Origin of the sequence: Geofilum rhodophaeum (assembly GCF_002210225.1) — a bacterium.
Taxonomy (GTDB): domain Bacteria; phylum Bacteroidota; class Bacteroidia; order Bacteroidales; family Marinilabiliaceae; genus Geofilum; species Geofilum rhodophaeum.
Window position 1 is genome coordinate 115,343 of sequence record NZ_MWUJ01000006.1, and the last position, 57,671, is coordinate 173,013.

The window sequence follows — 57,671 nt, forward strand, 5'->3', positions numbered from 1 at the left end:
GGTTGGGAGCATCCCATTTGCATTGGCCGTCATGCCTTTGGCGACCAGTACAGAGCGACCGACTTCCTGGTAAAGGGCAAGGGCAAGCTGACCATTACTTTTACGCCTGAAGACGGGGGCGAAGTACAGTCCTACGATGTTTACGATTTCGAGGGCGACGGGGTGGCTTTGGCCATGTACAATACCGATGAGAGCATCACCGGTTTTGCCCACAGCTGTTTCAACCAGGCCATCAACAAAAAATGGCCCCTTTACTTGTCGACCAAAAACACCATTCTTAAAAAGTACGACGGTCGTTTCAAAGACATCTTTCAGGATGTTTACGAGAAGCATTACAAAGGTAAGTTTGAGCAGTTGGGCATTACCTATGAACACCGCTTGATCGACGACATGGTGGCTGCGGCCCTTAAGTGGAACGGAAACTTTGTCTGGGCTTGTAAAAACTACGACGGCGATGTACAGTCGGACACCCTGGCCCAGGGCTTTGGTTCTTTGGGACTGATGACCTCGACCCTGGTAACGCCCGATGGCAAGACTATGGAGGCAGAGGCAGCGCACGGAACCGTGACCCGTCACTACCGTCAGCATCAGGAGGGTAAGCCCACCTCAACCAATCCCATTGCCAGCATTTATGCATGGACACGGGGACTGGCTTTCCGGGGCAAACTCGACAACAATCAGGCTTTGATTGATTTTGCGGAGAAGCTGGAAGCCGTTTGTGTAGAGACGGTAGAGAGCGGTCAAATGACCAAAGACTTGGCACTGACCATTCATGGTAAGGATTTGAAGTCGGAACATTACCTGACTACCGAAGGCTTTATGGCTGCCATCAAGTCACATCTTGAGTTGAAGATGGCGAAGTAAGGATATCAGATAAGGATATTCGGTCTCATTATAAAGAAAAAGCTGCCTTCGGGCAGCTTTTTTTGTTGGGGCAAATCAGCTTTTGAGCATCATTAAGCCTGACCCAGAGCCTGCTTTATTTTCAGCTCACACTCCTGCACCAGTTCTTCGGCTTCCCGCTTCCCGGGCTCAAGGGGCGGCAACACCCGGTAGGTCAGCTTTTGCCCAAAAAGCAGAGGAAAGTAACCTTTCTTCATTAAGTCCGAATGTCCCTCAATAACAAAGGGAACCAAAAGGGCAGAGGGCGCTGCTTTCAGGAGGGATTTTACACCGGCCGACTGGAAGGGTTTAACCCGGCCGTCGCGGCTTCGGGTACCCTCGGGGTAGATGCAAACGGCATAGTTGTGGGCTTCGACGTAGCGCCCCAGGCGAACGATTTCACGGATGGCCTGACTGCCTTTGCTTCTATCTATGAGGGCCGAACCGCTGCGGCGCAAATTGTAAGATATGCTGGGAATACCTTTGCCCAGCTCTATTTTCGAAACAAATTTGGGATGCCAGGCATTGAAACCATAGACAAAAGCCTGGATGTCGAAAATGCTCTGGTGGTTGGCTACAACTACCAGAGGACGGTCTTTGGGCAGCAGCTCAAATCCTTTGAAGCGGATGCGTGCACCCAGCAAAAACAAGCCTTTTACCAAAAAATAATTAAGTATGCCCACACTCTTTTTATGGGCCTTATAGCCCCCCAAATGCCAGGACAATACCTGAATGGGATGAAATAGGGCCAAAGCCAGGCCAAACCACAGGTAGTAGAGTGGGGTGAGCAGATAACCAAGGATGATTTGCATAACTATTCAAAAAAATCATACAAAAAAACAACAATAAAACTGTTTCTACAAGTCAGAAAACGCTGGCTAATTTAAAATCAAAACAAAATAGGGGGTAACAGCAGTTTTTTTTAAACATTTTTCAGAACAACACCAACACTTTTAACTATTTTGACAGCTGTTGTTGAAAATTCACATTGTAATTATATTCATCTTTTTCACTTAAACCATGGATCAGAATTCAAGTCCCCAAGTTAAATTTTTCAGTGGAGAACAAATCCCTGTAGAATTACACAAAGTCAGAATCGTTCAAAAGTTACACCTGAAGCCCATTGACGAGCGCCTAAAGGCCATTAAACAAGGAGGATTCAACACCTTTTTACTGAATACGGCAGACATCTTTTTAGATATGCTCACCGATAGTGGCACCAACGCCATGAGCGACAACCAACAGGCTTCGATGCTGCAGGCAGACGATGCCTATGCAGGTTCACAAAGCTTTTACCGGATGGAGGCAGCCATTAAGGAGGTATTTGGTAAAGAACTGGTATTACCTGTACACCAGGGTAGGGCGGCTGAAAACGTTATTTCCAAGACTTTTATCAAGCCGGGAGATGCCATTCCCATGAATTATCACTTTACCACCACCAAGGCGCATATGGAGCTTAATGGTGGCGAGATCTTTGAAATTTTCACCGATGAGGCACTTAAAATAAAAAGCAAGCATCCGTTTAAGGGCAACATCGATATTCAAAAGTTGCGTGAGCTGATTGCGCGTTTCGGCAAGGAACACATCCCCTTTATCCGCATGGAAGCCTCGACCAACCTGATTGGTGGTCAGCCCTTCTCGATTGCAAATATGCGTGAAGTGCGTAAGGTGGCCGATGAATTCGGCATAATGATGGTACTGGATGCCAGTCTCATTGGCGAAAATGCATGGTTTGTTAAGCAGCGGGAAGCAGAGTTTGCCACGACCAGCATCAAGGAGATTCTGCGTACCATGTGCGGTATCTGCGACATTGTTTATTTCTCGAGCCGCAAGGTAAGTTCGACACGTGGTGGTGGCATTTGTACCAACAACAAGGATTTGTATATGAAAATGCGGGATTTGATTCCGCTTTTCGAAGGATTTCTGACTTATGGCGGAATGTCGGTACGCGAAATTGAAGCGATGGCGGTAGGTTTGTACGAAACCACCGACGAAACCGTGATCAGTCAGTCACCCGGTTTTATCGAATATGCAGTAAATGAAATGGATCGCCTGGGCATTCCTGTGATTACACCTGCCGGGGCCCTGGGCGCCCACGTGGATGCCATGAGCTTTTTACCACACGTACCACAAAGTGAATACCCTGCCGGAGCACTGGCTGCAGCTTTGTACATTGTTTCAGGTTGCCGGGGTATGGAAAGAGGCACCATCTCGAGTGTTCGCCTCGAAAATGGAGAAGATTTGTTGGCCGATATGGAACTCTTGCGTTTGGCTTTCCCGCGCAGAGTGTTCACCCTTTCGCAAACCAAGTTCCTGATCGACCGAATCCACTGGTTGTACAACAACCGGGAGCTTATTGGCGGACTCAAATTTACCGAAGAACCTAAAGTGTTGCGTTTCTTTATGGGACGCCTGGATGCTGTTTCCGACTGGCCCGAAAAACTGGTGGCCAAGTTTAAGCAGGATTTTGGAGACAGTCTCTAATACCTTCTTTACCCCTCTATCCAAAGTGGGCAAGGCTATGAACGCAAGTTCACAGCCTTGCTTTTTTTATGGGTAATTGCTATCTTGAAAAACAGTGCACTCCCGTGCTTCGACCAAAATTGTAAATTTTTCGGCTGTAAAAAACAAAAAGCCTGTAACGCTGTTAATAGGATAGTTTCAAAACAAGCGCTTTGTTTTATTTAGACTTGTTTAATATAACCCAAAGCGCTATTTTTGCGCACCAATTTATTGAGAGGTAAGAGAATAACGTTAAAACACACGGAATAAAAGCATTAGAATCAACAAAAAATAAATCTTTTCAATATGTCTACATTTGATATCCTTATGCCCAAAATGGGTGAGAGTGTTGAAGAAGCCACCATCACCAAATGGTTTGTAAAAGTTGGTGATACCGTGGAAGAAGACCAGGTTTTGCTGGAGATTGCAACCGACAAGGTTGACTCTGAGATTCCTTCACCCGTTGCCGGTGTGATCAAGGAGATTAAATTTGAAACCGACGCCCTGGTGCCGGTAGGTGAAGTAGTGGCAGTTATTGCCATGGATGGAGAGGGTGCCGGAGACGAGTCGGCCGAGGCAGAAGCAAAGCCGGCTGAAGAGAGCAAAGCGCCTGCCGCTGAGCCTGCTGCCGCAGCGCCCGCAGAAAGCAGTGCCGATTTTAAGGACAGCGACCGTTTTTACTCCCCCCTGGTAAAGAGCATTGCTAAGGAAGAACAAATTTCTGTGGCCGAACTCGATGGCATTAAAGGTTCAGGCAAGGACGGCCGAGTGACCAAGGAAGACGTGCTCGACTACCTGAAGAATCGTGGCAGTCAACCCGCAGCCAAAGCTGCGCCTGCCGCCAAGGCCGAAGCGCCAAAAGCCGCCGAAAAACCAGCCTTTAAGGCGCCAGAGGTTAAGGCCGGAGCCAACGACGACATTGTTGAAATGGACCGCATGCGTAAGCTGATTGCCGACAATATGGTAATGTCGAAGCAGGTTTCACCGCACGTAACTTCTATTGTTGAGGCGGACGTAACCAACCTGGTGTTGTGGCGCAACAAGCAGAAAGATGCCTTCCTTAAAAAATACGGTGAAAAGCTCACCTTTATGCCCATCTTCACCCAGGCCGTTGCCAAGGCCCTGCGCGATTACCCCGGCGTAAATGCCTCAGTCAGCGGCAACAACATCATTTACCGTAAAAATGTGAATGTGGGTATTGCCGTGGCACTGCCCTCGGGCAACCTGATTGTGCCGGTAATTAAGCAGGCCGACCAGAAGAATGTAGTAGGCTTGGCCAGCGACATCAACCGTTTGGCCGATCAGGCACGCAACAATAAGCTTTCGCCCGACGACATTCAGGGAGGCACCTTTACCATTACCAATTTTGGCTCCTTTAAAAACGCCATTGGTACACCCATCATCAATCAGCCCCAGGTAGCCATTTTGGCCACCGGAACCATTGAGAAGAAACCCGCCGTGCTCGAAACAGAGGCCGGGGATGTTATTGCCATTCGTCACAAAATGTTCCTGTCGCTGTCGTACGACCACCGTATTGTAGATGGGGCACTGGGCGGATTTTTCCTGCGTAAGGTGGCCGACTATCTCGAGGAGTGGGACATCAACACCGAATTGTAATCAAGGTTGTACTAAAATATTGTAGAAATGAAGAGCAATGTTCCTGTAAAATATTCTATAAAAAAGACCGATAAGGACCTTCTGTTGAAGTGGTACCACCTGTTGTTTTTGGGACGCTCGCTCGATGAGCGTGCCCCCAACTACCTAAAACAAGCCATCGGCTGGTCGTACCACGCACCGGCAGCCGGACACGACGGCATTCAGCTGGCCATTGGTCAGATGTTCCGCAAAAACAAAGACCATTTGTTTCCTTACTACCGCGACCTGCAGACCTGTGTGGCGGCAGGGATGACTGCCGAGGAAATCATTTATAATGGTATTTCGAGAGACGCCGATGTAGCTGGTGGTGGCCGACACATGTCGAACCACTTTGCCAAGCCTGAGTGGAACATCCACAACGTGAGCAGCTGTACGGGTAACCATACCCTGCACGCCAGCGGGGTGGGACGCGCCATCAAAGCTTACGGCGAGAAAGATGCCGTAGTCATCAGCAGTCAGGGCGAAAGCTCCGTATCCGAAGGCTACGTTTACGAAGCCATTAACGGCGCCTCCAACGAAGAATTGCCCGTAGTCTTTGTCTTCCAGGACAACGGTTACGGTATTTCGGTACCCAAGGAAGACCAGACGGCCAACCGTAAGGTGGCCAAAAACTTCGAAGGGTTTAAAAACCTGCATATTTTGTATTGCAACGGCAAGGACGTGTTTGATTCCATGAACACCATGGAAGAAGCCGTAGCCTGGGCAAAACGCGAACAAAAGCCCGTATTGGTGCATGCCAACTGTGTGCGCATTGGCTCACACAGCAACAGCGACCGACATGAGCTGTACCGCGACGAGAATGAGCTCAGCTACGTAAGGGAGTATGATCCCCTGGCCAAATACCGTCGTTTGTTGTTGCGTTACAATCGGGCCACCGAAGAGGAGTTGAAAGAAATAGAGGAGAAGGTTACAGCTGAGGTTAAAGCCGCCCATAAAAAGGGCATTACCGCCCCGCAGCCCACGCCCGAATCCATCTATGATTTTGTAATTCCGGAGCCCTATGCAGCCGACAAATATCCCGATGGCCTGCACAATTCGGAAGGTGAAGCCAAAAAGTTTATCGAAGCCCTGAACGAAACCCTGAAGGCAGAATTCCGCCACAACCCCGACACCTTTATTTGGGGGCAGGATATTGCGAATAAGGACAAGGGAGGCATCTTTAACGTTTCCAAAGGATTGCAGCAGGAATTCGGTAAAAAACGCGTGTTTAACGCACCCATTGCCGAAGACTACATTATGGGTACCGCCAACGGTATGTCGCGTTACAACAAGGACATCCGAATAGTAGTAGAAGGGGCTGAATTTGCCGACTACTTTTGGCCGGCCATGGAGCAGTTTGTAGAAACTACCCATGAGTACTGGCGGACCAAGGGACAGTACTCGCCCAACATTACCGTTCGTTTGGCTTCCGGAGGATACATTGGAGGTGGTTTGTACCATTCCCAAACCATTGAAGGCGCCTTGGCCACCTTCCCGGGTGTAAGGGTCGTTTATCCCTCTTTTGCCGATGATGCAGCCGGTTTGCTGAGAACGTCTATGCGCTCAGAGGGTATGACACTGTTTTTAGAGCCCAAAGCCTTGTACAACGCTCCTAAGGCCGCCACCCCTGTGCCCGATGATTTTGAAGTGCCTTTTGGCAAGGCACGCATTCGTCGCGAAGGCAAGGATATGACCATAATCACTTACGGCAACACCACTCATTTTTGTCTGGAAGCAGCTGAAAAGTTGGCCAAAGAGGGCATTGCCGATGTGGAAGTACTTGATTTGAGAAGTATTTCGCCCCTGGATACCGATGCCATCATAGCCTCGGTTAAAAAGACCTCAAGAGCCATGATCGTGCATGAGGACAAGGTTTTTGCCGGTTTTGGAGGTGAAGTTGCCGCAACCATTTCTGAAGTGGCTTTTGAATACCTGGACGCCCCCATCAAGCGTGTAGGTTCAGCTTTTACTCCAGTTGGTTTCAACCGCATATTGGAGGCAGCGGTACTGCCCAATACCGACAAGATATTGACGGCAGCCAAAGAAATGCTGGAATACTAAATCAATCGTAAACCACAGAAGAGAATAATATGAAGAAGGTAGGCATATTTTACAGTTTTCGCTCGGTAAAAACCCACCAGCAAGTGAAGAAAATGATCAAACTGCTGGGTGCAGACAATTGCGAGGAAGTCGATGCCGACGTGGCTACTTTGGAAGATTTCAAAAAGCACGACAACTACATTTTTGCTGTTCCGACCTGGTTCGACGGGGAGTTACCCAACTATTGGGATGAGTACCTACCCACCATTGAGGACGAGTCGTTCAAAGGCAAGAAATTCGCTATTTTTGGCGGAGGCGACCAGAAGAACTATCCCGAAAACTTTGTGGACGGTGTAGGAATTATGGCCGAGTTCATCGAAGGGCGCGGAGGTAAAGTTGTTGGTTTTACTTCAACCAAAGGATACAGCTACGAAGGATCCAGAGCGGAACGGGGCGATCAGTTTTGCGGTTTGGCACTGGACATCGAAAACCAGGCTGCGCTAAGCAACGAACGCATAGAAAAATGGATCACCGATATCCAAAAGGAGTTTTCTAAAAAGAAATAGTCCTTAGTACATACTTATTAAAGGGGGTCAGTCTGCTTCGGCAGACTGACCCCCTTTTTTTTTGATTTCAGGTACATAAATAAGTCCGAAACGGATTTTTCTGACAAATGGCAAATTCCCTACCACGGTTAATTGACGGAGAATACACCTTGTTCTGCGAGCCTTCGTTATGATAAATCATTTAGTTTATAGCGCATCGGTAAAGTAGTCCAGGATCCTATAGATGGGACTCCCTGGTGATTTGGAGCCGGGCGGGGGACAGGGGAGGACTATAAAGGCGCATGCAGCGGTGTGATACACTTGTAAACAAGAGAAATTAGCTATCTTTCATCATACAAAGCAAACAATAATAGGTTATAAAAATCACATAACCAGTAATTTACAATAATAAGGAGAAGCGTTTGTTTAATTAGATCGGGAGGGAAGATGAATAATTATTCAATCACGGTCATTCTGCAACAAATCTATAGGGTTAATTTATTAAAAACCAGTATTTTAATAATGCCAGATAAACAATTCCTTTATGACTGGGGGACAAGTGGTCGCAGCATGCTGAAAGAGAGGGGTAAATAAAGACAATATCCTAATGTGGGCAGGGCGTTTAAGCAGGTTTGCCCCCCCCGACAATCTAAGTTATGCCAAGAACATGAACATTTGTATTACGCTTATAATATGCAGATTAAAACACCACACCTCCAGTATTTTTTCCAAGCGTGAATCTGCTCTTTTAAGAATGCAGAAAATAGTGCGCAGCAGGTTACATATGTAACAAAATGAATGGAAGATTGCGTTTTGTATTTTGTAAACTTCATGTTATATTTGTAAACTATTTTCCTCTGCAAAACCGTCATGATGAAACAGCGTTTACAAGTTTTATTGGAGCAGGAAGGTCTCAGTCCTGTCCGCTTTGCCGAAATCGTAGGTGTACAACGATCCAGCGTAAGCCACATCCTTTCGGGACGCAACAATCCCAGCCTCGATTTCATACAAAAGATCCTTGAGGCCTTCCCTAAGGTGAGCAGCGACTGGCTTATAAGCGGCAAGGGAAGTGTTTATAGGGACCAGTCGGCTTCTGTCAATACAGTCCCTAATCAGGCCTCAAACATTCCATTTTCGGCGCCAAAGGCGGGGCAAACCGACTTGTTTTCTGCTGCCAGTCCTACAGAGAATGCTGTTCCGGAGCTAAAACAAGAACCGGCTTCCACCATTGCAGCGACCATTGGAACTGCCACCGAAGCGGAAATTGAACAAATTGTCGTGTTTTATAAGGACAAAAGCTTCCGCAGCTACCTCCCGAAAGGCTAATATTATTATGCCGGCTGCGTAAAAAACACTAAATTTGTGCAGTTTTCCTCTAATTACATTTGTAAACAATCTTCCATGAAATATCTTCATGATTTCACTCTGGTCAACAGCGAAAGGCAGACCGACGATTTTGTTGTGCTGACGCTGCAGGGCGGAGCTGAGCCACTCCCTGAGCTACAGCCCGGTCAATTTGCCGAAGTGCGGGTAGATGCGCCAGGAGCATATCTGCGCAGACCACTGTCCATCCACGATGTTGACTACGATAAGCAACAAATAAAGCTTTTGGTACAGGAAGTGGGTACCGGAACCCGCGCCCTTACCGCCCTGGCTTTGGGCAGTACCATCAACATGCTTTACCCGCTGGGCAAGGGCTATTCGCTGCCCGACAGCAAGCGAGTTTTGCTGGTAGGAGGTGGTTGCGGTGTGGCCCCCTTGTTGTTTTTGGGCCGTTATTTAAAAAAGAATGGCATAACACCACGCTTTTTAATTGGCACCCGTACAGCGGCGGGACTGGTGCGACTGGATGCCTATCGTGAACTGGGCGAGGTGATGGTAACCACCGAAGACGGCAGCGCCGGTACAAAGGGCTACGTTATCCATCACCCGGTAATGAAAACAGAAACACCAGATTTCGACTGGATATACACCTGTGGCCCAGAGGCCATGATGCGTATTCTGGCTAAATATGCCAACAAGCACGGACTAAGCTGCCAGGTATCTCTCGAAAACCATATGGCCTGCGGCATAGGGGCCTGTTTATGTTGTATCACCCCAACCAAAGACGGACATAAGTGTACTTGCACCGATGGTCCTGTGTTTGATTCAAAATACTTACAATGGTAGATCTGAAAGTAAAACTGGGAAGCCTTGAGCTGCAAAATCCGGTAATGACCGCTTCGGGTACCTACGGGTACGGCGAAGAATATGAAGATTTCGTAGACATCAACCGTTTGGGGGGGATAGTGGTAAAGGGAACAACGCTGCATCCCCGTCAGGGCAACGATTACCCGCGTATGGCCGAAACGCCAATGGGTATGCTTAATGCGGTAGGTTTGCAAAATGTGGGTGTTGACCGTTTTATCAGCGAAATCTATCCTCGTATCAAAAAATACCGAACCAACATCCTGGTTAACGTATCCGGATCAACGGTGGAAGAATATGTGGAGACAGCAGCCAAAATCAATGCTCTGGACCACATTCCGGGCATTGAATTAAACATCAGTTGTCCCAATGTGAAAGAAGGGGGTATGGCTTTTGGAACCTCCTGTCCCTCAACCATCGCTGTAACCGCAGCAGTCAGAGAGGTTTACAACAAACACATGATGGTAAAACTGTCGCCGAATGTAACCAATATTGCAGAAATTGCCCTCGGCGTAGAAAGCGCCGGTGCCGATTCGGTCAGTCTCATCAACACTTTGCTGGGTATGGCCATTGATGTAGAGCAGCGGCGCCCGGTTTTGTCGACCATAACCGGAGGCTTGTCGGGAGCGGCAGTTAAGCCCGTAGCACTGCGCATGGTTTGGCAGGTGGCACAGGCAGTAAAAATACCGGTAGTTGGAATGGGTGGCATCAGCAACGCAGAAGATGCCATCGCCTTTATGCTGGCCGGCGCCAGTGCAGTTCAAATTGGAACTGCAAATTTTATCGATCCCAAAGTAACTGAAAAAGTGATTGCGGGCATTGAAGACTATCTGGTTCGTCACAACATGACCTCTGTTGCCGAACTTAAGGGGGCACTACAAGCTTAAAAAAGCACTGTTTTAGCCTATTTGACGCAGTTCCTTCTCTCTTTCGAGGAGATTGATCAGTGGTCTGAAATATTGCCTGATTATCGGCCAGTTTTGCGGATTTTGCTCCAATAAGAGCAAAATCCGTTTTTTGTTTTTACGCAGTGCATCTGTAATGGCCGGTGCAGTTATCGGCCGCTCCATCAATTTCCCTACCATAGCACCAGTCAGGTCTTCCCCCTGACGAGCCAACTCTGCCGCTGCATCCTCCAGTTGATCTAAAAAATTACGGGTTTTCTCCATACGGCCGCCTGCAGCAGGCAAAGAATTTGTAGCTAATCTACCCGGCTCGCTCACCGCAGGGAATACCAAATACGGGGCCTCAATCAGCACCTCGTCCTGTTCTTCATTGCTCAGATTCAACATCAATGCAAAACGAGCGGCCTGCTCCAAAGCAGACTTAGCTGCCCGGTAATCGGGGGCTGTTGCCAGGCGCTCTAAAGCAGCTTTACTTAGGCGGAGTTGAACTCCCCGGGCTGCGCCCAACTGCTTCAGCTGGTCTTGCGACCATTGGTCCACCCAGCTGAGGGGCGGGTTTTGACTTTCGGAATTTTGCCCGGACAGTAATTGTTTTGTTACATCTGTAAACTGCTGGATGTAGTCTTTAAACTGACCAGAGGATTGATAAAAGAAACGCGTAAAGCGGAAGAGGAGAGTACCAATGAGGGCCTTTCGTGCTGTATCCAGCTGACCTTGAAGACGACTGACTCCAAAATTGCTTTGATCCCCTCTGAAGTATAAATAGAAACAATCGGTTTGTCGTCCTGCCTTAACACGCAACTGCATGACTACGTGTTGTTCTTCCGAAAAAATATCCAATTGCCGCTGCTGCCTGCTTTCCTCTTCAAAAGGAACCTGGCCGGGGGTCAACCACAGGTAGCCGGGCTGCTCTCTGGCTATCAGCCTCAACTGGGCAGCTAAATCAGCGGTCATTAATTCATTGAGTTGGTATTGTTGCCCTTTTCTCAGCAACTCCAGGCCATCGCTGCTTCCATCTGCACCAACAGATAATACAACCACCCTGTCGAGCCCCGGAAAGATATCCGGCCAGGCACGAAGCAGTAACTCCCGCGGAGCCAATATTGGTTGAGGTACCTGATGCATAGGCAGCAATCACAATGCAATTAAGTGAATAGTTAAGCACAAATTTAAGCTAAATTAAGTCTTAAGCCAATAATTAAGGGAATAAAATCTGCTTAATTTATTTCCAATAAAGAGCGAATGAGGTTTAATATTGTACCGAAATACAGTCTTGCTGTTCAGAGCAACAGGTGCTGGTGAAAAATAAGGGATTAAGCAACTAATTAAATAAATTATTAAGTATGGAACAAGCCGACAACTGCTCTTTTCGTCACACTCACGCTTCCCTGTTGGAGCAATTAAGCGATTTGCTGGGTGAGTTCTTTAGTGATCCGGATTACCAGTCCCACGAACTCCCCAATGATGCAGATAATGCGGACGAGATAAAAAGCTTAACTGCGCTGCTCGATCTTCTTGCTGTTTTGCTGGGGAAGCTGTTTTTGCACCTCATTAAACTCCCTGCTGATTTCGATACAGAAGTAAACGTGCTGTCTGTGACAAGCGTAAACAAAAGACCCGATACAAATGTAACGAGTAATTCATTTACCGACGCCAGGCACCGTTTGAGTAATTTCAGTATCTTTCGAGAGTCAAATCATTCATTTACGCCATCAACAGCATCATTTCTATGGCCATTTCCCTTACTTTATTACGCAAAGGGACTTTTGAGGAGTTCCCCGCCTACGGTAAAAGCGCTTGTAAATATGCGATTCTACTCGTCTTAATTCTGTTAAGCAGTTTTACCCCACTACAGGCCGACCGTTGGGAGAACAGTAGAATGACCATTTTAACCTGTGCCCCTGGTGAAGAACTCTACAGTTTATTTGGACACACCGCCATTCGTGTTCAGGACAAAGAAAGCGGCAGCGATTATGTTTTTAATTATGGCACCTTTGATTTTTCGACCCCCAACTTCTATCTAAAGTTTATGCGGGGGGAATTGGACTACATGCTCTCAGTAACCACCTTTGATCGTTTTCTGAGGGAATACCAAATGGACAGTCGTTCTGTATGGGAACAGGAATTGCTTTTAAGCGAGACCGAAAAATCGGCTCTACTTGAAGCCTTAATGTTGAACCACCAACCAGAAAACAGGTATTATCCTTATCATTTCTTTTACGACAATTGCGCGACACGGGTGCGGGACATCATTGCAGCTCATTATTCCGGAGGATTGGAATTTCCTGATTTACAAAACCAGGAGCAAAGTACCTTTCGTACGGCCCTGTCCGACTATCTGGAATACAGACCCTGGACCAAACTCGGTCTCGATTTAATTCTGGGCCAACCTACCGACGAAGCAGTGGATGCCTTCAGTATTCAGTTTTTACCCGACCACCTGATGCTGCAATTTGCCGGGGCCCACGATGCCAATGGAAAGGCAGCAGTAGGTGAAGCTCACGAACTTCTGGTGTTTGAAACCAGTCCTGAAAGGATGTTTTGGACACCGCTTCTTGTATTCAGCCTCCTGGCTTTAATCGGATTGCGTCTGACTCGCTGGCGGGTCAAAAGAAAGCGGTCCTTGCATGGGCTGAACATAGTGACCTTTGTGCCGGCCATTTTGCTGGGCTTTTTGATTATTTTTCTTTGGTTTTTCACCTCGCATTCAGTTACCGGTCCCAACTGGCATCTGCTGTGGGCACATCCCTTATATTTACTGCTGCTTTTCCCGAAAAAAATTAACTTAAAGTTCCAGCGACGCCTTCGCTGGCTACTCCTGGCACCCTTGGTCTTCCTTTTGCTGCTTTTTCCATTTTTACCGCAGGATATGCCCCTGGCTTTATGGCCCTTGTGGTTGCTCATGGCTGTTCGTTTAATTTGGTAGCCGGCTGAACTATTTTCGGCTTTCAGCTGTTTCTTTAGCATTATTAAAGATTCAGTTATGCGACAATTATTCCTTCTGATTTTGTGGTTTTCGCTTCTTGGTGCTGAGGCAGCTCATCCTGTTGAGAACATTCCTGTTGCTGATTTGCAGGAGCGTATTGAGACGGAATCGGACACCTTGTTTGTGGTGAATTTCTGGGCCACCTGGTGTCAACCCTGTGTAAAAGAAATTCCTGAATTTAATCGTATTGCCCCAGAACTGGAAGGTGTTCCGGTAAAGGTGTTGATGGCCAACCTTGATTTTCCAAATCAAAAAGAAGCTCGTCTGCTTCCCTTTTTAGAACGTCATGAAGTCAGTCACGAAGTGCTTATGCTGCTTACACCCAGAGGAGGAGCCTGGATTGAGGCGCTGGATCCGGCCTGGTCGGGAGCAATCCCTGCGACCATTATGCACTATAAAGGCAAACGTTTTTTTTATGAAGGAGAGGCCACTTATGAGCAACTCGAAGAATGGATGAAAAATTTAATGTAAACCAATAAATCAAACACCATGAAGATGATGAAGGTTTTATTTGCGGGGGCGGCGCTGCTGCTGATGTTCGCTTCGACCATGCAGGCCCAGTTAAAAATTGGCGACAAAGCGCCCGACTTTAATCTGAAGAATGTTGACAACAGTTGGGTGGCACTTAAGGATTACAGCGACCAAGAAGGTGTAGTGCTTATTTTCAGCTGTAACCATTGTCCCTATGTTAAGCTTTATGAAGAACGTATTGTTGCGCTGCAAAAGGAATTTGGTCCCAAAAAGTTTCCGGTCGTAGCTATAAATTCAAATGATTCGACCATTGTTGCCGAAGACGGCTTTTCACATATGGTGAAAAATGCGGCAGAGAAAGGTTTTAACTTTCCTTATTTGCTGGACGACAAGCAGGTTTTTAAGGCTTATGGTGCAACGCGTACACCCCATGTTTTTTTGTTGAAGAACGAGGGACAGCACTTTACCGTGGCATATATTGGCGCCATTGACGACAATCCTCAGGATGCCTCAGATGTAAAGGATCGCTATGTGGCAAACGCCATTGAGGCGCTACTGAAAGGAGAGCAGCCGAGTCCCACCGAAACCCGTGCCATAGGCTGTACCATTAAGTTTAAGGAATAATAATTAAGCCCTTAGAAAGCGGAACGGCATGAAGTCTTAAGTGACTTCATGCCGTTTTTTATAACTTTTTCATGAATTATCCGTATTTTTGACGGCATTAATTTTGAGTGAAGCATATGCAAATTAAGTACATCCCAGGGTTAATAACGGCAGGACTGATTGTGGGGATGGCCGTTAAATACCTTACAGGACCTTCCATACAGACTTTTGGTACCGATTTTTTACCCCCGGCACCCCTTACTACCTCAGTAAGAATTTCTGGCACTTATGCGCAGGGAGAGGACTTCAGCTATATTGACAGGGAAATGAATCGTTTTATGCGCCAATGGAACCTGAAGGGGGCCTCGGTTGCTGTTGCCCGCGAAGGGCAGATGGTTTTTGCCAAAGGATATGGCTATGCCGACGAAGAGCAGGGCATTGAGGTAGAACCCTATCACTTGTTTCGAGTAGCCAGTATTTCCAAGTTGATTACTGCAGCGGGTGTCATGAAACTGGTTGAGGCCGGACAACTGAGTCTGGACGATAAGGTTTTTGGCCCTGAAGGAATTTTAAGTAAAGCACCCTACGACACTTACCGTGATCGAAAAGTCGAAGAAATCAGAGTGCTGCACCTTTTGAATCATTCGGGTGGGTGGACCAACCGTTGGGGTGATCCCATGTTTATGCCTACAGTAATTGCCCGAAATACAGGTAAGGAGTTGCCCATCAGCGATGAGGACATTATTTGTTTCATGCTGGATAAACGTTTGCATTTCAGACCAGGAACAATGTCTTCTTATTCCAATTTGGGTTATGCCATTTTAGGCAAAATTATTGAAGCGGTAAGTGGCGAGTCCTACGAGAGCTACATTAAAAGTGAGGTTTTTTATCCTTTAGGAATTTTTGATGCTACCCTGGGAGGCAGTTACGAAGAAGACCGTAAAGATTTGGAGGTCAAATATTACGAACAAGAGAACAGCCTTTTAATTTCTGATCATCAGGGAAGTGATGATCTTGTTCCACGCAGCTATGGTGGAAACGACATCCATACCTTGGGCGCAGCAGGAGGTTGGATTGCCTCTGCAACCGATTTGATGCGCTTTATGCTGGCTATTGACGGGCAACCATTTCCGGAAGACATTCTGTTGCCCGAAAGCATTGAAGCGATGACGACACCTGTTGGTCGCGGTTTTCATCCTTTAGGATGGCGTGGCGTTCGTCGTGGCGAACGTTACCGTACAGGAACTTTGGCTGGAACTTCGGTATTAATGGTTAATCGTCCCGGAGACATCTCTTACGTGGTTCTTTTTAACACCAGTACCTGGAAAGGCCCAATGTTGGCCAACGACATTCGGATAATGATGCAAAGGGGAATTTCAAGAACCGATAATTGGCCGGATTACGATTTATTTGATCTTGCTGTACACGAGGATTAAAACAACAACGAGATGATCATTATAGAGACAAGCGCCCTAAGAGGCGCTTGTCTTTTTTCTATAGTACAAGATCATCTACAGGGCATATAATGTCCTTTTTTCTATAGTACAAGAATCATCTACAGAACAGATGCTTGTATTTTTCAACAGTACAAAGATTCATCTTCAGTACAGAAAATTGTTGAAGCTGAATCCCTGCCTAAATAAAAAACCTCGCTTGTCTTATAATTGCTATTATGATAAATAGGATGTACGTAAATAAATCCGGGTGTATTCTACCCGGATTTATTGTCTATTTAAAGCCCCTATTCGAGTCCTTTAAGTATGCTGTCCACCTCGTTGTACTTATCGGTCATTTCAAAGCGATAGTACAAATTCTTAAGGGTTTCCAAAACCATTACATCATCAGGACGCAATTCGTGCGCTCTTTCCATAAACGGCATGGATTGACGGAAAGTTTCCTCGGCCTTTTTACGTGCAGCTTCATAGGCACGATTATCCGATAAATCATTAGCGGCATTCATTTCCTCAGCAGCCCTGTTGTAATAGATAACACCAAGATTCAGCGTTGGTTCAAAATAATCTTCCCGATACTCCAAGGCCTTTTTGTACTCGGCTTCTGCCTTCTCGTATTCCTTGCTTAAATCAAAAAGCACACCCCGCGCATTGTAGAAACTGGCATTGGTAGGGTCCTTCTCCAGTGCAGCATTCAGGTAGTTTAAAGCCTCCTCATTCTGCTCTGTGCTCAAATAATGATTGATGAGCGTCGTCAAAATACGGTCGTCATCGGGATAAAGTTCAAAGCCCCGACGCAAATTCGACGCCATTTTACTGGAATCTCCCTTTTCTACATAGAGCTCGTGCATCAGCAATATCGCATCGCCTTCAGCGAAACCCAACTCGATGGTCTCTTCAAAATACTTTTCAGCTTTGTCGAATTGTTGCGAACGATTCGCGGCCAAACCGGAATAGTAAACAAACACAGAATCAACAGGCAGGTTGTCCTCTTCATAAAGAGGCAGTTTGTTCAAGTTAATTACTCTTTCAAACACAGCCAGCGCATTTTCAAAGTCATCGGCATTAAAGGCCTCGATACCTGCATTCTGAAACTCAGGCATAAAAAAGGTCAGGGCCACTTTGATTTCTTTTGCTGCGCGCCCTATTCCCCGTCCTTTTTCATCACCTTGCTGATCCAACTCAGCTGCTTTAAAGTAATGATCGGCCGCTTCGATGATTTTGGGCGTGCCTGCCCCTTGCTTAAACTGTTCGGTGGCCAGGTTGGCAGCTACAATATAAGTTCTGGGCCAAGCTTTGGTTTTGTCGTGCTCCAAAGCATCGTTAATGCGCTCCTCGGCGGCAGCAAGATCTCCATTGTCGATAAAAGCAGAGGCTGCTGTTACCTTACCTTTTTGCGCACAGCTGGTTGCAACCACCAGCACAGCCATGAATAAAAATAGTATCCTTTTCATCTTTGTTGATTTTTGTTTTGTTCGTAATTCCAAAATTAATTGCTTTTAAATTAATTATCACTATTTTCCGGGGATTGATTTTCAGTCTGATCTGTAAAATCAAGCCCCTCTCCTTCCAGCAGTTCTTCCTCCAATTGCTCTGCCATTACTCTTGTAACAGAGGCGATGGCATCCTGCTTCTTATCCAAATTGATCAAACGAACCCCCTGTGTTGCTCTTCCGGTAGTTCGCATGTCAGCCACAGACAGTCTCAGGGTTATGCCTGAACGATTGATGATCATAAGATCGTGCTCATCCGTAACACTCTTAATGGCAATCAGATCACCGGTTTTATCCGTAATGCGCATGGTTTTAACACCCTTACCTCCACGGTTGGTAACCCGGTAATCTTCAATTTTTGAACGCTTCCCAAAACCTTTTTCTGAAACCACCAGGATGTCTTCCTCCATATTCTTCACACAAACCATGCCAACGACCTCGTCCTTGTCAGAAGCCAGCGTTATCCCTCTGACTCCCTGGCCAGTACGACCAATGGTTCGAACTATGGATTCGTTGAATCGAATGGCGCGTCCCGAACGGGTAGCCAACAATACTTCATTGCTGCCATTGGTAAGTCGGGCCGAAATGAGTTCATCATCCTCCTTAACAGTGAGGGCAATAACGCCATTTTGACGTGGACGGGAATATTCGGCCAGCAGAGATTTCTTGATCACCCCTTTCTTTGTACCCATTACAATATAATGGGAATTGGTAAAGTCAACATCCTCACCCAGGCGCTTAACCTTCATAAAGGCCTTAACGGTGTCGTCCGGATCAATATTCAACAGGTTTTGAATGGCTCGACCCTTCGAGCTCTTATTGCCTTCGGGAATTTCATAAACTTTTAGCCAAAAACAACGTCCCTTTTTGGTAAAGAACATCAAGGTGTTGTGCATCGAAGCGGGATAAATATGCTCAATAAAGTCCTCATCCCTAGTTGAAGAACCTTTAGAGCCTACTCCCCCCCTGTTTTGGGTTCTGAATTCGGTCAGCGGTGTACGCTTGATGTAACCCAAATGTGAAATGGTGATGATCATTTCATCATCTGCATAGAAATCTTCGGGATTAAACTCTTCTGAAGAATAAACGATCTCAGTTCTTCGTCCTTCGTTGTACTTGGTCTTGATTTCAATTAATTCATTCTTAATGATTTCCATTCGCAAGTGCAGGTGTTCGAGGATGTCTTTAAGTCGCTGAATCTCTTTCATCAGACTCTCATACTCCGCACGCAGCTTATCCTGCTCCAGACCGGTCAGCTGACGCAAGCGCATTTCCACAATGGCCCTGGCCTGAATTTCAGTCAGTTCAAAACGAGCAATCAGGTTCTCGCGGGCTTCATCCGGAGTTTGCGCCGCACGAATAATGCGGATGACTTCGTCGATATTGTCGCTGGCAATGATGAGGCCTTCCAAAATATGGGCACGCTTCTCTGCCTGATCCAACTCGTAGCGGGTCCGGCGGGTTACCACATCGTGACGGTGCTCAACAAAATTACTGATGAGTCCTTTAAGATTTAAAAGTTCCGGACGCCCTTTCACCAATGCAATATTGTTTACCCCAAAAGAGGTTTGCATCGGCGTGTATTTGTAGAGATGATTCAGAACGACATTGGCAATGGCATCCCGCTTCAGATCAATAACAATGCGCATACCGTCACGATCCGACTCATCGTTCACGTTAGATATGCCTTCAATCTTCTTATCGTTGACCAGGTCGGCTATTTTAATGATGAGCTCGGCCTTGTTCACCAAGTACGGAATCTCCGAAACGATTATTTTTTCTCGTCCGTGGCTGTCGGTCTCGATATCGGTCTTCGCACGCATAATCACACGCCCTCTGCCCGTTTCATAACTGTCTCTAACACCTTGGTAGCCGTAGATGTATCCGCCTGTCGGAAAATCAGGGGCCTTAATGATGTCCACCAAGCTGTCTATGCTTATCTCATTGTCTTCAATGTAAGCGATAATGGCGTCGACCGTATCTACCAGGTTATGAGGCGCCATATTAGTGGCCATACCTACTGCAATACCGGAAGCCCCGTTGACCAGCAAAAGCGGAATACGGGTGGGCAGAACGGTAGGCTCCTTAAGACTGTCGTCAAAGTTCAGCTGAAAGTCTACCGTATCTTTATCGATATCCAGCAGGGCCTCTTCAGCCATGCGGTGCAGACGCGCCTCGGTGTAACGCATGGCTGCGGGACTGTCGCCGTCTACCGAACCAAAGTTACCCTGACCATCGACCAGAGGATAGCGCATCGACCACGGCTGCGCCATGCGCACCATAGCATAATATACGGAGCTGTCGCCGTGCGGGTGGTACTTACCAAGTACCTCACCAACAATACGGGCCGATTTTTTGTAGGGCTTATTGGAGGCTATGCCCAACTCATTCATACCAAAAAGTACCCGACGGTGAACAGGTTTCATACCGTCTCTTACATCAGGCAGCGCCCGGGAAACTATTACCGACATCGAATAATCGATGTAGGCAGATTTCATTTCCTCTTCGATGTTAATCTTAATTATTCTATCTCCTTCAATCATTTAATTAAAACTTTTGATGAGTCCGGAACACAAAAAAAGGCCTGCAAAAAGACCCTTTTTTCACCGCTCTAAATTAGTCATTAAAAGCGTAATTGTGAAAAAAGTTTTCAATTATTATGAACAATTTTCTCCGCGACCAGAGCGGATTTTCAGAACATCGGGCCTACCCTTTTTACCTCGGTGTATTATTGAACAGACTTTGCGCTCTGATGTTAACTTTCTGTCTGTGATAATTGCATTATTTGTACTATTTTTGAAGAATAAAATGTTTGTTACAGACTTTATTAAAGGAACAGAAGTACACGATATATTATGGAATTAAACTATTCATCAAGAGTCAGAGATGTCCTCTCAAACAGTAAGGAGGAAGCTGTTCGTTTGGGGAATTTGTTCATTGCTCCCGAGCATCTTATGCTGGGCTTATTGTTGCAGCGGGAAGGTAAGGCGATAAGAATACTCGAAAAACTGAAAGTGGATTTTGGGCAGTTGCGCGAAACCATTGAAGAAAAGATAAGAGGAGAGCAAACAACGCCCGTTGCCACTTCCCTGCCTCTGCTTCGGTCAACCGAACAAATTTTAAAACTGATACATCTGGAAGCCAAGTCGCTTAAAAGCGAAAAAATAACTACTTTGCATCTTTTGTTAGGGCTTTTAAGAGACAACAACAGTACAATAGCACAGATTATGGAAGATTATAATGTGAAATATCAGCCTTTGAAGCATGCGCTTCAAAAGCAAAACCCGATAGCACGGTCGCAAATGCCCGACGATGACGATCAGGACAGTCCCTTTGGAGGAAGCCCCGAAGGGCCCAAATCGGGAGGGGCAAAAAGCAGCAGTGAGACACCGGTCCTGGATAATTTTGGCATCGACATCACCAAGGCTGCTGAAGAGGGACGACTGGATCCCATTGTAGGTCGGGAAAAGGAGATTGAGCGCCTCGCTCAAATTCTGAGTCGCCGTAAAAAAAACAATCCTGTTTTGATTGGTGAACCGGGAGTAGGAAAATCTGCCATTGCTGAGGGACTGGCTTTACGCATCATAGAGCGTAAGGTGTCGCGTGTATTGTTCGACAAGCGCGTAGTGACCCTGGACCTGGCCTCCATTGTAGCGGGCACCAAATACCGGGGCCAGTTTGAAGAACGGATAAAAGCCATCCTTAATGAACTGGCCAAAAATCCGGGAATTATCTTGTTTATTGACGAGATTCATACCATTGTTGGAGCAGGCGGAGCCACCGGCTCACTGGATGCCGCCAATATGCTGAAACCGGCTTTGGCAAGAGGAGAAATTCAGTGCATTGGTGCCACTACACTTGACGAATACCGCCAGCACATCGAAAAAGATGGTGCGCTGGAGCGGCGTTTTCAAAAAGTGATGGTTGACCCCACCACGCCCGAAGAGACGGAAATCATATTAAACAACATCAAAGGGCGCTACGAAGATCACCACAATGTTATTTATACCCCGGAAGCCATTTCGGCCTGTGTAAAACTCACCGAGAGATACATTTCGGATCGTCACCTGCCCGACAAGGCCATCGACGCCTTGGATGAGGCCGGTTCGCGCGTACACATCTCCAATATTGTGGTGCCCGAAACCATTGTTAAACTGGAGGCCCAAATAGAAGAGGTTCGGGAAAACAAGATCAAAGCAGTTAAAGCCCAGAATTTTGAATTGGCCGCCAGTTTTCGGGATAAGGAGAAGCATCTTCAGGAGGAGTTGGAGCGTTCCAAAGAAAAGTGGGAACAAGATCTGCAACAACACCGGGAAACGGTTGATGAAGAAAAAGTGGCTGAGGTTGTGGCTATGATGACCGGCATACCGGTTCAGCGTGTGGCACAGGCGGAAGGATTTCGTCTTTTGCAAATGGGCGAACAACTTAAGGGAAAGGTTATTGGCCAGGAAGATGCCATTCAAAAGATTGTTAAAGCCATACAACGTAATCGGGCCGGCCTGAAAGACCCCAATCGCCCCATCGGCTCCTTCGTGTTTCTTGGTCCCACCGGTGTAGGCAAAACGCACCTGGCTAAGATTTTGGCGAAGTACCTGTTTGACACCACCGATGCGCTGATTCGGATTGACATGAGCGAATACATGGAGAAATTCAGTGTTTCCCGTCTTGTTGGTGCCCCTCCCGGGTACATTGGCTATGAAGAAGGCGGGCAGCTGACCGAGAAAGTGCGCAGACGCCCCTACTCTGTTGTTTTGCTGGACGAAATAGAAAAGGCCCACCCGGATGTTTTTAACCTCATGCTGCAGGTCTTGGATGAAGGTCGACTGACCGACAGTCTTGGCCGTAGGGTTGATTTCAAAAACACCATTATTATAATGACCTCCAACATCGGCACCCGCGAGTTGAAGGACTTTGGCAGAGGCATTGGTTTTGCGCCGGGAGGAAAAAGCGACAGCGATGGAGATTATGCCAAGGGAATTATTGAAAAAGCCTTGAAAAAAGCCTTTGCTCCTGAATTTTTAAATCGTATTGACGATGTAATAATATTCAATAACCTCAGTGAAGCCGATATTCATAAAATTATTGATATTGAACTGACCGGCTTGTTTGCCCGGGTGGAGAGTTTGGGCTATCAACTGAGGCTGACCGAAGAGGCAAAGAACTTTATTGCCTCCAAGGGTTTTGACATACAGTATGGGGCCCGACCACTTAAGCGTGCCATTCAAAAGTATCTCGAAGACGAAATGGCCGAGGTAATTATTCAGGCTTCGGTGAGTGAGGGCGATGAGATTCTGGTGGATTTTGACACAAAGGAAGAGAAAATTACCACCCAAATCATATCGCACAACAGTAAGGGGTCTTCCGCAAAACTCCCTCCGCAGAATAACGAAGCGGTTAACTAACACTGGTGCTTCCCCTTAAAAGGGAAGCATTATATCAACAAAAAAACACCCGTCTGAATGGATCAGACGGGTGTTTTTTTGTGCTGGGTATCAGCAATTTTTTAAAATTCCTAGTTGGCAGAGAGTCTGCTGTCTACTTCACGCAAAGAAGCCTGGGCATTTTGGTTGGCAGGATCAATGGCAATCACCTTTTCGAACCAGGGCTTAGACTCTGCAAAAGCTGCATTGGCCCGCTCGGTAATGTCGTCGTACTGCGAAGGATCGGCGTTGGCCGCTGAAGCCAAAATTTGCGCTGCGCGATTAAATGGCTCTGCGCCTTGCTTCAGGTAATAGGTAACCAACATTTTTTTCATGTGACCTAAAACTGAGCTGCTCTTGTAGGTTTCAAGTGCACTTACCAAAACCTCTTCCATTTCACTCTCACGCCCCAGGCTGTTGAGCGAAGAAGCTACGTAATAAGTAGAAAAATCAGCACGGTAACCCAAGTCAGCCGACTGCTTGTAATATTTCAGGGCCTTTTCATAATTTTTACTGCGACGAGCGCTGGTTGCCATATTAAAAACCATGGCTTCATCCATAGCTTCCTCTTCGGGCCAAACAGCAATTGCAGCCTCATATTTACTTAATGCGCCAGCAAAATCGTTGTTACGCAAGGCTTCATTACCTTCATTTTTCAACTCAATAAATCCAGTTTCTTCCTGTGCAAAACCCGTCAAGGCCAACATCAACATTCCCACTACTGCAAAATACTTCATAACAATGGTCCTTTAGTTATTTAAATAATTAATTGGCAAATTTGAATCACAAAAATAACAATTTTCAAATAACTGAAAAATGATTGTGAAACATTAAAATCTATTAAGCACTATGCAATAGTTATGCCATTTTTTTAATTCTTTTTCTCAACTCCGCATATTCAGGAGCCATAGCCTTAAGCTGAGTGCGGTCGAGTTTGGGAAAATCAATCTCGTACCCCGCCTTAGCCAATCCACCAGGAAGCACTTCATCAATGACTTCTCCAAACTTAAAAGGATGAGCCGTACTTACAAAGAATCCGTTCTCTCCTTGTCTCAATTCTTTTTTAATACCCACATAGGCAGCTGCCGTATGCGGATCCATAAGGTAGCCCACTTTCTCAAAAACAGCTTTGATGGTCTGTTTAATTTCTTCATCGCTCACCGCAAAAGAAGTAACCTCGGCTTTGAGTTCACTCAGTTGGTTGTGATAAAGTGCATACATGCGCGGGAAGTTACTGGGGTCGCCCACATCCATAGCATTAGCAATGGTTGCAATGGTTGCATGCGGCGCATAGGCTCCGGAAGCCAAAAAGCGGGGAACCACATCGTTGACGTTGGTTGCGGCCACAAAGCGCTTTACAGGAAGGCCCATTTTATGAGCCAGCATTGCTGCCGTTATGTTGCCAAAGTTACCGCTGGGAACAGTTACCACGGGGGCATCATTAAAGCCGGCTCTCCGGTATTGAGCCAGCGCATGAAAATAATACACCATTTGCGGCAGCAGGCGTCCCATATTAATGGAGTTGGCCGAGGTCATATACACCAACTGCCTGAGCGCATCGTCCTTAAAGGCATCTTTTACCAAACGCTGACAGTCATCAAAACTGCCGTTTACGGCAATGGCATGCACATTGTCGCCGGGACTGGTAATTTGGTATTCCTGATAGGGACTGACTTTTCCGTTGGGGTAAAGTACCACCACCTCAATGCCGGGCACGCGGTGAAAACCATGGGCTACTGCGCCTCCGGTATCTCCGGATGTAGCGGTGAGCACCAACAATTTGCGGCTCTCTCCCCGATTAAAATGCCCCAGTAAGCGCGACAAAAACCGTGCGCCTACATCCTTAAAGGCCTGGGTGGGACCATGGTAAACCTCCAGTACTTGAATTGCCTCCTCTACCGGTTTCAAAGGAATTTCGAACGAAAAGGTATCGTTCACAATCTGTTGAAGTGTTTGCTCGGGCACATCTGGCGTAACAAAAGGCTTCAGCACTTCAAACGCCAGCTGGGGCAGACTGTAATCCTGGATATTACGAATAAAATCCGGATCCAGTGCCGGTATTTCTTCGGGCATAAAGAGACTGCCATCTGGTGCCAGACCTTTAAACAAGACTTCCTTTAACGAATAACGCTTCCCGGGGGAAGCAAGACTAAGATATTGCATATTAAGTTGCTTTTTTGAGCTTGGGTTTATTTGAAAAAAACATCCAGTAATTGGGCGCCATCCATTTCTCCCATACTGCCCATTTTCACCGTTTCCTCATCAAAGCTTGTTACCTGATCGGCTGCCAGGCCGGGCTTTAACATCATAAAAGGCACTGGAGACATGGTGTGGGTACGTAAATCACAGGGTGTTGGATGATCGGGCAAAAGGAGCAGTGCAAAGGGCTCATCCATTTTTTGAAGGCCTTCCCAAAGTGGAGCCAACAAACGACGATCAAAATCCTCAATCACCCGCTTCTTTAACTCCGCATCTCCTTCATGACCGGCTTCATCCATTGCTTCCACATGTAAAAAAACAAAAGGATGCCGTTGCAGGGCTTCCAGAGCAGCTGCAGCTTTTCCTTCATAATTGGTATCGTGCAAACCGGTTGCCCCCTCCACATGAATCATTTCCAGTCCCGCCAGTTTTCCAATACCAAAAATAAGGTCAACGGCCGAAATCACCGCTCCTGAAGCTATACCAAACCGCTCTTTAAAACTGGGCAGTTCGGGCTTATAACCGGGCGACCAGGGCCAGATGCAATCGGCCGCCTTTTTTCCTTGGGCACGGCGTCGTTGGTTTACGGGATGCTCGGCCAAAACCTGCATCGACTTCTGCATAAGGGAATGGAGCTGCGCTTCCGTGGTTTTGGCTTCAGGATCAGCAGCTACCGGGTAAAGCGGTGCTGCCGGCTTGCCGGGATGGTCGTGAGGTGGCGTGCATTTAAGCGCCTTATTGCCTCCTTTAATAACCATTACGTGTCGGTAACTGGTACCTGTATGCCAACGCACCGTTTCAGAGCCCAGTTCCTTGTTAAGGGCTGCAATCAACTCATCGGCTTCGGCAGTACTGATGTGTCCTGCAGAGTGATTCAACAATATGCCGTCTTCCAGCGAAACCAGGTTACAGCGAAAAACCAATTCATCGGGTTCAAAATCGAGGCCCAGGGCTGCGGCTTCGATAACGCCCCTGCCCTGAAAATACTTGGCCGGTGCATAGCCTAAAATATTCATGTTGGCTATTTCGCTCCCTGGGTGAAAGCCCTGGGGAACAGTATGTACCAAGCCGGTAGCCGAGAGACTACACAAATGGTTCATAACCGGGTTATGGGCGGCCATTACAGGTGTCTTTCCACCAAAGGCTTTTATGGGCTCATCGGCCATTCCGTCGGCCAAAACAACAATGTACTTCATTAAAAGAAAATTTTAGACAAAAGTAACAATTTATCGGCAGTTATTATGCGTATTTTAGTGGCTGCATTGCTCCAAACAACAACAAAATGGCACAACTAAAGGTTTACAGAGCCTCCGCTGGTTCAGGAAAGACATTTCGACTTACGGGGGAGTACCTGCAGCTCTTGTTTAAAGATCCGCTCAACTACAGACAAATATTGGCGGTTACTTTTACCAATAAAGCAACGGCTGAAATGCGCAGTCGCATTTTATCGGCCCTGAATCAATTGGCCGCTCCGGAACAATCCAACTCACCCTACCTGTCTGACCTAAAAAAACACAGCCAGCTGAGCACGCAAGAGGTAAAGGCGCGGGCCAGTCTGCTTTTGGCCTTATTGCTGCACGACTTTTCGCGTTTCTCCATCAGCACCATCGACAGTTTTTTTCAAAAGGTAACCCGTTCCTTTGCACGGGAAATGGGCCTTCCTATTGGTTTTAGACTGGAGTTGGAGACCCAGCATTTAATGCAACAGGCCATTGATCAACTGATTTTGGAGATGAATGCGCCCAGGCACCAAAACCTTAAACAATGGCTGCTCGATTTTGCGCGGGAACGTATGGAGGAAGACAGCAAATGGAACATTTCGGGAGAAATAGCCTCCATCAGCAATGAGATATTTAAAGAGAAATACCAGGAGCATGCCGTAGCCTTGAGTCGTCAAATCGGCAATAAAAACTATCTGGCCACTTATAAAAATGCCCTTCGTGAAATAATGAGTAATACCGACAGGCATTTGAGGGACTTAGGAGAAAAAGCCCTGGCCTTGTTAACGAAGTACAACCTGGATGTAAGGGAAGATTTCAAGGGCCGTACCAGAGCTCCTGCGCTGCAGTTTGAACGTATGGCCCGAGGCGAAGAACACCTCGACTTAAAGCGCCACGAAAAGTTGCTTAAAGGCATTGAGGAATGGCAGCGGAAGGAAAACTCAGCGGAAAAGAATGCAGCCATTGAAGCAGCCTACAACGAAGGCCTGGCTCAAATCGTACGTCAGGCGGTGGATTACCTGCACCAAGAAGGACGCAATTACTACACCGCTCAGGTTGTATTGAAACACCTGAATGCTCTGGGATTAATCAACGATGTATATGAAAAAATGATGGCTTTGTGTCGCGCACAAAACATCTTCATGATTTCGGGCACCAACCATCTACTCACCCGCATCATTGCCAATAACGACACCCCTTTTATTTATGAAAAGACCGGTACACGCTATGCCCATTATATGATGGATGAGTTTCAGGACACCTCATCGCTGCAATACCAAAATTTTATTCCTCTGGTTAAAGATGCCCTGGCAGGTGGCCACTATGCCCTTATGGTAGGCGATGTAAAGCAGGCCATTTACCGTTGGCGCAATTCGGACTGGAATCTATTGGCCGAAGAAGTGGAGAAGGATTATGCTGCCTACGGGGTGGACTTGAACACCCTGGATACCAACTGGCGCAGCAGCAAAGACGTTATTGCCTTTAACAACGGTTTCTTCACCCAGGCTGCCGGTCTGCTTCAGGAACAATTCAACCAACTGGTTCCGGAAGACTTGAAGGACGACGAGGCTCTGCTGGCCCTGCAAAGCAAAATAAGCAAGGCTTATTTTGACGTAGAGCAAAAAGTGGCATCCAAAGGACAACAAACCGGCGGCCAGGTCGTCATTCAGTTGCACGAGGCCGCTAACAAGGATGATTTTTACGCGCTGGCGGGTGCCAGCGCAGTAGCACGCATCGTAAAATTACTGGACGAAGGCTATGCGCTGTCCGACATCTGTGTTTTGGTTCGAAAGAACAAAGAAGGCGTCGAAATCACCAATGCCCTCCTATCGGGCCTTTATCACCCCCAGGGTACCGGTCTCCCGGTCATCAGCAACGAAGCACTGCTGCTGTCCAAATCAGAAGCAGTCAATCTGATTGTAGAACAGTTGCGCTTCATCCAGAATCCCGACAACCAGTTGGCCGAGTCCTTCGTTCGTCTGCACCTGTTTAAATCACAAAAAGAAAAAGGTACTGCCCTGGACCTTTCCCTACCCTTTCATAGCAAGGAAATACAAGAAGATTGGGAGGCCTACCTGAAGAAATTAAGCGAACTTAGAGAGCTGCCCCTCTACGAATTGGTTGAGGCCCTGGCTGCCCTCTTGCCCGAATCACTGCGCAACAGTCACTCGGTTTACCTGCAGTCTTTTTTGAGTCTGTGCCTCAACTACATCAACCAGGAATCGGCCGACATTAATCCTTTTATAGCGTATTGGGATTTGCGGGGCGTAAAAGTATCCCTGTCTATACCCGACAAGCAGGAAGCCATTCGAGTCATGTCCATCCACAAGTCAAAAGGCCTTGAATTCAGAGCGGTGGTGCTCCCCTATGCCGACTGGGACAATGTAGATGCGCGCAGTAACCTCTTGTGGTTAAAGCCTCAAACGCCTCCTTTTGATGCCCTTACTCTGGTGCCTGTAATGAGCAGCAAAATACTGACCGAGACCCATTTTGCAGCCGACTATTTGGATGAAATTCTGCACCAATACGTCGACAACCTTAATGTGACCTACGTAGCCTTCACCAGAGCACGTGAAAGTCTCACCATCATCACTTCAGTGTCCCCCGAGAAAAAAGACAAGGGAAGTCGCGCCTACAAAAGTCTGGGTGACTTGCTTCAGGCCTATGTCGAACAGGAGGGAAAAAATCATTACGATGAAAACAGCAAGTGTTACGAACTGGACCAACGGCAGTTGCCGCCACCACCTAGCAAGGAAGAAACCATCAACTTCCGTCCTGAGAACAGCATACCCGCAAAAAACCTTCAGCGACTGCCCTTAGGCAGGCGGGCACGCATTCACCTCGACAGCTCGGCGTATTTCAGTAAGGAAGAAAATGGCCCCATCAATCACGGCACCCTAATGCACCGTCTGTTCGAACAAATAGAGACCAGCGCTGACCTGGAGCCGGCGCTCACTCGTATGCGACTGGAAGGTTGGATTGAAGGCGCAGAAGAAGAAGCACTGCGTCAAAAAGTGCAACACTTTTTACAACACCCACAAGTCCAGACTTGGTTCAATGGCACGTACACCATTAAGACCGAAGCAGCCATTCTGTCCGCTAAAATTCGGCGGCCCGACCGGGTTATGATTCGCGAAGGGGAAGTTGTGGTGGTCGACTATAAGTTTGGTCAGCAAAAAAATCCCGCCCACCATACTCAGGTGCGCAGCTATATGCAACTTTTGTACAACATGGGTTATTCCAAAATAAAAGCCTACCTGTGGTATGCCGAAAGCAATGAAGTACTGCAGGTAAATGGCCAGGGCAGCCTGTTTTAATCGCCCTTTCGTTGCTGCCGTTTGCGTCGGGTTTTCTTTTTTTCGACCGAGAAACCAAATTTACCCAGGGCCTTACCCAGTTCGTAGTATTGGCCATGAGCATAGGCAATTAGACCCGCCTTCTTTATTGAGAAGGCCCCTGTTTCCGAGTCGATCAACGACTCTTCGGCACGTACATTCACAATTTTAGCCATAAACATATCGTGACTGCCTAAGGGCAGCACTTCAGTCACTTCACACTCGATGTTGATGGGCGCCTCCTCAATAGTAGGCGCATTTATTACCCTGGCTTTACCCGGTGTGAGCTTCATCTCCTCAAATTTATTGTAGCGCCGACCCGACCGCACCCCACACCAGTCGGTGGCAAAAGCCAGGTCTTTGGTGGTCAGGTTTATAACAAAAGCCCGGTGCTTTTTCAGCAATTCATAGGAGTGTCTGCCCTTGCGTACCGAAATGTAACACATCGGCGGATCGGAACAAATGGTTCCGGTCCACGCAATGGTAATGATGTTGTACTCCTCGGGGCTCCCTCCCACCGACACCATTACAGCCGGCAGCGGATACACCATATTACCCGGTTTCCAGTCCGTTTTTGCCATAGTTTATACCATTTGCAACTCGTCGCGCGAGGTGATTTTTTCGCAATAGTGGCACTTCAGCGCCAAATCCTCCTTATCTTCCACCCGAAAGCGGGTGAGCACCCCCTCGTTATTGGTCACACATTTGGGATTAAAACATTTTACAATCCCTACCACCTCGTCGGGAATGGTTACATCTCTTTTTTCAACCACCTCGTAACCGCGAATGATATTGAGTTTGGCATGGGGGGCCACCAAAGATATTTTATTGATTTCATCCCGCTCGAAAAATTTATCGGCCACCTTTATAATGGCCTTTTTTCCGAACTTATGACTGTCCAGATTGGCCCCAAAGGTAGTTTGATTGGGTATTTGATCGAGTCCTAAAATGGCAATGACATAAAAAAGGGATGCGGCCGGAATATGATCAATTACGGTTCCGTTTTCGATGGCACTTACCTGTAATTGTTTTTGTTTGGGCATGACTGAATGTTTTTTGGTAATTGACAAAGTAGGCTAATTATTTGTGAGCTCAGACTCCAGCCCCATTATGGCTGCAATGATGCCCATTCGGGTGTAAACCCCATTTTCGGCCTGCTCAAAGTAATAGGCCTTGGGATTACTGTCTACATCTACATGAATCTCGTTTACCCTGGGCAGGGGATGCAAAACACGCAGATTATCGCGGGTTCCATTCAGCATCGCGTTACGCAGCACATAAGCATTCTTAACCCTTTCGTATTCCATCGGGTCAGAGAAGCGCTCCTTTTGAACCCGGGTCATATAAAGGATGTCGGCCTGATCCAGCTTGCCCATCTCAAACAGCTCATAAAAAGGAATGCCCCGCTCCTTCAAAAAGATTTTGTACTCTCGTGGCATCGCCAGTTCTTTGGGCGCCACAAAATAAAAGGTGGGATTAAAATGAGAGAGGGCCATCAACAGCGAATGCACCGTGCGACCGTATTTAAGGTCGCCCACCATGTAAATATTGAGATTATCGAGGGTGCCCTGGGTCTTTTTAATGGAATACAAATCGAGCAAGGTTTGCGTAGGATGCTGATTGGCCCCATCGCCGGCATTAATAACCGGCACCCTGGCCTGTTCAGAAGCATAGCGGGCGCTGCCCTCAAGGGGATGACGCATCACAATAAGATCGGCGTAATTACTTACCATTTTAATGGTGTCTTTGAGGGTTTCCCCTTTGGTGGTGGAAGAGGAACTGGCATCGGTGAAACCAATGACCCGTGCCCCCAAACGGTTAATGGCGGTCTCGAAACTCAGGCGGGTTCTCGTTGAAGGCTCAAAAAACAAGGAAGCAACAACCTTATCGCGCAAAAGCGGCTGATTGGGCCGGGCCTCAAAAAGGGCCGCCAGCTCCAGCACTTTCAGAATTTCGTCGCGCGAATAATCGCTGATGGAAACAAGACTTTTGTTCTTCATAAATCAGGAATGGTTTAAAAAAATACCCAATCGAAACGATCGGGCAAACAACAACAGCAATGCAACCAGTCTCAAAGGCCGGTAGTAATGTTCGGTAAAGAAAAAGGGAAATAAATGAAATCCTGCTGTTTGGCAGGAGGTCCGGCAGAAGAATAATTTTCCGGACTTTGCGCCCCAAGATGTTTTCGCGAGTGCTTGCATTTCAAAGTTCAAAATTAAGCAAAACAATGCACAAGCAACACCACAATCTGCGCTTTTTTTAAACTATATTTAGCCTATCTTTGTTTCTTAGCCCTTAAACATCGACAAACAATAAAAATTTGGCTCCTATGGAACAAGCCCGAAAATCGGCACAGGACCTCATTGATTTTATTTACGAAAGCGCCAGTCCTTTTCATGCGGTAGAGCAGCTTTCCATGCAGCTCGACAAGGCTGGATTCAGCGAATTAAAGCTCGAAGAGGCCTGGAACCTGAAAAAAGGCGGCAAATACTATCTTACACGCAACGGCTCGGCACTTTTTGCCTTTGTAGTGGGACTGGGTGCACCGCAGACTCATGGGTTTCGGGTTGTTTCGGCGCACAGCGACTCCCCCGGCTTTAAAATTAAACCACAAGCCGAAATGGTGGTCGAAGACCACTTCATCAAGCTCAACACCGAAGTATATGGCGGACCGGTATTAATGAGCTGGATCGACCGGCCCCTGTCGATGGCCGGAAGAGTAAGTCTCCGAGGCAGCCAGCCGCTGTGGCCCGACAATCGCCTGGTGAATTTTAAGCGGCCCTTGCTGACCATTCCGGGATTGGCCATTCACCTCAATCGCAGTGTAAATGAAGGGATGGAAATAAACCGGCAGAAGGATGTTTTGCCCTTGCTGGGTCTGCTGCCTGAAAAAGGCAGTGAAAAAGACTTTTTGAAGAAGCTGCTCGCTGATGAACTGGGCGTACATCCGGTTGATGTTCTCGACTACGACCTGACCCTCAATGAAATCCACAAGGGTTGCCTGATGGGTGCTCACAATGAGTTCATATCCAGTCCCAAACTGGACAATTTGGCCATGACGCATGCCGGTCTTATGGCACTGCTTAACAGTCCGGCCTCCGAGGCCACCCAAATGCTGTGTATCTTCGACAATGAAGAAGTGGGCAGTCTGACCAAACAGGGGGCCGATTCGCCCTTATTCAAAAATCTTTTCAAACGCATTTTGGCCTTACTGGGACTCAGTCAGGAAGAAATTTACCGAACCGTGTACCGCTCCTTTATGGTGTCGGCCGATATGGCGCACAGTCTCCACCCCAATTATCCCGAAAAGCACGACCCCAATCTGCATCCCTTACTGAATAAGGGACCGGTGATTAAGATTACAGCCAACCAAAAATATACCAGTGATGGCGACAGCATTGCGGTTTTTGAAGCACTTTGTGAACAGGCCGGCGTTCCCTGTCAAAAATTTGTCAATCGCTCCGACATGGCTGGCGGCTCTACCTTGGGAAATTTGAGCACAGGTCAACTCGATATTCGCAGTGTGGATGTAGGCAACCCCATGCTGGCCATGCATTCGGTGCGCGAGCTGGCCGGCGTAGACGATCACCTTTATATGATCAGGGCCATGCAAGCTTTCTTTGCACTATAAATCAATTTTCCGGTTGCACTTTCAGGTCGAGCAGCGAACGGTAAACAGCATCCTGCACCTCCGTTCGCACATTCATTTGCAAAAGCTTCCGGTTAAAAGAATCGGGGTGAATGCGGTTACTTAAAAATACATAAACCAAATCGTATTCGGGATCGACCCAAACCAGGGTGCCTGTGAAACCCGAATGCCCATAAGATGAGGCAGAAGCCAGCCGGGAACTGGGGGTCTCCTTCTCCGGATCCATTTCCGGTTTGTCAAACCCCAGGCCTCTTCGGTTATCTTCCGTTTGCCGCTGGGTAAAAAAATCTACCGTTTCGGGATGAAGATATTGTAATCCCCCATAACTGCCACCGTTAAGATACATTTGCAGCATTTTTGCCAGATCATTGGCCGTACCAAAGAGGCCGGCATGACCGGCAACTCCGCCTAAGAGAGCGGCAGCTTGATCGTGCACACTCCCCTGCAAGAGCTGCCTCCTGAAGGCCACATCGTTTTCGGTGGGGACCAGAGAATAGCTGTTGGGACTGCGCCAGGGGTTAAACAACAGCCGGTGCGCGCCCAAGCGGCGGTAAAAATAGGCCTCAGCTGCTTCATCCAGCGTTTGCCCGCTGAGTTGCTCCTGTATGCGCTGCAGCAAAATAAAATTCAAATCGCTGTATACATAGCCCCGCTTATGCCGTCCGGCATTCAAAATACGATAATACATCGAATCGGGATAACTGTAGTGCAGGTATAAATCAGGAGCCACTGCTACCGAATATTGTAAATCGGGTAGCGAGCGAAACAAGTCACTGCGTAGTCTTACCTCCCTATGCATGTAAAGACGTTCATCTACCCGCCTGTTGTAAACAGGACTGCGTCGTCCGCTGTACAGATCGCCCTTGACCCGACTTAAATCGTAGGTGGCGGTATGAAAAGGGAGGTAGGCGGGCAAGCCCGACTCGTGCAACAACAAATCCCGCAATAAAATGTCTCTTTTATCGGTGGTATCTGCCTCTGTTAAAATATTCCCAATGCGCTCGCCCAAACGCCAAAGTCCAGCATCGTAATTTTTCATGGCTACCGCCAGAGTCGCTGCTATTTTGCTTATGGAAGCCAAATCGTACAAATCGTTATCGCCTACAGGCTGTTCTTTGTCGTAACGATGCCAGCCATAGTTCCGCTGAAAAACAACCACGCCTTTACGGGCAACCAGAATTTGCGCACCAGGTGTGGCCTGTTCTTTAATGGCGTCAGCCATTAAATGGTCAATTTTATTCAGCGAATCTGCATTCATATTGACTTCCCCAGGCAATCCGTACTTGAGGCGAGTGGCCGGCATAACCCGCCTTTTTCCCGCCACAGCAGAGCCAAAAAAGTCAGGCAGCGAACGCTCATCCCCTACCGCAATGCCATTAAAAAGGGCCTGTGCCAGCAGGGACCAGGTTAAGGGCAAATCGGCCGGGGCGGTAAAAAAAGCATCCAGCTCCTTGGGCCACTCATCAAAGGGCAGCTCGGAGGGTTTTCCGGTCCAAAAAAGAACAACAGCAGCCTGCGAATAGTGCTGCCGCAAATCTCGCAATACTTTTTTCAAACTTCCTTGCTCAGCCCCTCGCTTATCTGCAGTCAGTAAAATAAGATCAAATGCCTTCGGATCAAGAGTTTCGGGTGCCTCGATTAGGTAACGACCTACCATCTCACGAAAATTGGCCGGTGGCGAATCGCCCAAATGATAAAACCCCATATTCAAATCAAGCTGCGTTAAAGGCAGCAAGGTGGAACCCGGCGCAGAAAAAGCAGATATACTCTGCTCATAGGCCCGCCTTATCGAATGCGTGTAAGGAGCCCGAAACCCCTCTTCATCGGCCCTTACTTCCCTCACCAACATATATTTGTAAGCCAAAGCGGTTTTTGCTGCTTTTTCTAACAGTTCCTCCTTCAACCAACGGTTTTTAAACACTTGTACAAGCCGTTGATGATCGCTTGCATAAGAGGAGGTTTCGAGTAACCAACCATCACTCAACACCTGTTCTAGCGACATTTCTGTGGCCGGAACAAGTGACTGTCCTTTCCCATCCGTCATTTGAGGCAGGCGAGCCGGCAATAAGCGGGCGATTTGCCGTGGAATGCCATGCACCCCCAAATGCATCAACAGCAACGAATCTCCCTGAAACGACAAGGGCGTCCATATTTTATGTACCGATACCGACCGAACCGTTGAACCGGCAGCCGATACCAGGGGGTAATCCTCAAATATATCGGAATTATAGAAAGCAGCCACTCCGTGTTCGCGCCCCCACGCCTGTACCAGACAACGGGTCAGCTCACGCTGAACCGCCCTGCTGGAAAGACGCATAGTTTTTTCATCAGGAAAGGGCCAAGCAAATTGCGCGCAATGAAAACCAGAACGCAAATCCGCCACATACTGGGGCGCCAAAGGAATGGGATGAGCCGACACAGCATCATTGTATGAACCTGCTTCGGCCAAAATAAAACCAGGGGGAGGCAGGCTTTGCTCCGCACCACCTCCTTTTCCCTCCTCATAGTTGCGTACCACCATTATCTGGGCCAGCTTCATCTCCAAATCGAGTACACCATATACCGATTCGGCCCATAGGTTGGCCTCCCGGGTAAAGCGCCCATTTTCTAAGGATTGAGCACCCACCAAAAAAAAGGAAAATAGAAACAGCAGAACAGCCCCGCAAACTCGATTCATACCAACGCGGACTTAATGATTTCGAAGTTTTTTGATCAACACATACAAAAATAGAACATATATGTGAGTCGCGCAGGTCTTTGGCGCAAAAAGGGACTTTTTTTTTATTAAAGCTAAAAATTTCAAAAAGAAGTCTTATTTTTGAAAATGTGAGTTGAAATGAGTTGAAATGAAACAATAAGCCATGTCGGAAAATTTAAGCAATGCCTTAAACCAGAACTGGGAGTCAAAAAACATTCTGGTAGTTGAGGATGTGGATACCAATAAGATATTCTTCGACGCTGCCTTGCGCCGAACAAAAGCAAAGATTCTATGGGCAAAAGATGGTCAGGAGGCCATTGATATGTTTAAGGCCAACCGAATCGACTTGGTTTTAATGGACCTTCAATTGCCCATAATGGACGGCTACACTGCTACAAGAGCAATAAAGGAAATCAATCCGGATGTTCCAATCATTGCCCAGACTGCTCATGTTATGTCGGGCGAAAGGGAAAAGTGCATGGAGGCCGGCTGCAACGACTATCTGGCCAAGCCCATTCGCTTGCAAATACTTATCGACACCCTCTCCAAGTACCTGAACGACTGAAACAACAATGGAATATCTTTAAAAAGACTGGCACCGATGTGGCCAGTCTTTTTTGTTTGATTTCAGCACTTTTCCGTTCTATAAAACGGTAATTTCCGTTCTTCTGTTCCTGGCTCTTCCCGCTTCAGTAGCGTTATCGGCCACCGGCTGGGTCATACCAAAACCCTTGTATTGCAGGCGATCCTCATCAACCCCCATTTGAATCAAGTACGCACGCACCGAACGGGCACGGTTTTCGGACAAGACCTGGTTGTACGCAGCCTGTCCAACGTTATCGGTATGTCCGCCAATTTCGATGCGCACGTTGGGGTTTTCCTCCATAAAGGCCACCAAGCCATTCAACTCTACCTTTGATTGTTCTTCCAATTCGTAAGAATTGGTTTCAAAGAAAATATTTTCGAGCGTCATTTTTGCTCCTGTTCGGACCGGGTGCAAACCTATATCCAAAAGATAAGGTCGCTCAAGCGGATGGTCATTGGGCAAATCAAAATGGCCTGAATAAAACATATAGCCCGGGTGAGATGCTTTAAATGCATACTTTCCTCCCACCGGCAGACAAACCAAAAACTCTCCCGAAAAACGGTTGCTCCTGGTACTCACCATCAGTTCCCCACTTTCTAAACTTTTCAGTTCAAAGGCAGCCGGAAGGTTCGCGCCGGTTTCCACATCGTAAACCCGCCCCTTCACATATAAAACCGGATCGGGCTGTAAGGGTCCGGGCAGATCAAAAACATAAATATCCACATCGTCGCGCTCAGGCACCCGGCCCGAACTTGAAAAATAGGCCCTATTGCCACGAGCGTTAATAACAAGGCCCGATTCATCCCCTGGCGTATTGATGGGATAGCCCAGAGTCACCGCCTTGCGCCAGTTCCCATTAGGCATTCGTCTGCTGAAGAACAAATCCATCCCTCCCATCCCCGGATGACCATCCGAAGCAAAATACAAGGTTTTATTGTCGTGATGAATAAAAGGGGAACCCTCGTCGCCAGGGGTGTTGATTTCTGAACCCAGATTACTTACCTCCCCAAAAACCGGAACGCCCTCCTTGGTTACACGAATTATTCGTGCCCGCCAAATGTCCTTTCCGCCTCTGCCGCCCGGTCGGGTACTCACAAAATACAAGGTTTGGCCGTCGGAAGAAAAGGAAGGCTGAGTCTCCCAGTAAGGCGAATTCACCGGCATACCCAGATTGACAGGTTCGCTCCACCCTTCACCAGTTTTTTGCGCAAAATAGATGTCGCAACTCCCCCGTCCATCGTCCCGTACGCATGCGGTAAAAAACATCCAGTTGCCATCGGCTGAAAGACTTTGGGCCCCCTCATTGCCGTCGGTATTGATGTTGCCCGCCAAGAGTTCTCGTTGCGACCAGCTGCCATCGTTGTTGCGGCTGGCCTGATAAAAATCTTCCTGAAAATATAAAAAGGTTTTAGGTAAAACACGCTCCTTAAACAGCGCTTCGTCTCTGGGCACAAGTACGGTAAAAACCAGGGTTTGTTCATCGGCCGTTAAGCTCGGCCAGTATTCGTCGTAAGCACTGTTTACCCCCACGCCCAGAGAACGCAATTGCACATCGTAGGTCTCGCCCCGTACTTTCAAAGCAAAACGCGCCCGCTCCATCCATGTAGCTACTCGTTCGGCATCCTGATCATCGCTAAATTGCCACTTGTATCGCTCCAGCCATTCCAGCCCCTCCTCATAAAGGCCCGATTTTACCGCAGCTACCCCAATGTGAAACAGCGCCACGGGATGAAAAGTGGAGTCCAGCGCCACAGCTTGCTTCAGCAGTTCCATCTCCTTCAGATGTTCGCCCTGTTCATTATAAATATCGCCCTGTACCAAAAAGGCCTCGACAAAGTAAGGGTCCCGTTCGGTCGCCTTATTTAGTAAGTCCAGGGCCTCCTTGCTTCTGCCTGCACTGTAGGCACTAATGGCCTCTTCGTACAAGCGCACGGCACCCCGGTTTTTCGAACTGAGGGAACGCTGCTGGGCCTGCAAACTAAATGCAACACAGCTCAAAAACACCCAACTCCACAAAATCAATCTGTACATAAACGCTCAAAGTTATAAGGCAGATGCAATTTGGCTGCGCGTAAAATCCATAAGACCATTCAAATCATCGTGAAACAAAGTGGTTTTAACGACAGGGTGCGCCACCAGGCCTGTTTTTCCGGGCCGGATATTGAAAAAGCCTTTCCGATGTATTTTATCACTATTAACAAGGGTTATGGGCAATATATCAAGGTCAAGTTCAAAAGCCAATTTAAAAGCGCCTTTTTTAAAAGCCCGCATTTGCGTTCCACGGCTACGTGTTCCCTCCGGAAAAATCAAAACCGAAATACCGTCAACCAATTTTAACTTAGCCTCTTCTAGCGATTGCAAGGCCGCCCTGGGCGAAGATCGGTCTATAAAAATATGCCCCACCTTTTCACTGGCAAAACCAATAAACGGAACACCACGCAATTCTTTTTTCATGATCCACCGGAAATCAATAGGCAAATAACCATACAAAAGAAATATATCCCAAACTGTTTGGTGATTGGCCACAATTACATACGATTTTTGGGGATCAATGTTACCCAAACCTTCCACGCGGACATTAACCGGAGTAATCCAGCAAGCAACACGTGCCCAACAACTGCCCATAAAGCTTCCGGACTTGGGCGATATAAGCAAAGCACAAATGGCAGCCAACAGCGCAAAGACAATGGAGTTCACCAGCATCAAAGGCAAAAAAACAAAATACTTATAGGGCTGATACAGCCAGAACCCCCAATCGAAGTGCTTCGGTTTCTCCTTCATAAATACTAAAAAATGAGCAATGCTTATCGCAACAGTAAACCACAATCAACAAAAATAACAGTTCTTGCCAGAAGCACACCATTAAGTAATTAAAAAGAGACGTTTCCCTGAAGGAAGCGCCTCTTATAAATACTTAAAAACAATTGCCCATTAGAACTTAAAATTAAGCCCAAAGCCCAATAGTTGTTTTGATTGAAGTTTTGGTCCGCGCGCCACCGTTGTGCTAACACCGTCAACCATCACCTCTTCCGAGGTCTTCACATCATGATCGTACACCAAATGCAGAGAAGCCACGGCAGTCAGATAGTCATTTATCTTGAAATTCAAACGTCCCTCCCACTCCACATCAATGTGCTGAGGCTCTTCGGCCAGATTCGAGAACAGATCGAGACGCGTAAATAAATCAACATTTTGAAGGAGGTTTTCCTTCTTGTAGACCGATTTCACCGAAGCACCAAACTCCCCACGATATTTCTCACCGGCTTCCACGCCATAGGCCCCAACATTAGAAAGACTATCGTCCATTACAATGGTGCTTTTTGAAGTGAGGGGCGAAATGTAGAGTGAAAAATTATCGTTGGGTTTGTAGTCCATACCCAAAGAAAACTGTATGTAGGCTGGTGCCAAAAACTCAGAAATAACACTGCTGTTGGTTGGTGGATCCTGATATCCGGTGGTCATTTGGGTTCGAAAATCGAACAAACCACTGTAAAACCATTTCCCTCCAGCCTTGTAGCCATACTTAGAAGTCAACAAAAGCCGGTCTTCACTCTTAATCAGGTTATCACTGCCCTGCTTCGTTAAACCATATCCCAGGGTAAAACTATTGTCCCAGGCACTTTTGTTTTTAGCGTAATTGGCAAAGGCATTGAGCATAAAGGTGCCCGTCATGGAATTTTGTCCACCGGCAGCCCAATTGTTAAGGGAAACCTGGGAAAAGGTAAAGGAAGCGTCACCTCCTTTTTTCCAGAAAGACAGACTGTCGGCCTCCTCTTGAGCGAGAACACCAAAAGGAAGTACCAAAACAGCCGCCCACAAAGCATATTTCATCTGCATCTTCATAGCTTTCACCCCCTACTTTACCTGGTGAATATGCACATCGCGCTGCGGAAAAGGAATGGAAATCCCCTTGGCATCAAAGGCTTTCTTCACTTTTTCGTTGATCTCGAAAAACAAAGGCCAGTAATTGGTGGCATCCACCCATACCCGTGTAGCCAGATCCACCGAATTATCACCCAAATTAACCAATCCCACAAAAGGCTCCGGGTCCTGATGAATGCGCTCCTCTGCATTCAATATTTCCATAATAATTTCCCGTGCCTTATCGATGCTGTCGTTGTAACTGATTCCGAAAGTCCAGTCGAGTCGACGCACCGGTTCGGTAGAGTAGTTGATCATAGATCCCGTACTCAATCCGCCATTGGGAATAATAATGGTCTTTTTATCGGGCGTATTCAAAATGGTATTAAAAATCTGGATTTCCTTAACCGTACCGGAATGCCCTTGCGCCTCGATGTAATCACCGACCTTAATGGGCTTAAAAATCAACAACATTACCCCTCCAGCAAAATTTTGCATAGTACCCGACAAAGCCATACCCACGGCCAAACCGGCTGCACCCAAAATCGCAATAAAGGAAGTCATTTGTACCCCTACCATAGAGATAACACTGACCAACAACAAAGATTTTAGTGTGATGCCCAGCAAGCTGCTTAAAAAAGACTGTAAAGTCTGGTCAAAATCGCGTGCCTTAAACAACTTTTTCAAGCCTTTGGTCAGCTTTCCAATTAACCACAGACCAACAATAAGTGTCAACAAGGCCAACAACAATTTGCCTCCATAAGTCATTGCCAATTCAACCAACACATCGGTTTCGGGCAAAACATTCATAAGATCTTCCATTCTGTTTCAAAAATTAAGGTTATACATTTTACAAATATCGGTATTACCCATCTTAAAAGCCAATTTCGGGCGACTTTTAGCCCTTTTCCTGTATGGAATTGCCAGTCGGCAGCACAAAAGAGCAGCACAAAATTACTTATAAACAAAACTTCATGCTTTTAACCTGCTTTATTCATAAGCTTTAGTAATAGTCAATTAATGAATAATGCAGGTTTAGGAAACCTATATAAAAGCAAGAAAAATGCTGCCTGTAACACAGACCTTCGTATAGGTCCGCTTACAGACAGCAGGCATTTTACTGGACCCCAAGGCCCTTTTGTAACGGTATTACAACTCCCTGACTCTATTCCTCTTCCTCTTCTCCCTCAGCAACTGCCCCATATTTATATTCCAACTCGTGTGTAAAAATGCTGTTGTCCTCCTTACGCGACCGGAATAAGAATTTAATGGTTCCGCTTTCTCCTTCCTCAAATTGCGCCACCGGAAAGCTGAACAGACCTGAGTAGGGACTGGCCTTGATATCGTCGTGCGCATTGTGGTGAAAATCGAGTGCTATAAAACCTTCTTTGTCCTGTTTTTCCTCATCGTACACCATGTACAAATAGTGTTTGTCGGCGTCCTGACCATAAAAGCTGAATTGCACATTCAGATATCCATTACCCAGAGTAAGGGCACTGATCGTTACCGGATCATTGCCCAAAGAGTCGCGCACCTCTTCATTGGCACTAATGATGTCTTTTACAGGAACATTCTCAATCATGGCCACCTTTACCTCATAATCAATTTCAGAAGATTCGGATTCAGAAACTATTGCAAATTGAACCAAGACCCGCTTTCCATCAACAATCTCATAACCACTACTTAGAAATTCGGAAGGTTTTAAACGATAGCCATCATCCGTGAGAATGGTGAAAGTGGCCGCACTACTGCCTTCAATAATCCCCAATCGATACTGATAGTACTCTCCTTCGTCATCATTCACCGAACAGGAGACTGCAGCCAAAGCCAGCAAGGCGCTAAATAAAAACAGCATTCTTTTCATACGAGCATTCATTTTTAATATGGATAACTAATTCAAAACAATTTAATGCTAAGATGCAAGTCACCCATTTTGGTTGCGTCCCACCTTAAAACTACAATTTGCAGCACACACCCCCAAAAAAAACAGGGGTTCGTCACAAAAAACACGTCATTTTAGATTTTTTCACACAAAAAATAGGGGTCTGCTTTAAATTTTACATACTTTTGTTTCAACACACCCCTCAAACGATAGGGGTACATCTCAAAAAAAGCATGTTTTTTTCCTAAATACTAATTTAAAACCTGTAGTCATGAAAAATTTTGTCTTTTCGGCGCTGTTCCTCTTAAGCGCACTCGGCCTGAAAGCCCAGGAAGTAAGTGTTGGTATGGATTTTTACAACCGCTATGTTTTCAGAGGGGTTGATTTTGGCAACGCGCCCAGTTTGCAGCCCAGTCTGGAGTTCAGTGCCGGCGGTTTCACCCTGGGTGCCTGGGGCGCCTACTCAACCGGATTTGGCGGTGACGGAGCCTTTGCCGAAGCCGATTTATACACCTCCTACGCCTTCGATTTTGGTTTGAGTCTGGGCCTTACCTCTTATTATTACCCCGGCACCTCCTGGTTCGAAACAGCTGAAGGCAGCTCCAGTCACGCCCTGGAGCTTAACCTCGGTTATGAATTAGGGCAATTTGCCTTTGCCGGTAATTATATGATCAACGATTCTCGTGACGGTGCTGGCGCCGAAGGACAGGATCTTTATTTTGAAGTGGGTTACAGCGCCTCCTTGTTCGATGTCTTTGTTGGCGCCGGAGATGGCTGGCACACTACCGAAGGAAGTTTCCAGGTTGTTAATGTGGGTGTGGCCGCAACTAAGGAGCTGGCCCTTACCGAACAGTTTTCGCTCCCCTTATCGGGTGCCGTAATTCTAAACCCCAATACGGAGCAATTGCACCTCGTCTTTGGATTATCCTTTTAACAAAACTAAAAAACTAAGCCATGAAAAAAATTGAAGCCATCATCCGCCTGACCAGGTACGAAGAAGTCCGGAAAGCACTGGCAGAGCAGGAAATAACCTTTTTCTCTTATTGGGATGTGCGTGGAGTCGGCACCGCTGTTGAAGGGCACCTTTACCGCGGGACGGTATACGACACCAGCATCATCGAACGCCGCCTCATATCCATTGTGGTGCGCGATCAAAATGTGGAGAGAACCATTGAAGCCATCACCAAAGCGGCACGAACCGGGGATATTGGAGATGGACGCATCTTCATTTCCGATGTAGAGGAAACCTACAAAATACGGACGGGTGAATCGGGGCCGGAAACCCTGTACCTCAAGTAAGATTTATTAACCTGACTAAACATTACGATTATGGATGCAAGAGCTATAGATACAATTTGGGTTTTACTGGCCGCAGTTCTGGTGTTTTTTATGCAGGCAGGCTTTGCCATGGTAGAAGCGGGCTTCACCCGGGCCAAAAACGTGGGTAACATCATAATGAAAAACGTGATGGACTTCTCCATCGGTTCCCTGGTCTTTTGGGCGGTGGGCTTCAGTATCATGTTTGGCCCCTCAATAGGTGGTTTTATTGGACTGCCCAACTTCTTTTTCACAGCCGAATACGGCAACAACGTGCCCGACATGGCCATACTGATGTTTCAAACAGTATTTGCCGCCACAGCAGCGACCATCGTGTCTGGTGCCATGGCCGAAAGGACTAAGTTTTCGACCTATTTGATTTTTTCTTTGGTCATCACCCTGGTCATCTACCCCATTTCGGGTCACTGGGTATGGGGCGGCGGCTGGCTCAGCGAATTGGGCTTCCACGACTTTGCCGGCTCAACGGTAGTACACTCGGTAGGTGGTTGGGCAGCTCTGGCAGGCGCAGCCATTATTGGTCCCCGTTTGGGAAAATACAACGGTAAAACCAACGCCATACCCGGTCACAACATGGTAATAGGTGCACTTGGAGTTTTTATTCTATGGCTGGGCTGGTTTGGCTTTAACCCCGGTTCTACACTGGGCGTTTCGGGCGACAACGCGCTGAGCGTGGCCCACATCTTCATCACCACCAACCTGTCGGCCGTTACAGCTGCCCTGGTAACGATGTTTGTAACCTGGAAGCGCTATGGAAAACCAGACTTAAGTATGACTTTGAACGGGGCACTGGGGGGACTGGTAGCCATTACCGCAGGCACCGACATTGTTTCCCCCACAGGGGCAGTTATTATTGGGGCCCTGGCCGGCGTAGTCATAGTTTTTGGCATCGAGCTCATCGACAAAGTGCTGCGGGTAGATGACCCCGTGGGTGCCATTACCGTGCACGGAATTACAGGAGCGATGGGAACACTCATGGTAGGACTATTTGCCACCGAAGGCGGTCTTTTCTACGGAGGCGGCTGGAGTCTATTGGGCGTTCAGGCACTGGGCGTTGCAGTGGTTGGCCTGTGGTCCTTTTCTGCCGCCTACCTGTTGTTTACCATCCTTAAGAAGACTATGGGATTGCGCGTTACCCGCAAGGAAGAAGAAGAAGGACTGGACATCCACGAGCACGGACAAAGCTCCTACAACTTTTGATAAAGCCTCTGCGTTGTTTTTCCTGGTTTTAAAACAAAAGAGGAAAGGGGTTGTCTGCTTTGGCAGGCAACCCCTTGTTTGTTACTTCAATCAGCCTTGACCACTTAATCAAGTTGGGTCGACACCACTTCAATTTCGGCGACCCAGGGGTAATAGTCGTTCTGAGCCAGAGAATGAACCATAATGATGTAGGCCTTTCCATAAAGGTTCATGTGCCTCATGGCCAAATCGACTCCCTGAAAAACTTCACTTTGAGTGTTAGACAAAGCCCCCACAGTGTATTCAACAAGCTCTGGTGAATTATAGTTGGAGTACTGAACAATGGCAACCGCCGTAGTATAGCCATCCTCCACATCTCTGAAAACAGTCGAATAGGTGTAGCGAAAGGAGACCCGTCGACCCACCTGAATGGGATCGTCAGAGCCTTTTTCCATTATAAAAGCCACCCAACCCTCGGTCTCCATCCGGTCGATGGTCTCAACAGCAGGAATGGTATCCTTTACACTGTTATAAAACATCTCTCGCAACTCCGTCTCACCAGCCTCCAGCTTGGCATAGTCAACACTGTTGGCATAGGGGTCGTCACAAGCAATAAAACCACCGCCCATCAGCAACAAGGCCACAACAAAGCCGCTTAAATATTTCATTGATAATGCTGTCATCGCTTTTATATTTATTTAATTCGCAAAGATTCTACTTCAAACATCAAGGCTGCATTGGGGGGAATTATTCCCCGGCGCTGATCGCCATAGGCCAGACTATCGGGAATCAGGAAAACTGCCTTACTGCCCCGTTTTAACTGAGAAAACCCACGGTACCAGCCTTTAATATAAGTACGCACATGCTCCTCATCCTCATTCATATCCAACTTAAAAGCCATCACCTTATCCTTCTCCGGATCTACAGTCGTGGGACGCTGATAAGCAGTATCAAAAGGAGTGGCTTTGTCGGGGGCATCATTAAGCAGCTTACCCTTGTAATAAGCATAAATAATGTCGCCATCGGCAGGCAAGTCTCCACCGCCTTCTTCGGTTACGATGACATACATTCCAAGTCCCTCAACAGGAGTGGCATCCGGAAAATACAAGCGCACATACTCTTCCAGGTCCATAACTTCAATATCAACAATCTCAATCTTATCGTCATCATCATCGTCCTTATCACAGGCAAACAGGAGCAGGGAAAATGCAATAAATCCACTTAAGAGAACACGTATCATATTAATCTAGTTTTTGTTTTTTACTTCAACCACTTCTACTTCATACCTTAAAATAGCACGGGCCGGAATACGGTCGTCATCCCCCATCAAGCCATGTGCAAGATGCGGTGGCATCAAAAAGGTTGCTTTGCTCCCTTGCTTTAAGAGTAAAACCCCCTCTTCCAAACCCGACTCTACACCACCCTGTCCCACCAAAAACACCTTTCTTCCATCCTCGTCGGAGCTGTAGCAAAGGGTGCCATCCAGCAAACGAATTTCATAATTCAGGGCAACTATTTTTCCGGTAACAATTTTCTCTCCCTCGCCTTCTTCAGTGATCCGATACCACAATCCGGTAGCCGTCCGCTGCATTTTCAAGCCGGTAGTATCCAGGTAATGTACTATCAAATCTTGCTCCTGATTAACCCGCTGCCGGTTAATTTCAATATAGTCTTCACGCGTTATACCCTCAGTCCTTACTCCGGCAGATTTGCGGTTTTGCGAATTGCTGCAAGCACTTACGGCCAAAAGCAGAAAAAGAAGACTCAACCTTGCCCAACCCCAATAATATTTCATACTTACTTTTATTTATGGAAAGTTTTGTCACCCGCTAAAGCTGTACTTCCTGCAAATGTACTTCCTGCAAATAAATCTTCATACTTTCCTTAAAACGCACTTCTGCATCACTCAGCAAGCCCCAAAACTCACCACCTGCTGCATTACGGTGTCCGCCTCCCGAAAAATACTGTTCCGAAAATGTATTAACTGCCAATTTCCCCTTCGAACGGAACGACATCTTAATCTGGCCCCCCTCCTTTTCGGTCATTAATGCAGCAATTTCTACTCCTTCTATTGAAAGCGGCATGTTCACCAAGCCCTCAGTGTCGCCTGGTTGGTAATCAAAACCCTGCAGCTCCTCGTCCGAAAGTGCAATATAGGCTACCTGTCCGCCAAACAACAAATGCATCTTATTACATAAAGCGTGCCCAATTAATCGCATTCTGCTGGCCGATGAACTGTGAAACACTTCGCGATGCACTTTGTCCTTGTCCACACCCAACTCCAGCAGCTCTGCAACCGTCTTATAAATGGCCGGATGCGCTGAGTTGTGATTGAGCATACCGGTATCTGTCATAATACCCGTGTACAAACACTCTGCAGCCGCCTTGTCGGGCACAAAGTTTAAGGCCTTCATCAGCACATAACTCAATTCGCAGGTGGAGGAAACCTTCACTTCCGAAAACATAATTTCCGTCAATGCTTCATCCGGAAAGGGGTGGTGATCAATAAGCACCACCGGAAGTGGGCTTTCCTGCAATACAGCTGCCAGTTTACCGGTACGCGACAGCGTATTAAAATCAAGGAAAAACAACAAAGTAGCCTCAGCAATACATGCAAGCACTTTCTCCGCATCCTCTGCATAAACCAACATCGCCGAACTGCTCTCCATCCACATCAGGGCGGATGGCGCAGCATCTGGAAGTACGACCGTAGTTTTATGTCCGGCAGCATTTAACACCCTGAACCAGGCCAGGCTTGAACCAATGGCATCTCCATCAGGGTCCTTATGCGGAATTACAACTATATTTTGAGGTTGGGACAGCCGCTCGGAAAGAGCATCCAGCTGCTTCGAAAAATCGCTCATACAACATGCTTAATGCGGCAAATATAGCAAAATATGGAGTCACATAGGTCCATATCTAAAAAATAACTATCTTCAAACTCTTTGTTAACCAAGCCAGTTTTATTATGAACGGAAAAATCACACTAACCATGATCAAGCCTTTTGCTGTTAAACAGCACCATGTGGGCGAAATTCTGTCGGACATTGAAAAGGCTGGCTTTCACATCCGGGCACTTAAAATGACACAGTTGCCGGTTGAGAAAGCTGAATTGTTCTACGCAGAACACAAAGAAAAACCATTTTTTAATGAATTGGTCGCCTTTATGTCGTCGGGCCCCGTTGTTGCGGCGCTGCTCGAAAAGGAGAATGCTGTAGCCGATTTTAGAGCCCTGATAGGATCCACCGATCCGACCAAAGCTGCAGAAGGCACCATTCGGCGCAAGTATGCCAAGGATATGACCCGCAATGCCATCCACGGCTCAGACAGTGACGAGAATGCCCTGCGCGAGAGTCGCTTTTTCTTCAGCTCTATGGAAGAATTCAAGTGCTGTTGATCCCAACGATTATTACTGTACCACCAAATCATAGACCACTTTACCGCCGGCCTCGGCGTTAAGTGCGTCTATGATTTTGTCTTTATGCATCAACAGATCGTTGCGAATTACACTGGAGTTGAGACGCACATACAAAACCCCTCCTCTGATGTTTAAGCTTTTAGTGATGCGACTTATCGTGGGCCCCAGCACTTTTTCCCAGGCATTTATGGCACGGGTTTCACGAATGCCTTTTCCCAAAGCGGGACTATTCAGGATTTTCTCAAGCACATCCTGAATACTCTGGGTATTTTGATACCTTTCGTCAAAGCGTTTCTTCATGGGGCTGAATTTCACCATTATTTACCACAAAAAAGTCATAAGACTTCCCGGTTTTTTGCACAATCTCCATCAAACGTTCTTTTTGGGTATGGGTAATGAAGATCTGTTCGAATTCGGGTCTTCCCACCAACTCAATTAAGCGCTCAGCCCGCTCATCGTCCAGCTTATCAAACATATCGTCGAGCAGCAAGATGGGCGCATATCCAAAGTGCTTAGATAAAAACTCAAACTGAGCCAGCTTCAGGGCCAGAAAAAAAGTCTTCTTTTGTCCCTGCGACCCCACCTTACGAACAGGATGGCCATCGAGCAGCAACTCCAAATCGTCGCGATGAATACCGCGAGTAGTATAGCCCAGTGCTGCATCACGCTCCAAACTATCTCTCAAAAGCTCCTCCAGTGCGCCTCTTTGATGGTGCGAATGGTAAACCATTTGCACCTCCTCTCCGCCTCCGGAAATAAAACGATGGAATTTTTGAAAAACAGGCTCCAGTTCAGTAATAAAACGCGTGCGGGCCTCAAAAATATGCAGACCGGTTTGGGCCAGCAAGCTGTCCCAAACTTCAAACTGGCCGGCTACACTGCTCCAATTTCGTCCGGCACTTTTTAGCAGAGTATTACGTTGACTCAAGCCTCTGTTGTAGCGTAAAACAGCCGTTAGGTACCAACGATCAAACTGCGAAAGCACCCCATCAAGATATTTGCGTCGCTGGTCGCTGCCTTCGGTAATCAGGCGCTCGTCTCCCGGTGAAATTAAAACCAGAGGCAAAAGGCCTATATGCTCCGATAAACGCTGGTACTCTTTTTTATTACGTTTGAACTGTTTCTTTTGTCCCTTTTTTAATCCGGCATAAATCTCCTCCTCTTGCCCCTGATAATGGTAACGACCCTGAATCATAAAAAACTCCTGGTCGTGACGAACCAACTGGCTGTCAATGGCATTGAAATAACTCTTACAAAAAGAAAGATAATAGAGCGCATCCAGCAGATTGGTTTTGCCCGCTCCATTCTTTCCCACCAGGCAGTTTATTCCATTTTTGAAAGACAGCTCGGCCTCTTGCAGGTTCTTGTAATTGAGAAGACTCAGGTGCTTGATATACATATATTGTTTGTTGTAGTCGCCCACAAAAATAGCAAAAGCAAAGCAGGCAAAGATATTATCGTGAAAAAACCCTTGGTCTGTTTTTAATTTACCCTAATTTATTAAATTTGCCGAGTATTTAATAAACCTTAGAAGTATGTCTAAAAAAGAAACCACTGTAGAAAATAACCTGGAGAACGTTGAGCACGCTCTTGGCAGAACCGAAAAGTTCATTGAAGACAATCAGAAAACACTGACCATCATTCTTTTGGCCCTTATCGTATTGGTAGGTGGCTACTGGGCATACAAAAAGTTTTACGAAGAACCCCGAAATACCGAGGCGCAAAAAAGTCTTTTCCAGGCGCAACAATATTTTGGCAACGAAGAATTTCAACTGGCTCTTGAAGGAGACGGTATGGAATCCGGCTTCCTGGATGTAATTGAAAACTCAGGCGGTACCCAGGCAGGAAAACTGGCACGCTACTATGCAGGCATCAGCTATTTGCATTTGGGTGATTACGAGTCGGCCATCGACTACCTGAAGCAATTTAAAACCAGCAACGAAGAGCTGAAATCCCTGGCTCAGGGAGCTATCGGAGATGCCTATTTGGAATTGGGCAATCAGGCCGAAGCCCTCAAGCAATACAATAAGGCCATTGCCGTGAACAATGCCGTTACCGCTCCGTTTTATCTGATGAAAAAGGGACTGGTTTTAGAAGCAGGCGGCGACAAAGAAGGTGCCTTGGAAAGCTTTCAAACCATTAAAGACGATTTCAGCGAGAGCGTGGAAGCACGTCAAATCGACAAATACATTACCAGAGTTTCTTTGTAATAATAAAGAATTAACCAGACACAAAGGAGATTGTCCGGTTCACGGATGATCTCCTTTGTTCATAATACAGAAGAATATGGCCAGCAGCTTAAAAAATTTATCCTCCTACGACGAGAACAGTGTTCCCTCCGCGCAAAATATGAAGTTTGGTATTGTAGTATCTGAGTGGAATCGGGCCATTACCGACGCTTTGTACCAAGGTGCCTACCAAACCCTGATCAAACATGGCACCTTACCCGATAACATCGTTACCATTGGCGTACCCGGCAGTTTTGAGTTAACGGCAGGTGCACGTACCCTGGCCAAACGAACCGATGTAGATGCCGTTATTTGTCTGGGTTGTGTAATTCAGGGAGACACCCCCCATTTCGACTATGTTTGCCAGGGTGTGACCCAGGGCATTGCTCTCTTAAATGTAAAATTTAAGATCCCATTTATCTACGGTGTATTAACTACTCTTAATCAGCAACAAGCAGAAGACCGGGCCGGCGGAAAGCACGGAAACAAAGGGGATGAGGCCGCAATTACGGCAATAAAAATGGCCGACATTGCTTGCAGGTTTCGCAAATAATACTACTTTTGCACTGTCGTTTTCGGGGGGATACCAAAGCGGCCAACTGGGGCAGACTGTAAATCTGTTGTCTTACGACTTCGGAGGTTCGAATCCTCCTCCCCCCACCAAGTTAACGCGGGAATAGCTCAGTTGATAGAGCATTAGCCTTCCAAGCTAAGGGTCGCGGGTTTGAGTCCCGTTTCCCGCTCAAAAGAAAAGCTCCGGATGAAAACCCGGAGCTTTTTTTATTTCATAAAGACTACAGTCCCATTGCGCTTTCCAGAGGAAGCAACACAGCGTCCCCGAAGACTATTCGTAAGTCTTCAAAGCCATTTCACCACGCAAAACCATCAGTGCATTGCCCGCCAAAGCCTCCATCTCATCCTCACCCGGGTAAATGGTCAACTTACCCATAAAATCGATGTATTCGCGCAAATAGCCCAACACCACTTTATTATGGGCCATTCCGCCCGTTAGTATGATGCCGTCTACCTGGCCTTTCAACACCACCATTGCTCCACCAATAGCCTTGCCAATTTGATAGGCCATAGCCCTTAAAATAAGCTGCGCATGTTCATCACCAGACAGGGCTTTTTGCGCGGCCTCATAGGCCTGATTGGTGCCCAAATGTGCCATTAAGCCTCCTTTACCGGTAACCATAGCCCTCACTTCTTCCTGGCTGTACTTACCACTAAAACAGAGATCAATGAGCTTACCGGCCGGTAAAGTACCCGCCCGTTCGGGAGAAAAGGGACCAAAACCATCCAGCGCATTGTTGACATCCACTATACGTCCCTTACGGTGCGCCCCTACTGAAACGCCTCCACCCATATGCGCCACAATCAAATTAAGCTCTTCGTAGGCCTTCTCAGCGTGCGCCGCAAAACGACGTCCAACCGCCTTATGATTCAAGGCATGAAAAACAGAGGTGCGCGGCAATAAGGGATGCCCTGTAATGCGTGCCACATCTTCCAATTCATCTACCACCACAGGATCGGCAATAAAGGCACGGGCACCGGCTATCCCCGAGGCAATTTCATCGGCAATGAGTCCACCCAGATTGCTCGCATGTTGGCCCATGACCCCCACTTTTAAATCCTGCTTTAATTTTTCCGTAACCGCGTAGACCCCCGACTCAATCGGTTTAACCAGTCCTCCTCGCCCCACCACAGCAGTGAGTCCCTCCAAAGCCAGTCCGGCCGATTGAAGCTCATCCAGAATTACCTGCTTACGAAAACTGTACTGATCAACAACGACACTATAGCCCTTCAGCTCCTCGTCGCTGTGCCGAAGCGTTTTCAATAAAAGCGGTTTCTCCTCTTCATAAACCGCAATTTTAGTAGAAGTAGAACCCGGGTTAATCACCAGAATACGATTCATAACAAATGAAATAAGAGAATAAAAAAAGCAGCACTAAGCCAGTGCTGCCATTAAAATACTGTCGAGTTTACTTTGTTCCGAATCGGAACGGGAAGTCAGCACAATTGGGGCGCTGGCCCCAAGAACCAGGGACGCCACCCGTGCCTTGGCGAACCAAACCAGACTCTTATACAAAACATTGCCCACCTCAATATCCGGCATAAGCAAAATGTCCGTATCCCCGGCCACCTCACTTCTAATGCCTTTATGCAAGGCACTTTCGGCGCTGACCGCATTATCAAAGGCCAAAGGTCCGTCAATTAAGCAGCCCCTAATCTGATCGCGCTGATTCATCTTACTCAGCAAAGCCGCATCAAGCGTAGCCTGCATATTCTCATTAACCATTTCAACAGCCCCCAAAACCGCCACCTTGGGACAGGCCACGCCCAATTTATGCATATAGTCCACAGCATTGTTTACAATGGCGATCTTATCGGTCAAATCAGGCGCAATATTCATAGCCACATCGGTTACCCCAATTAATTTGTGGTAGGTATCCACCTCAAACAAGGAGAAATGAGAAAGAAGTCGCCCGGTGCGGAGGCCCCAATCGCGATTTAAAACGCCCTTCAACAAAACAGGTGTAGGCACCTTCCCCTTCATCAGAATATCGGCACGACCATCGTGCACCATCCGAACAGCTAATTCTACCGCCTTTTCAGGATCCGGAACATCCACCACCGAAGCCCCGTAAAAATTATAGTTTTTATCACGGGCCAGCTGCAAAATCTGATCTTCATCCCCAATCAAAACCGGGTCAACAACCCCAAGACTAAACGCTTTATAAATCGCATCAAGGGAAAATTCGTCCTGCGCGACCGCCACCGCCAGGCGCTTACGCGGACCGGCAGCGTTCAACAGCCCCCTTAAATCCTTGAGCTGCTTAAATACCGGCGGATTATCCGGATTCTCAATCATGCAAGCCGTATTAAGTCTATTTTTGCTTCAAAGCGTCTACAATGGTCTTCGTGTCCTGCGCAATCACCAGCTCTTCATTGGTGGGGACTACCAGCACTTTCACTTTGGCATCCGGACGACTTATTTCAGCCTCAATGCCTCTGATTCCCTGGTTTTTTTCCTCATCGAGAACAATCCCCATAAAGGACATATCGCTACACACAGCCTGACGGGTTATTACACTGTTTTCACCAATACCCCCGGTAAACACCAAAATATCGACACCCCCCATTGCTGCAATGTAGCTGCCAATGAACTTTTTAATGCGATACGTGTACATATCAAAACCCAACTGCGCATTAACGTCGCCCTGCTCCATCGCATTTTGAATCTCTCGCATATCCGAAGAAATGCCGCTTACCCCCAACATTCCGCTGTGCTTGTTAAACAAGACACTGGCAGATTGAGTCCCAATCAGCTCCTTGTCCATAATGTAAGTCACCGCGCCCACATCCAAATCTCCGGCACGGGTACCCATCATTAAACCCTCCAGTGGCGTAAAGCCCATTGAAGTGTCGACCGACATCCCATTATTGATGGCGGCAATAGAAGCCCCGTTGCCCAAATGACAGGTAATTATGCGTTGTGATTTATAATCAACCCCCTGCATTTCACAAGCCCTTTTGCTCACAAAGCGGTGGCTGGTGCCATGAAACCCGTAACGTCGCACACCATACTTGGTGTACAAAGAATTGGGAATAGCATACATATAGGCATGCTTGGGCATGGTTTGGTGAAAAGCCGTATCAAAAACCCCAACTTGGGGCACATGCGGCAACAAAGAAGATATGGCACTAATTCCTTTAAGATTGGGCGGATTGTGCAAAGGCGCCAGGTCGATGCAGGATTCCATTTTTGCAATCACTTCATCGGTAATGAAAACACTGGAATTAAAAGTCTCCCCACCATGCACCACACGATGCCCAACCGCATCGATCTCTTCCATATCCTTGAGGCACCCGTGCCTTTCACTCAGCATGACACCCAGGATGTAATCAATGCCGGTTTCATGGTCCAGGATTTCCCCTTCAAGCAGGACCTTCTCACCATTTTCCTTCTCGTGTTTCAAAAAAGAGCCTTTCAGACCAATTTTCTCCACCCCGCCTTTGGCCATTACGTCCCAACTGTCGCCTTCCATTTTAAACAACTGGTACTTTATCGACGAACTTCCACAGTTCAGTACTAATATTTTCATTGCTTTGCTTTCAACTAAAATTACAAACTCATTCAGCGGTTAATAATACGTCCATCGGGGTCGTACTTATAAAAACCTTCACCTGTAGGTATACCCAGGCGCTTGGCACGTACCATGCGCTTGATCAAAGGCGATGGCTTGTACTTTGATTCCCCAAACTCCTCAAACAAATTATCCATCCACTTAACCACCTTATTCAGGCCAATAATATCGGCAGTATGAAAAGGTCCATAACGCATACCCAGGCCAATCTTCATGGTTTTGTCAATGTCTTCCAAGGTGGCAATACCCTCCATCAGCGCCTCACAGGCCTCGTTCAACAAGGTTACGTACAAACGCACACTAACCAAACCGGCCGACTCCTCTACAGGAATAACATCCCGGTTAATAAGTTTCACAAAAGTGCAGACCTTCTGATACGCACCCTCTGAAGTATAAAGTCCTTTAACCACCTCTATAATACGCGCTTCAGGTGAGGTTACAAAGAAATGCAAACTCACGCAACGATCGCGGTACACCAATTCCGAAGCCAACTCCGAAATCACAATGGTCGTGGCATTGGTAGCAATAATGGTATCGCGTTCAACTACTGCCTCAATACTCCGAAAAACCTGCTTCCGCACATCAATACTGCGCTCACCGGTGGCCTCATCGGAGCGGATAGCCTCAATAACAAAATCGCAATCGGCCAGATCCTTGTAATCCATAGTGCCCTTTATGCGACTTAAAATGGCCTTCTTTTCACTGGTCGTCAATCCCCAGTTTTCGATACGGTAATCCAACTCCTTACCAATACCATGAAGCGCCGACTCAATTTTATCGAGACTCAGTTCAATAAAAACCACTTCCATCCCATGCCAGGCCGCAATACGAGCAATACTCTGGCCTTCCTTTCCACAACCTACCACACCTATTTTTGAGAAAAGGGTTTTTCCACGCTTTTTCTTGTTAAGTGCGTATTTCTCAATAGGTTCAACAACAATTTCTGCCATTATCGTAAAATAAAATTTCTAAAAAATGCCGATTCAGCCTATTTACCGGCAGCCTGATTGGCCGTAATGGCCACCAAATTAACAATGTCGCTTACCGAACAGCCTCGGGACAAATCGTTTATTGGTGCAGCCATGCCCTGCAGAACCGGACCTATGGCCTCGGCATGCGCCAAACGCTGCACCAGCTTATAGCTGATGTTGCCCGATTGCAAATCAGGGAATACCAGCACGTTGGCCTTCCCGGCAATTTCGCTTCCCGGCGCCTTCTTCTGACCTATTCCGGCAATCAAAGCAGCATCGGCCTGAAGTTCTCCGTCGATTTTTAAATCGGGGCGCAATTCACGGGCTCGGGCAGTCGCTTCGGTCACCTTATCTACCAGCTCATGTTTGGCACTTCCCTTAGTAGAGAAACTCAGCATAGCAATACGGGGTTCAATTCCGGCTATAGATTGGGCCGTCATAGAAGAAGCAATGGCAATATCGGCCAATTGCGCAGCATCCGGATCGGGATGAACAGCACAATCGGCAAAAACCAGTACCCCATTGTCGCCAAACTCCTTATCCTTCAACACCATAATAAATGCCCCCGAAACCACACTGATACCCGGTATCGTTTTAACAATCTGAAAAGCAGGTCGCAGCACATCTCCGGTGGCATTTTCAGCACCGGCCACTTCACCATCGGCATCCCCATTCTTAATCATCAGCACCGAAAGGTACAAGGGATTCTTCACCAATTCAGCAGCCTGCTCACGACTTAATCCCTTGCTCTTTCTTAACTCGAATAAAAGATCGGTATAAATCTCCATTTTCTCGTGTTGCAAGGGATCCAACACCCTGGCTTTATCCAAAGACTTCAATCCCAGGCGAGCTGCCTCCTCCTTCACTTTAGCCGGATTGCCGATCAATATAATTTCTGCAAAATCCTCTTCCAGAATCTGATTGGCTGCTTTAAGGGTACGCTCTTCCAGTCCCTCCGGCAGTACAATCCGTTGTTTACTCTGTCCGGCCTTCTCCTTTAATTGCTCAATAAACTCCATGTGCTAGCTGTATTTTTTTGTATTCCGATTGATTGTATAAAAAACTGTGCAAACGTTTGTACAACGAAAAGCACTCTGCAAAATTAACCAAATTTGGTCGATTTTAATATAGTTATTACGAATATAATACCGGAAAGTTCGAAGCGAATGCTGAGGAATAAAAAAGCCAGCTTAAAGCTGGCTTAAACAGAGATTTTTATCTGACCGGCGGAGTTCCGCGCTTGGATTCCATTACTACTACGCCGTTTCTCCCCGCTTCTCCGTAGGCCTCAACCGCAACTTCTCCTTTCAAGACGCGCAGCGATTTCAAATTATACTCGGGCAAATGCACCCTGCTTTGAACAATCTTATTATCTAAAACAAACAAGGGCGGTTTGTCCGTTAAGTTAAGTCTTTGCAGATTATCAACAAAAGCCCGCTCATCTTCGCTCATACTGAATTCAACAGGCACATGCACCCGGGCGTGTACTTCCACTCCGTTCTTCTTCGCCGGTCGCCAATCCTGCATCAACTCAACCACGCGCAGCGCCTCCAAATCCATCAACGGATCTATCCCCGACTCCACTTTGGCATCCATCAAACGGCCATCTCTGGTCACCGTAAAGGAAACCTCTACCACGCCTTCTTTAGACTGCAGCCAGGCCTCATCAGGGTAAACCAGCTGCGACTTTATAAAAGCGGCAGTGCGGGAGGGTGTCCCCTTAAATCGTGGCATGCGGTCGACACTGGTATATACCGAGTCGGGCGACTGCGCCCAAACAGTTACGCCGATAACCAGCAATGAAATGGCGAGAAAAAAAGCTCTCCCGCTACAAAAGGCCTT

51 protein-coding genes and 2 tRNA genes (2 of these 53 running past the window's edge) are annotated in these 57,671 nt (G+C 47.1%); 25 read left to right on the forward strand and 28 right to left on the reverse strand.

What is annotated here, in order from left to right; all coding sequences use genetic code 11:
• On the forward strand, positions 1-864 hold the 3' portion of the coding sequence (locus tag B4W65_RS07835; protein ID WP_088654590.1) for an isocitrate dehydrogenase (NADP(+)). It extends 366 nt beyond the left edge of the window; the window shows 864 of its 1,230 coding nt (coding positions 367-1,230); its start codon lies off the left edge, out of view; its stop codon occupies positions 862-864.
• Between the two features lie 92 nt (positions 865-956).
• Here the strand turns inward: B4W65_RS07835 and B4W65_RS07840 are convergent, their stop codons facing one another.
• The gene (locus B4W65_RS07840; protein ID WP_088654591.1) at positions 957-1,694 is read right to left on the reverse strand and encodes a lysophospholipid acyltransferase family protein; all 738 of its coding nucleotides are present in this window, start codon (positions 1,692-1,694) and stop codon (positions 957-959) included.
• Between the two features lie 208 nt (positions 1,695-1,902).
• Between B4W65_RS07840 and B4W65_RS07845 the strand changes: the two genes are divergently transcribed.
• The 7 genes from B4W65_RS07845 (at position 1,903) to B4W65_RS07875 (ending at position 10,678) form a co-directional block, all read left to right on the forward strand.
• Positions 1,903-3,366, forward strand: coding sequence for a tryptophanase (locus tag B4W65_RS07845; RefSeq protein WP_088654592.1), 1,464 nt, complete (start codon positions 1,903-1,905; stop codon positions 3,364-3,366).
• Between the two features lie 324 nt (positions 3,367-3,690).
• Positions 3,691-5,001 carry a dihydrolipoamide acetyltransferase family protein gene (locus tag B4W65_RS07850; protein ID WP_088654593.1) on the forward strand — a complete coding sequence of 437 codons (1,311 nt, stop codon included), beginning with the start codon at positions 3,691-3,693 and terminating at the stop codon, positions 4,999-5,001.
• A 27-nt stretch (positions 5,002-5,028) separates the two neighbouring features.
• On the forward strand, positions 5,029-7,080 hold the full coding sequence (locus B4W65_RS07855; RefSeq protein WP_088654594.1) for an alpha-ketoacid dehydrogenase subunit alpha/beta: 2,052 nt from the start codon (positions 5,029-5,031) through the stop codon (positions 7,078-7,080).
• A 29-nt stretch (positions 7,081-7,109) separates the two neighbouring features.
• Positions 7,110-7,625 carry a flavodoxin gene (locus tag B4W65_RS07860; RefSeq protein WP_088654595.1) on the forward strand — a complete coding sequence of 172 codons (516 nt, stop codon included), beginning with the start codon at positions 7,110-7,112 and terminating at the stop codon, positions 7,623-7,625.
• Between the two features lie 849 nt (positions 7,626-8,474).
• On the forward strand, positions 8,475-8,930 hold the full coding sequence (locus B4W65_RS07865; protein WP_240509513.1) for a helix-turn-helix transcriptional regulator: 456 nt from the start codon (positions 8,475-8,477) through the stop codon (positions 8,928-8,930).
• Between the two features lie 75 nt (positions 8,931-9,005).
• Positions 9,006-9,773, forward strand: coding sequence for a dihydroorotate dehydrogenase electron transfer subunit (locus B4W65_RS07870; RefSeq protein WP_088654597.1), 768 nt, complete (start codon positions 9,006-9,008; stop codon positions 9,771-9,773).
• Complete coding sequence (locus tag B4W65_RS07875; RefSeq protein WP_088654598.1) at positions 9,767-10,678, forward strand: dihydroorotate dehydrogenase; 912 nt, start codon at positions 9,767-9,769, stop codon at positions 10,676-10,678. Before B4W65_RS07870 ends, B4W65_RS07875 begins: the two co-directional genes overlap by 7 nt.
• 12 nt (positions 10,679-10,690) lie before the next feature.
• Here the strand turns inward: B4W65_RS07875 and B4W65_RS07880 are convergent, their stop codons facing one another.
• Entirely contained in the window at positions 10,691-11,821 is a 1,131-nt protein-coding gene (locus B4W65_RS07880; protein ID WP_146697740.1) for a hypothetical protein, read from the reverse strand.
• Between the two features lie 218 nt (positions 11,822-12,039).
• On the opposite strand from B4W65_RS07880, the gene B4W65_RS17200 reads away from it, so the two are divergent.
• The 5 genes from B4W65_RS17200 (at position 12,040) to B4W65_RS07900 (ending at position 16,192) form a co-directional block, all read left to right on the forward strand.
• Positions 12,040-12,522, forward strand: coding sequence for a hypothetical protein (locus tag B4W65_RS17200; protein WP_146697741.1), 483 nt, complete (start codon positions 12,040-12,042; stop codon positions 12,520-12,522).
• Positions 12,523-12,575: 53 nt separating this feature from the next.
• A complete protein-coding gene (locus tag B4W65_RS07885; protein WP_158522802.1) occupies positions 12,576-13,622 on the forward strand; it encodes an Lnb N-terminal periplasmic domain-containing protein in 1,047 nt (348 codons plus the stop codon).
• A 57-nt stretch (positions 13,623-13,679) separates the two neighbouring features.
• Positions 13,680-14,153: a TlpA family protein disulfide reductase gene (locus B4W65_RS07890; protein ID WP_088654601.1), complete on the forward strand. Its 474-nt coding sequence runs from the start codon at positions 13,680-13,682 to the stop codon at positions 14,151-14,153.
• Positions 14,154-14,171: 18 nt separating this feature from the next.
• Positions 14,172-14,777, forward strand: a complete 606-nt coding sequence (locus B4W65_RS07895) for a thioredoxin family protein (protein WP_240509514.1) — start codon at positions 14,172-14,174, stop codon at positions 14,775-14,777.
• 116 nt (positions 14,778-14,893) lie between these two features.
• Positions 14,894-16,192 (forward strand): serine hydrolase domain-containing protein, encoded by a 1,299-nt coding sequence (locus B4W65_RS07900; RefSeq protein WP_088654602.1) that lies wholly within the window; start codon positions 14,894-14,896, stop codon positions 16,190-16,192.
• Between the two features lie 305 nt (positions 16,193-16,497).
• On the opposite strand, the gene B4W65_RS07905 is transcribed toward B4W65_RS07900, so the two are convergent.
• Together B4W65_RS07905 and gyrA are read right to left on the reverse strand one after the other, a co-directional pair.
• Positions 16,498-17,661 (reverse strand): tetratricopeptide repeat protein, encoded by a 1,164-nt coding sequence (locus B4W65_RS07905; protein WP_088654603.1) that lies wholly within the window; start codon positions 17,659-17,661, stop codon positions 16,498-16,500.
• Between the two features lie 50 nt (positions 17,662-17,711).
• Positions 17,712-20,243 (reverse strand): DNA gyrase subunit A, encoded by a 2,532-nt coding sequence (gene gyrA / locus B4W65_RS07910; protein WP_088654604.1) that lies wholly within the window; start codon positions 20,241-20,243, stop codon positions 17,712-17,714.
• Positions 20,244-20,555: 312 nt separating this feature from the next.
• Here gyrA and B4W65_RS07915 point away from each other — a divergent pair, with 312 nt between their 5' ends.
• Positions 20,556-23,102, forward strand: coding sequence for an ATP-dependent Clp protease ATP-binding subunit (locus B4W65_RS07915; RefSeq protein ID WP_088654605.1), 2,547 nt, complete (start codon positions 20,556-20,558; stop codon positions 23,100-23,102).
• A 110-nt stretch (positions 23,103-23,212) separates the two neighbouring features.
• Here the strand turns inward: B4W65_RS07915 and B4W65_RS07920 are convergent, their stop codons facing one another.
• The 3 genes from B4W65_RS07920 to B4W65_RS07930 all read right to left on the reverse strand — a co-directional run bounded on the left by B4W65_RS07920 (position 23,213) and on the right by B4W65_RS07930 (position 26,515).
• Positions 23,213-23,857, reverse strand: coding sequence for a tetratricopeptide repeat protein (locus B4W65_RS07920; RefSeq protein ID WP_088654606.1), 645 nt, complete (start codon positions 23,855-23,857; stop codon positions 23,213-23,215).
• Between the two features lie 121 nt (positions 23,858-23,978).
• Positions 23,979-25,283 (reverse strand): threonine synthase, encoded by a 1,305-nt coding sequence (thrC, locus tag B4W65_RS07925; RefSeq protein ID WP_088654607.1) that lies wholly within the window; start codon positions 25,281-25,283, stop codon positions 23,979-23,981.
• Between the two features lie 26 nt (positions 25,284-25,309).
• Positions 25,310-26,515, reverse strand: coding sequence for a cofactor-independent phosphoglycerate mutase (locus B4W65_RS07930; protein ID WP_088654608.1), 1,206 nt, complete (start codon positions 26,513-26,515; stop codon positions 25,310-25,312).
• Positions 26,516-26,601: 86 nt separating this feature from the next.
• On the opposite strand from B4W65_RS07930, the gene B4W65_RS07935 reads away from it, so the two are divergent.
• On the forward strand, positions 26,602-29,856 hold the full coding sequence (locus tag B4W65_RS07935) for a UvrD-helicase domain-containing protein (protein WP_088654609.1): 3,255 nt from the start codon (positions 26,602-26,604) through the stop codon (positions 29,854-29,856).
• Here the strand turns inward: B4W65_RS07935 and B4W65_RS07940 are convergent.
• Genes B4W65_RS07940 through pyrB form a run of 3 tightly spaced genes read right to left on the reverse strand, consistent with a single transcriptional unit; the run spans position 29,853 to position 31,874 of the window.
• A complete protein-coding gene (locus tag B4W65_RS07940; protein ID WP_088654610.1) occupies positions 29,853-30,455 on the reverse strand; it encodes a flavin reductase family protein in 603 nt (200 codons plus the stop codon). The two genes, B4W65_RS07935 and B4W65_RS07940, sit on opposite strands and share 4 nt — an antisense overlap.
• Before the next feature lie 3 nt (positions 30,456-30,458).
• Positions 30,459-30,917 carry an aspartate carbamoyltransferase regulatory subunit gene (gene pyrI, locus B4W65_RS07945; protein WP_088654611.1) on the reverse strand — a complete coding sequence of 153 codons (459 nt, stop codon included), beginning with the start codon at positions 30,915-30,917 and terminating at the stop codon, positions 30,459-30,461.
• 33 nt (positions 30,918-30,950) lie between these two features.
• Positions 30,951-31,874 carry an aspartate carbamoyltransferase gene (gene pyrB / locus B4W65_RS07950; RefSeq protein ID WP_088654612.1) on the reverse strand — a complete coding sequence of 308 codons (924 nt, stop codon included), beginning with the start codon at positions 31,872-31,874 and terminating at the stop codon, positions 30,951-30,953.
• A 329-nt stretch (positions 31,875-32,203) separates the two neighbouring features.
• Here pyrB and B4W65_RS07955 point away from each other — a divergent pair, with 329 nt between their 5' ends.
• Positions 32,204-33,505: a M18 family aminopeptidase gene (locus tag B4W65_RS07955; RefSeq protein WP_088654613.1), complete on the forward strand. Its 1,302-nt coding sequence runs from the start codon at positions 32,204-32,206 to the stop codon at positions 33,503-33,505.
• A 1-nt stretch (position 33,506) separates the two neighbouring features.
• On the opposite strand, the gene B4W65_RS07960 is transcribed toward B4W65_RS07955, so the two are convergent.
• Positions 33,507-36,200: a serine hydrolase domain-containing protein gene (locus tag B4W65_RS07960; RefSeq protein WP_088654614.1), complete on the reverse strand. Its 2,694-nt coding sequence runs from the start codon at positions 36,198-36,200 to the stop codon at positions 33,507-33,509.
• A gap of 184 nt (positions 36,201-36,384) precedes the next feature.
• Here B4W65_RS07960 and B4W65_RS07965 point away from each other — a divergent pair, with 184 nt between their 5' ends.
• Positions 36,385-36,786, forward strand: coding sequence for a response regulator (locus B4W65_RS07965; protein ID WP_088654615.1), 402 nt, complete (start codon positions 36,385-36,387; stop codon positions 36,784-36,786).
• A gap of 78 nt (positions 36,787-36,864) precedes the next feature.
• Here B4W65_RS07965 and B4W65_RS07970 read toward each other — a convergent pair whose 3' ends face one another.
• The 5 genes from B4W65_RS07970 to B4W65_RS07990 form a co-directional block, all read right to left on the reverse strand.
• Complete coding sequence (locus B4W65_RS07970) at positions 36,865-38,838, reverse strand: OmpA family protein (RefSeq protein WP_088654616.1); 1,974 nt, start codon at positions 38,836-38,838, stop codon at positions 36,865-36,867.
• 12 nt (positions 38,839-38,850) lie between these two features.
• Complete coding sequence (locus B4W65_RS07975; RefSeq protein WP_088654656.1) at positions 38,851-39,588, reverse strand: lysophospholipid acyltransferase family protein; 738 nt, start codon at positions 39,586-39,588, stop codon at positions 38,851-38,853.
• A 150-nt stretch (positions 39,589-39,738) separates the two neighbouring features.
• Positions 39,739-40,650, reverse strand: a complete 912-nt coding sequence (locus tag B4W65_RS07980) for a DUF3078 domain-containing protein (RefSeq protein WP_240509515.1) — start codon at positions 40,648-40,650, stop codon at positions 39,739-39,741.
• A 12-nt stretch (positions 40,651-40,662) separates the two neighbouring features.
• Positions 40,663-41,490 carry a mechanosensitive ion channel family protein gene (locus tag B4W65_RS07985; RefSeq protein WP_088654617.1) on the reverse strand — a complete coding sequence of 276 codons (828 nt, stop codon included), beginning with the start codon at positions 41,488-41,490 and terminating at the stop codon, positions 40,663-40,665.
• 343 nt (positions 41,491-41,833) lie between these two features.
• Positions 41,834-42,532 carry a NigD1/NigD2 family lipoprotein gene (locus B4W65_RS07990; protein ID WP_158522803.1) on the reverse strand — a complete coding sequence of 233 codons (699 nt, stop codon included), beginning with the start codon at positions 42,530-42,532 and terminating at the stop codon, positions 41,834-41,836.
• A gap of 289 nt (positions 42,533-42,821) precedes the next feature.
• Between B4W65_RS07990 and B4W65_RS07995 the strand changes: the two genes are divergently transcribed.
• From B4W65_RS07995 to B4W65_RS08005, 3 genes are read left to right on the forward strand one after another with little or no spacing between them, the layout of a single operon-like run.
• The gene (locus B4W65_RS07995) at positions 42,822-43,484 is read left to right on the forward strand and encodes a TorF family putative porin (protein ID WP_088654619.1); all 663 of its coding nucleotides are present in this window, start codon (positions 42,822-42,824) and stop codon (positions 43,482-43,484) included.
• 20 nt (positions 43,485-43,504) lie between these two features.
• Positions 43,505-43,849 carry a P-II family nitrogen regulator gene (locus B4W65_RS08000; protein WP_088654620.1) on the forward strand — a complete coding sequence of 115 codons (345 nt, stop codon included), beginning with the start codon at positions 43,505-43,507 and terminating at the stop codon, positions 43,847-43,849.
• 30 nt (positions 43,850-43,879) lie between these two features.
• On the forward strand, positions 43,880-45,085 hold the full coding sequence (locus tag B4W65_RS08005) for an ammonium transporter (protein WP_088654621.1): 1,206 nt from the start codon (positions 43,880-43,882) through the stop codon (positions 45,083-45,085).
• A 104-nt stretch (positions 45,086-45,189) separates the two neighbouring features.
• On the opposite strand, the gene B4W65_RS08010 is transcribed toward B4W65_RS08005, so the two are convergent.
• From B4W65_RS08010 to B4W65_RS08025, 4 genes are read right to left on the reverse strand one after another with little or no spacing between them, the layout of a single operon-like run.
• Positions 45,190-45,747, reverse strand: coding sequence for a hypothetical protein (locus B4W65_RS08010; protein WP_146697742.1), 558 nt, complete (start codon positions 45,745-45,747; stop codon positions 45,190-45,192).
• A gap of 11 nt (positions 45,748-45,758) precedes the next feature.
• Complete coding sequence (locus B4W65_RS08015; protein WP_088654623.1) at positions 45,759-46,304, reverse strand: FKBP-type peptidyl-prolyl cis-trans isomerase; 546 nt, start codon at positions 46,302-46,304, stop codon at positions 45,759-45,761.
• Positions 46,305-46,310: 6 nt separating this feature from the next.
• Positions 46,311-46,859, reverse strand: a complete 549-nt coding sequence (locus tag B4W65_RS08020; protein WP_088654624.1) for an FKBP-type peptidyl-prolyl cis-trans isomerase — start codon at positions 46,857-46,859, stop codon at positions 46,311-46,313.
• A gap of 34 nt (positions 46,860-46,893) precedes the next feature.
• Positions 46,894-47,928 carry a DHH family phosphoesterase gene (locus tag B4W65_RS08025; protein WP_088654625.1) on the reverse strand — a complete coding sequence of 345 codons (1,035 nt, stop codon included), beginning with the start codon at positions 47,926-47,928 and terminating at the stop codon, positions 46,894-46,896.
• A gap of 104 nt (positions 47,929-48,032) precedes the next feature.
• Between B4W65_RS08025 and ndk the strand changes: the two genes are divergently transcribed.
• On the forward strand, positions 48,033-48,461 hold the full coding sequence (gene ndk, locus B4W65_RS08030; RefSeq protein ID WP_088654626.1) for a nucleoside-diphosphate kinase: 429 nt from the start codon (positions 48,033-48,035) through the stop codon (positions 48,459-48,461).
• Between the two features lie 12 nt (positions 48,462-48,473).
• On the opposite strand, the gene B4W65_RS08035 is transcribed toward ndk, so the two are convergent.
• Complete coding sequence (locus B4W65_RS08035) at positions 48,474-48,782, reverse strand: DUF721 domain-containing protein (RefSeq protein ID WP_158522804.1); 309 nt, start codon at positions 48,780-48,782, stop codon at positions 48,474-48,476.
• Positions 48,766-49,881: a DNA replication/repair protein RecF gene (gene recF, locus B4W65_RS08040; RefSeq protein WP_088654628.1), complete on the reverse strand. Its 1,116-nt coding sequence runs from the start codon at positions 49,879-49,881 to the stop codon at positions 48,766-48,768. Before recF ends, B4W65_RS08035 begins: the two co-directional genes overlap by 17 nt.
• A 136-nt stretch (positions 49,882-50,017) precedes the next feature.
• Between recF and B4W65_RS08045 the strand changes: the two genes are divergently transcribed.
• The 4 genes from B4W65_RS08045 to B4W65_RS08060 all read left to right on the forward strand — a co-directional run bounded on the left by B4W65_RS08045 (position 50,018) and on the right by B4W65_RS08060 (position 51,453).
• Positions 50,018-50,692, forward strand: a complete 675-nt coding sequence (locus B4W65_RS08045) for a YfgM family protein (RefSeq protein WP_088654629.1) — start codon at positions 50,018-50,020, stop codon at positions 50,690-50,692.
• A 76-nt stretch (positions 50,693-50,768) separates the two neighbouring features.
• Complete coding sequence (ribH, locus tag B4W65_RS08050) at positions 50,769-51,263, forward strand: 6,7-dimethyl-8-ribityllumazine synthase (protein WP_088654630.1); 495 nt, start codon at positions 50,769-50,771, stop codon at positions 51,261-51,263.
• Between the two features lie 24 nt (positions 51,264-51,287).
• Positions 51,288-51,373 (forward strand) — tRNA-Tyr (locus tag B4W65_RS08055).
• A gap of 7 nt (positions 51,374-51,380) precedes the next feature.
• Positions 51,381-51,453, forward strand: a tRNA-Gly gene (locus tag B4W65_RS08060).
• Positions 51,454-51,554: 101 nt separating this feature from the next.
• Here the strand turns inward: B4W65_RS08060 and buk are convergent.
• The 6 genes from buk to B4W65_RS08090 all read right to left on the reverse strand — a co-directional run.
• A complete protein-coding gene (gene buk / locus B4W65_RS08065; RefSeq protein ID WP_088654631.1) occupies positions 51,555-52,625 on the reverse strand; it encodes a butyrate kinase in 1,071 nt (356 codons plus the stop codon).
• Between the two features lie 33 nt (positions 52,626-52,658).
• On the reverse strand, positions 52,659-53,582 hold the full coding sequence (locus tag B4W65_RS08070) for a bifunctional enoyl-CoA hydratase/phosphate acetyltransferase (RefSeq protein WP_088654632.1): 924 nt from the start codon (positions 53,580-53,582) through the stop codon (positions 52,659-52,661).
• Positions 53,583-53,598: 16 nt separating this feature from the next.
• Entirely contained in the window at positions 53,599-54,816 is a 1,218-nt protein-coding gene (locus tag B4W65_RS08075) for an acetate/propionate family kinase (RefSeq protein WP_088654633.1), read from the reverse strand.
• 32 nt (positions 54,817-54,848) lie between these two features.
• Positions 54,849-55,808, reverse strand: coding sequence for a 3-hydroxyacyl-CoA dehydrogenase family protein (locus B4W65_RS08080; RefSeq protein ID WP_088654634.1), 960 nt, complete (start codon positions 55,806-55,808; stop codon positions 54,849-54,851).
• A gap of 38 nt (positions 55,809-55,846) precedes the next feature.
• Complete coding sequence (gene pta, locus B4W65_RS08085; RefSeq protein WP_088654635.1) at positions 55,847-56,848, reverse strand: phosphate acetyltransferase; 1,002 nt, start codon at positions 56,846-56,848, stop codon at positions 55,847-55,849.
• Between the two features lie 196 nt (positions 56,849-57,044).
• Positions 57,045-57,671: the 3' portion of an energy transducer TonB gene (locus B4W65_RS08090; protein WP_205741239.1), read on the reverse strand. Its footprint extends 24 nt past the window's final position; 627 of the gene's 651 nt are visible here — the last part of the coding sequence; its start codon lies beyond the right edge, outside the window — the gene reads right to left on this strand; the stop codon is at positions 57,045-57,047.

Coding starts and splice junctions, on each gene's coding strand:
- thrC (WP_088654607.1), bottom strand. CDS start 25,283: ATGCAATATCTTAGTCTTGCTTCCCCCGGGAAGCGTTATTCGTTAAAG.
- B4W65_RS07860 (WP_088654595.1), top strand. CDS start 7,110: ATGAAGAAGGTAGGCATATTTTACAGTTTTCGCTCGGTAAAAACCCAC.
- B4W65_RS07895 (WP_240509514.1), top strand. CDS start 14,172: ATGAAGATGATGAAGGTTTTATTTGCGGGGGCGGCGCTGCTGCTGATG.
- B4W65_RS07985 (WP_088654617.1), bottom strand. CDS start 41,490: ATGGAAGATCTTATGAATGTTTTGCCCGAAACCGATGTGTTGGTTGAA.
- B4W65_RS08005 (WP_088654621.1), top strand. CDS start 43,880: ATGGATGCAAGAGCTATAGATACAATTTGGGTTTTACTGGCCGCAGTT.
- B4W65_RS07915 (WP_088654605.1), top strand. CDS start 20,556: ATGGAATTAAACTATTCATCAAGAGTCAGAGATGTCCTCTCAAACAGT.
- B4W65_RS07965 (WP_088654615.1), top strand. CDS start 36,385: ATGTCGGAAAATTTAAGCAATGCCTTAAACCAGAACTGGGAGTCAAAA.
- B4W65_RS07995 (WP_088654619.1), top strand. CDS start 42,822: ATGAAAAATTTTGTCTTTTCGGCGCTGTTCCTCTTAAGCGCACTCGGC.
- B4W65_RS08070 (WP_088654632.1), bottom strand. CDS start 53,582: ATGATTGAGAATCCGGATAATCCGCCGGTATTTAAGCAGCTCAAGGAT.
- gyrA (WP_088654604.1), bottom strand. CDS start 20,243: ATGATTGAAGGAGATAGAATAATTAAGATTAACATCGAAGAGGAAATG.
- B4W65_RS17200 (WP_146697741.1), top strand. CDS start 12,040: ATGGAACAAGCCGACAACTGCTCTTTTCGTCACACTCACGCTTCCCTG.
- pyrI (WP_088654611.1), bottom strand. CDS start 30,917: ATGCCCAAACAAAAACAATTACAGGTAAGTGCCATCGAAAACGGAACC.
- B4W65_RS07930 (WP_088654608.1), bottom strand. CDS start 26,515: ATGAAGTACATTGTTGTTTTGGCCGACGGAATGGCCGATGAGCCCATA.
- B4W65_RS07955 (WP_088654613.1), top strand. CDS start 32,204: ATGGAACAAGCCCGAAAATCGGCACAGGACCTCATTGATTTTATTTAC.
- B4W65_RS07885 (WP_158522802.1), top strand. CDS start 12,576: ATGACCATTTTAACCTGTGCCCCTGGTGAAGAACTCTACAGTTTATTT.
- B4W65_RS08080 (WP_088654634.1), bottom strand. CDS start 55,808: ATGGCAGAAATTGTTGTTGAACCTATTGAGAAATACGCACTTAACAAG.
- B4W65_RS08075 (WP_088654633.1), bottom strand. CDS start 54,816: ATGAAAATATTAGTACTGAACTGTGGAAGTTCGTCGATAAAGTACCAG.
- B4W65_RS08015 (WP_088654623.1), bottom strand. CDS start 46,304: ATGATACGTGTTCTCTTAAGTGGATTTATTGCATTTTCCCTGCTCCTG.
- B4W65_RS08045 (WP_088654629.1), top strand. CDS start 50,018: ATGTCTAAAAAAGAAACCACTGTAGAAAATAACCTGGAGAACGTTGAG.
- B4W65_RS07870 (WP_088654597.1), top strand. CDS start 9,006: ATGAAATATCTTCATGATTTCACTCTGGTCAACAGCGAAAGGCAGACC.
- B4W65_RS08000 (WP_088654620.1), top strand. CDS start 43,505: ATGAAAAAAATTGAAGCCATCATCCGCCTGACCAGGTACGAAGAAGTC.
- B4W65_RS07990 (WP_158522803.1), bottom strand. CDS start 42,532: ATGAAAAGAATGCTGTTTTTATTTAGCGCCTTGCTGGCTTTGGCTGCA.
- pyrB (WP_088654612.1), bottom strand. CDS start 31,874: ATGAAGAACAAAAGTCTTGTTTCCATCAGCGATTATTCGCGCGACGAA.
- recF (WP_088654628.1), bottom strand. CDS start 49,881: ATGTATATCAAGCACCTGAGTCTTCTCAATTACAAGAACCTGCAAGAG.
- B4W65_RS07855 (WP_088654594.1), top strand. CDS start 5,029: ATGAAGAGCAATGTTCCTGTAAAATATTCTATAAAAAAGACCGATAAG.
- B4W65_RS07980 (WP_240509515.1), bottom strand. CDS start 40,650: ATGAAGATGCAGATGAAATATGCTTTGTGGGCGGCTGTTTTGGTACTT.
- B4W65_RS08010 (WP_146697742.1), bottom strand. CDS start 45,747: ATGACAGCATTATCAATGAAATATTTAAGCGGCTTTGTTGTGGCCTTG.
- B4W65_RS07880 (WP_146697740.1), bottom strand. CDS start 11,821: ATGCATCAGGTACCTCAACCAATATTGGCTCCGCGGGAGTTACTGCTT.
- B4W65_RS07845 (WP_088654592.1), top strand. CDS start 1,903: ATGGATCAGAATTCAAGTCCCCAAGTTAAATTTTTCAGTGGAGAACAA.
- ribH (WP_088654630.1), top strand. CDS start 50,769: ATGGCCAGCAGCTTAAAAAATTTATCCTCCTACGACGAGAACAGTGTT.
- B4W65_RS07840 (WP_088654591.1), bottom strand. CDS start 1,694: ATGCAAATCATCCTTGGTTATCTGCTCACCCCACTCTACTACCTGTGG.
- B4W65_RS07865 (WP_240509513.1), top strand. CDS start 8,475: ATGATGAAACAGCGTTTACAAGTTTTATTGGAGCAGGAAGGTCTCAGT.
- B4W65_RS07970 (WP_088654616.1), bottom strand. CDS start 38,838: ATGTACAGATTGATTTTGTGGAGTTGGGTGTTTTTGAGCTGTGTTGCA.
- B4W65_RS07935 (WP_088654609.1), top strand. CDS start 26,602: ATGGCACAACTAAAGGTTTACAGAGCCTCCGCTGGTTCAGGAAAGACA.
- B4W65_RS07875 (WP_088654598.1), top strand. CDS start 9,767: ATGGTAGATCTGAAAGTAAAACTGGGAAGCCTTGAGCTGCAAAATCCG.
- B4W65_RS08025 (WP_088654625.1), bottom strand. CDS start 47,928: ATGAGCGATTTTTCGAAGCAGCTGGATGCTCTTTCCGAGCGGCTGTCC.
- B4W65_RS08035 (WP_158522804.1), bottom strand. CDS start 48,782: ATGAAGAAACGCTTTGACGAAAGGTATCAAAATACCCAGAGTATTCAG.
- B4W65_RS07890 (WP_088654601.1), top strand. CDS start 13,680: ATGCGACAATTATTCCTTCTGATTTTGTGGTTTTCGCTTCTTGGTGCT.
- B4W65_RS07940 (WP_088654610.1), bottom strand. CDS start 30,455: ATGGCAAAAACGGACTGGAAACCGGGTAATATGGTGTATCCGCTGCCG.
- B4W65_RS07905 (WP_088654603.1), bottom strand. CDS start 17,661: ATGAAAAGGATACTATTTTTATTCATGGCTGTGCTGGTGGTTGCAACC.
- B4W65_RS07920 (WP_088654606.1), bottom strand. CDS start 23,857: ATGAAGTATTTTGCAGTAGTGGGAATGTTGATGTTGGCCTTGACGGGT.
- ndk (WP_088654626.1), top strand. CDS start 48,033: ATGAACGGAAAAATCACACTAACCATGATCAAGCCTTTTGCTGTTAAA.
- pta (WP_088654635.1), bottom strand. CDS start 56,848: ATGGAGTTTATTGAGCAATTAAAGGAGAAGGCCGGACAGAGTAAACAA.
- B4W65_RS07975 (WP_088654656.1), bottom strand. CDS start 39,588: ATGAAGGAGAAACCGAAGCACTTCGATTGGGGGTTCTGGCTGTATCAG.
- B4W65_RS08020 (WP_088654624.1), bottom strand. CDS start 46,859: ATGAAATATTATTGGGGTTGGGCAAGGTTGAGTCTTCTTTTTCTGCTT.
- B4W65_RS07900 (WP_088654602.1), top strand. CDS start 14,894: ATGCAAATTAAGTACATCCCAGGGTTAATAACGGCAGGACTGATTGTG.
- buk (WP_088654631.1), bottom strand. CDS start 52,625: ATGAATCGTATTCTGGTGATTAACCCGGGTTCTACTTCTACTAAAATT.
- B4W65_RS07960 (WP_088654614.1), bottom strand. CDS start 36,200: ATGAATCGAGTTTGCGGGGCTGTTCTGCTGTTTCTATTTTCCTTTTTT.
- B4W65_RS07850 (WP_088654593.1), top strand. CDS start 3,691: ATGTCTACATTTGATATCCTTATGCCCAAAATGGGTGAGAGTGTTGAA.